Raw genomic sequence first — 57,671 nt, forward strand, 5'->3', positions numbered from 1 at the left:
GACGATTTTATGATTGACTTTGCATTTTCCAGCACGAATGGGGAGCAACGCCTTCGCTCTCGAAAGCTTACATACCTCTCCAATGATAGCATCAAGTCTAGCGGACATTACGGTAAAGGTTTTGTTTGTTCCTTTTTTCTCAGGTACGGTAAGTTCAGCAAAAGATATCTCTTGCAAGCTAACGGGAATCCTATGGATAGAAGCAACCTGCATTCGCACAAAATCTGCTATTTCTTCGGCTACCACGGTTTGACACGAGTGTTCGCTAACCAAGATATCACCGAACTTTTCACGTTTTATGCCTACATGCAGCAATGCCCCCATGACATCCCGATGCTCCCATGCAATAAAACGTTGGTTACCTTTAATTTCAAACAAGCGCAAGCCAAAATCGACATCCTCAGGTACGATATAGGAAGGATGCAACAGGGCACGTACCCTCTCTGCACCATCGTATCCCCCGGATGCCGATACTCTGACGTCCTGTACTTGTGAAGTAAGACTTTGTAGAATAAAAAGCTGGCGTGGATCAAGGAAATCCGTCAAGCGTATGATTTGCCGCTCATCCACTAGCCTTAGCATTTCCAGCGCTCGTTCTACGAATGGATATTCTTCTTTTTTAAAGTGATGGTAAATACTCATCTACAAATCGCTCTCTTTACAAGAACCTACTCAATAAAGAAAATAGGCCCTCTCTAGCAAAATACAATGCAATCATGGCAACCATTGGGGATAGGTCAATAAAGCCAAGCGGCGGAATGAAACGGCGGAAAATAGATAGATAAGGCTCTACCAATCGTTCCAGCAATTGACCAATAGACGTTTCCCTCATTTGTGGCACCCATGACATAAAGACATAGGCAATTACCATGTAAAAGTAGATTTGAAACGCAAAATTAATAATTGCAACCAATGTATACATCTGTTCACCTCAGTAACTTGATGTCTTACTCTTCTACTATTACGCTTGAAATGGTTCCCTGGATATCTACATGATCAGGCGTGCAAACAAAAATTTGTTCTCCTACCTTTTGGATATCCCCATTCAAGGCATAGACCGTGCCACTGAGGAAATCAATAATGCGTTTTGCCTGATCGTTCTCCACACGTTGTAAATTAACTACAACAGGTCTTCTATTTCGCAAGCTATCTGCGATATCCTGGGCATCGCTATAATGACGCGGTTCGAATAGCATGAGCCTAATACCTTCCCGGTCTCTGGCTGCATGCAAGCTCACCACATTGCTTCCCGCTGATGATTTCTGGCCATTTTTCTTAGGAGGAGCTTCCTGTTCACGCTCTTCTTCCACATATTCTTCTACGTACTCTTCATTTTCCAGACCAAAAAAATTCATAAGTTTATTCATGACACCCAAATTCCTTCCTCCTCTCCGGACAAAGCCGCGCTTATTCTGCTATTCCGGTTGCACGAGTACGGAGCCCAGCCGCACAAACGTGGCTCCTTCTTCAATTGCGATCTCAAAATCCCCAGACATGCCCATGGATAATTCTTGGACAGTCACACGAGGTAAATTACATTCTTTGAGTCGTTGTTGCCATTCGCGCAAGCCCCGAAACACGTACCGAATCTCTTCGGGGTCTTCTGTTTGCGGTGCCATGGTCATTAATCCATCAACGCTTATGTGTTCCATATTACTAATTTCTTTCACAAAAGCCAAGACATCATCTGGATGTAAACCAAATTTTGTTTCCTCTTGGGAAATATTTATTTGTAAAAAGCAAGAAACAACGATTCCTAGCTTACTAGCACGTTTTTCTATTTCTTGAGCCAACGATAATCTGTCTAGGGAATGTATGTAAGTAAAACGTCCCACTACATCTTTGACCTTGTTTGTTTGTAAATGACCGATATAGTGCCAAACCGCCTTGTCTTTATACGCTTCGTACTTTGGAAGGGCATCTTGAATCCGATTTTCCCCAATGTGGGTTAGCCCAGCGGCGATAATTTCCCCGATTGCGGGTGTATCTACATATTTCGTCACAGCTACGACTTTTACCTCTTCACGCTGACGATTTGACCGTTTACAAGCTGCCGATATTTTCTGTTCGATATCGACCAAACGCTGTTCAACTGTAGCTTTTGCTACCATTCTAGTCATGTTGCTTGCTCCTTCCATCCAATAAATGAAGCCATTCTACCTGTGTTCCCTCGATCCTTTCGATGCGAAAAAAACAAATCGTTGCGACAACTTGTGCAATAATGTGTTGTACTAATATGATCGGCAGGAACTCCCGCCTCTTCCACTATTACCTGATTTAACCGGCGTAAATCTAGCATGTAATGACTGGTTTTGTGACTAGGCTGTACAGCTTGCTCCCAGCTAGAAGCCGCTGTACGAGCCTGCTGCATCACGCGCTCGTCCACTTCATAGCAGCAGGCCCCGATACTAGGTCCAATTGCTACATAGATATCCTTTGGGTTGGATTGATACTCCCGACGAAAAGCCTCTATCATTTCCCGTCCAATTAAGGAAACCGTACCCTTCCATCCTGCATGAGCCAGTCCTATCGCATTGCGGATTGGGTCAAGAAAAAAGAGAGGGACACAATCCGCATAAAAGGAGGTTAAGAAAACCCCTTGCTCAGTGGTATATAAGCCATCTGTATTTGTAATGACACTCTCTAAACTATCTCTGCCGGCTCCCATCTGGCCGGCAGAAATTTTGGTTACTTTATTACCGTGTATCTGATCAGCGCAGGTCCATGTTTCAAACGAAAATCCCTGCTGATCAGCTAGTTGTTGGCGATTTTTAATGACATGGTTAGGATCATCTCCCACATGTAATCCCATATTACACATTTGTGGACTATCCGTATTCTGTATCCCCCACCTTGTCGTAAATCCTGCTGTCAGTCCAGGATAAGCAGACTCCCATTTCTTTAGATGCAGAGTGTGAGTCGTATTGTTTAACTGAAATGGCTCCATGTATCTGCTCTCCTCTCATATTACCCTATCTAATATCTTACTGGTTTTGTAGCGGTCAGGGCAAGTAAATCACTCTGATTTTTGTGATATCTGTTTTGCTTTTCGTCAAACTTTTAGGAAAGCTCCTCATCAGCATGCTTGGACTCCAGTTTAAGGGGTTCCTCTACTCGAACCAGTACAACATCCTTCCCAATCTTAACAATATTTCGCCAAGGAATAACATACTCATTTGAGCCTGCAAACAATCCGAAGAAACGGCCTTCACCCGGAACGACAATCGCCTCAACTCGCCCTGCTTTTAAATCGATTTCTAAATCAGAAATTTGTCCTAAACGCTTCCCATCTATAATGTTAACGACTTCCTTGATTTGAAATTCTGAAATTTTCACCATAGGAATTCACCACTCTTTCTTTTCAACTACTCGCCTTCAAGCCCTCGCTATTATGTATATGTGCCTTTCGTTTTAAAAAGTAGTTCCATTAAAAATAGCCCTGTTCAAGCAATATGTTATCACTTGAACAAGGCATGGGTATAAAGCCTGCTATAATTCTGCCAATGGGAACTGGCCTTTCGTTCATTCTTTGGGTGCTATATCAGCTAGGATTGAACATGCTTTTGCATATGGGAAATCGCCGCTTTTTCCAATCTTGAGACCTGTGCTTGCGAGATCCCAATTTCCTCTGCTACTTCCATCTGGGTTTTTCCTTCATAAAAGCGCATGGACAAAATCATTTTTTCTCGATCCCCTAAACGTTGCATACCTTCCCGAAGAGCAATCTCTTCAACCCAGAAGATATCCTTGTTTTTTTCATCGCTGATCTGATCCATTACAAAGATAGGATCTCCTCCGTCCTGATAGATCGGTTCAAATAAAGAAACGGGGTCCTGAATGGCATCGAGAGCAAACACGACATCCTCTTTCGATACATTTAAGGCACTAGAAATTTCCACGATGGTGGGTTCGCGAGAGTGCTTATTCGTCAAACTGTCGCGTACTTGCAACGCTTTATAAGCAATATCTCGCAGGGAACGCGATACGCGAATTGGATTGTTATCGCGCAGGTATCGTCTGATTTCTCCTATAATCATTGGAACAGCATATGTCGAAAATTTAACGTTCTGCCCAAGATCAAAGTTGTCAATCGCCTTCATCAAACCGATACATCCCACCTGAAACAGATCGTCTACATATTCTCCCCGATTATTAAACCGTTGAATAACACTTAACACCAGACGTAGGTTCCCATTCACCAACTTTTCTCTGGCAGAGTGCTCACCGCTCTGTAATCGTTCAAAGAGCTCCCGCATTTCTTTGTTGTTTAGTACCGGAAGCTTTGAAGTGTCTACTCCACAAATCTCAACCTTGTTGCGCGACACACCATTCCCTCCTCAGAGAAAAAAAGTCCCTATCCGTATGTACTCCGCCTTATTGCCCTCTCACTTTTGCATGCAAGAAAAAGGAGCAAATGATCCCTTATTAAAAAACAGGGCGGCAGGGAAAATGGTTTTGTGAAAACCACTTTCTGGTATGGATAGGAACAGTATTTCCAGAGGTTCATAAATTATGCGTCACACCATTTTGTTAAATTCTTTTCGTAGTCGTTTGATTATTCGCTTTTCTAAACGCGAAATATACGATTGTGAGATACCTAAGAGATCAGCTACATCCTTTTGCGTCTTCTCCTCTTCCCCAGCTAATCCAAAACGTAATTCCATAATCACCCGCTCTCGGTCAGAGAGCTTGTCGAGCGCTTTATGCAATAATTTTCTGTCCACCTGATCCTCAATATTTTTGTAGATCGTATCATTTTCTGTGCCCAGAACGTCCGAGAGCAATAGCTCATTTCCATCCCAATCAATATTTAAAGGTTCATCAAATGATACTTCTGAACGTATCTTATTATTACGACGCAAATACATCAAAATTTCGTTTTCAATACACCGAGAAGCATAGGTAGCCAGTTTGATGTTTTTTTCAGGATCAAAAGTATTCACTGCTTTAATTAGACCAATCGTCCCAATACTAACCAAATCCTCAATGTTAATACCCGTATTTTCAAATTTTCGGGCAATATAAACAACTAGGCGTAGATTGCGTTCAATCAACATACTTCGAACGGCTCCATCACCGGATGGAAGGCGAGCGAGCAAGACTTCTTCTTCTTCGCGTGTTAGGGGCGGGGGAAGCGCTTCACTGCCACCTATGTAATAGATTTCTTCTGCTTTCACTCCAATTTTGAGCAAGATGCGATACCACATTAATTGGACATATAGACGAATTTTTACGTACATGCTAGCCCTCCTGTTCTAATGATGATGTATGAATTCCTTTTATCTTGTTAGCTGGTTGAACTGGTTCAATATCATGGGTGACTTCATTTATTTCTTGGCGTTGAATTAATGCGGGATGCACAATCGATTCATATCTGCCGTCTGCTGATAATGCAATGGGGTTTAACCCAATTAATACACGTTCTGAAGCGAGGCGCAGCCCATTGTGTATTACTGTCACCTGCTCCGGCCGAATGGCTACCATGAAATCCATTCCCCTAGACACACTCCGAAACGGTACGAGGCGTAGTTTCCCTTGCCACTGTAGCGGAAGTTCATCCAGTATTTTCTCCAGTCTCTGAAGTTTCTCCCCCTCCTCTCTTGCTACTTCTAAAATAGGTAATGGCAAAACTTGTTCAAATAATCGAGACTCCATAACCATGACTGGGATACGCGTTATGGGTTCATGTAATTGGTTGCCCGTATCAACCAATCCCCGGCATATAATTACTTGACTGGAGATTTTCACCTCTACCTCCACTAAAAATGCTTCTATTTTTCGTGGCTCCTGAATTGACTGATAGCTTTTCCTGCTTAGCAGAAATACCAGTACAATCCCTAGACACACGATCAGTAACGTTGGCTTAGTTCCTACTCCAAAACTATCGTTATGAGTCACCAAGATGCCTTGGATGATTTCATGTTGACTCGTAGTCAATAGAGTAAGGGCATATACCCCTCCTCCAAAAACAAAGGAAACAAAATAAAAAATAGCCAGATGATGTAGAAAGTGTGTAAGTCGCTTAAAACCAAATGCAATCCATAAAATAAATAGAGAGAAAAGTAGCTTTGTAAACCACGCATATATTCCTGAAAAAGCTGGAAAAAAGTAAAAGGCCACATAACAGCTTCCTACTGCTGATGCAAGCAACAATCTCCACCAAATAATCCGTTCTTTTCGAAAAAAAGCGGTAAACCATAATAATAAGGCATCAATTACAAAATTCAGGAGTAGAATGATATCCAGATAGACGACCATGTACTGTCTTCACCTCCGTCTGGCAAAAACAGTATATCTCAATGTATATGTAAAGTCTGTCAAAACTTGACCGTATTTTTTCCCTTTTTTTGTTGAAAAAACAAGGCGAGGTAATCCTGTTTTCCTTGACAATAGGCTGGGTTACCGATCAATAGAATTCTGACCTAAAAACAATCGCCCTTGCTTATAAAAAAGAAAGCCCTCAGCAGATTCTAGTAAACTCATTTCTTAAAGTAGAGTAGAAAGGATGAAAAGGAAACAACTAATGATTTATTGATAGGTTACCTAGGACGGGGTACACATCTTTTAGCTAGCACTTTCATCTGGAAGATTTCTCAGCTAAAACATGAAAAAACCACCTTATTTTCAGCTCTTTTATGACCCATCTACATTTCGATGGAAATGAAAATGACAATTCAACTACATATGAAAGCTGCTCCCTTTTCTGAAGCAGCCTTCATTAACATTTTTCAAAAATAAAGTTTTTTAATTTAATATGCTATAAATAAAATAACAAAAAACCTTGCTCTCTTTAAAGAAAACAAGGTTTTTCTATGTTTGTTAGTTGTAGATGAAGCTTTATTCTTCCTCTACACTATTTTATCTGATTGATTATTTCTTACGACGACGATTACGCAAGAATGCCGGGATGTCTAGATTATCCAAGTTGCTTAGATTAATAGACTTGTCTTCTTCCATTTCACGAGAACGTGAAGGAACGGATGGTTGTTGCGGTGCTGCGCTACGAGTAGCTTGTTGTTGTAGCTCAGCCTGCGGGCGGCGGGTTGCCGCTGCAACATGGCGTTGGTTATCAGCAAAACCAGTTGCGATTACTGTTACAAGGATTTCATTTTTTAGATCTTCGTTAATAACCGCACCGAAAATCATGTTTACTTCTGGGTCCGCTGCAGAGGAAACAATATCGGCTGCTTCATTTACCTCATACAAGCTCAAGCTAGTACCACCCGTAATGTTCATAAGTACACCACGAGCTCCATCAATAGATGTTTCTAGTAATGGACTGGAGATTGCTTTACGTGCGGCCTCTGCTGCACGATTTTCTCCACTAGCGACACCAATACCCATAAGAGCCGATCCACGCTCGGTCATGATGGTTTTGACATCAGCAAAGTCAAGGTTAATCAAACCAGGGGTTGCAATCAAATCAGAGATACCCTGTACACCTTGACTTAGTACATTATCAGCTGTTCGGAAAGCTTCTAGCATAGGCGTATTTTTATCAACGATTTCAAGTAGACGATCATTTGGAATAACAATGAGTGTATCTACTTTTTCTTTTAAAGCAGCAATACCCGCTTCAGCTTGCAAAGAGCGTTTGCGTCCTTCAAAGGAGAACGGTCTTGTTACTACCCCAACTGTTAAAGCACCTAATTCTTTAGCAATTTCAGCAATCACAGGGGCTGCACCAGTACCGGTACCTCCACCCATTCCTGCAGTAACAAATACCATATCAGACCCGCGCAGTGCATTCTCAACCAATTCGCGGCTTTCCTCTGCTGCCTTCTTACCTACATCAGGGTTCGCACCTGCACCAAGACCACGTGTCAGCTTCTCCCCGATTTGTAGCTTGATATCAGCGTTAGACAGGTGTAGCGCCTGGGCATCAGTATTCACCGTAATGAATTCAACACCTTTTACTCCGCCTGCAATCATTCGGTTTACAGCATTGCTGCCACCGCCGCCACAACCAATAACCTTGATTTGCGCTAATTGTTCCATATCCAAGTCAAATTCGAGCATCTTGAAAGTTCCTCCTCATTCATTCATACACGCTTTTCTCAATTTTGTTAAAAACCCGTTGTTGTAGGACGACGGGGCGAATTTTATTGAACTTCTTTATCTGTTCGGTTGGTTTGTTTAAATGAATTCGCTAAACCAATTCTTCATCTTTTCAATGAAATTCCCTTGAGAATCCCGTTTCGGTGCTGAAGGTGCCGGACGGCTTGCCGCTTTTGCAGGGGCAGGCTTCTTGGCCGTATAATTCGTCAGCATCGAGGCATATTGAATGAGGCCCACACCGATGGTATATCCCGGGTCACGCACACCAATATAATCCGGTATAGCAATGCGGACAGGTGCTGCCAGCTCTTCATTGGCAAGCTCCAACATCCCCGGCATGCAAACCGTTCCACCGGTTAAAACATATCCACCAGCGATTTCATCATGGAACCCAAGACGATACACTTCGTCTTCAATCAAATTGAAAATCTCTGCGGCACGTGGTTCGATAATATTGGCAAGATCGACTTGAGTGAATTGTTTTTCCACTTCGCTGCCGATACGCGTTACCTTGAATTTTTCTTCATCGGATGCTTCATCAATCAGAGCACATCCATGTTTTCGTTTCATTTTTTCTGCCACTTCTGTATGTGTGCGTAAACCGAGAGCAATATCATTGGTGATATGGTCTCCACCGATTGCGAGGGTGGAAGTAGCTACTAATTGACCCTGTTCAAAGATTGCGATGGTGGTCGAGCCCGCGCCAATATCAACTAGAACAACACCTAGATTCTTATCGTCCTTAGTCAATGCGACCGAGCTTGCAGCCAATGGTTGCAAAAAGATACCCGCAACTTGCAAATCAGCTCGTTGTGCACATCGTACAACATTGTGGATCACTGTTTTGGATCCGGTGACAATAGTCCCCTCCATCTCAAGACGAACGCCGATCATTCCCCGAGGATCTTTTATCTTTCCTAACCCATCAACAACAAATTCCGTCGGTACGACATCGATAATTTCACGATCTGGCGGAAGTGCGACAACCTTTGCAGCTTGAACGACACGATCAATATCCTCTTCACGAATCTCGCGGTCTTCACTGGAAACGGCTACCACGCCCTGCGTTTCGAATAGCTCTATATGGGTGCCAGAGATTCCGACATAAACGTCTTCAATTGTTACCCCTACCATACGTTCAGCATGATCGACTGCTTCTCGGATTGCATGCACGGTTTGGTCGATATCTACAATAGTTCCTCTGCTAATGCCTTCTGAATGGGATTGGCCTACACCAATAATATTGATATTACCGTTATTTACTTCCCCAATCATAACGCGTACTTTAGAGGTACCAATATCGATGCTGACAATAAGATCATTTTGACTGTTTACCAAACCAGTGACACCTCCCCTAGTTCAACTTGTACTTTAAATAAGTGATGACATCTGCATATTTTATTCCACACAGGATACCCATTCCCTTTTTTTTCTTACAATCTTTTTTAAAAATCACAATGGTAATTGTAACCAAGTTATAATTTGGTTGAACCCGATGCTTATTTATTTACACATCACGCTTATTTAACCATTTCGCCAGCAGAATGCGACGAATGATAGCCAGATTATTAAATAAACGTACCCCAAATGCAACAATCGCTGCCATGTATAGATCAATACCAAGAAAAGCTCCTAAAAAGGCTAGTCCAGCGGCAAACAGCGTATTGAAAAAGAACCCAGATAAAAAGACCCGAACATTAAACACTCGCTCCAAATAAGACCGAATGCCACCAAAAATCGTATCCAAACCAGCTAACAATGCAATTGATACATAGCTGCTATATTCTTGAGGTACATTGATGTTTAGATAAAATCCCGCTATTACTCCTGCAATCAAACCTACAATCGGCAACCACATTATTATGAATCTCCTTTTGACTTCACCGGTTTCATGAACCGCATCTGCTTGTTCCCTGTGAACGGCGGGATAATTAGATGATCCTGTGCTTCCATTTTTACAATTTTATTCATCGATTGAAACGTGCTTTCAACACCTTCAAGCTTCATGCTGCTCAGTAAGGTTTCTGGATCTCCAAGTGCCTTAATTTCATAAGGCAAGCGGATCGTTTTTGTATCCACTTGGATTTCTTCGCTTACATTTCGGATTGAACTATTAGAAATAAGTCGATTATTATTAATAGCAATCACAGTAGCTCCATTTGCTAAAAGCTCATTGGTCAGCCAGCGTAAGTCAACATCAAGCATCAGGTTCGATGCTGATTCGTGTGGAGCGTCTCCTTCCCACTGATTGCCAGGTGGCAGCTCCATGTTTTCAATGCGAATGATAATACCTTTTCCTTCTACAACATCAAGACCTGCTAATTTTTTGGTTCGGTTTAATTCTTCTTTCATAACACCGATTGTCTCTACAGAACTTAGGGATGCTTCATATTGGGCTAAAAGTTCTCCCTGTTTAGATATATCGGCTAAAAGGTTCTTACTTTTTTCTTGTTCTTTCAGTAGAGCTTTACGAAGTTCAATCACACTTCTCGCATCCGCTTGTTTAGGATGTTTTGTGCTCTGAATTTGGGTTGCTAGCATAATTCCTATGATAGCACTAATAATGGTTAATATAAACGTAATTTTACGGTTTTCCAGCATGGTATCACCTGTTAGGAGGAAGAGCTTGTTCCCATTTTCACATCACCTACAAAAGCAGGTAGTTCAATGGAATCTTTCTTCGCTGTTTCAATTTTTATAAACCCTTCAAAAGAATCAATCACCCCGCCTGGTAAATGAAGCGCTCCTTCTAAAGTAACAGGGTCTCCCACTGCTTTAATCACAAAGGGCGCTGCTGATTTTACCCCGTTTACAATCACAGTAGGTCCAACGCAACGAATCGAGGAGCTGGTGACCAGGCGTTGGTCATTCACACTGATCCCCTCTGCTCCAGCAACAAATAGCTCATTAACCACTCTCCAAATGTCTTGTTCATGTACGATATTTTGTACAACATTTGTGCTAATTGGACTAGGGTTATCTCGAAGGGTAACCATTACACCAGCTCCTGTCGCTGGTACCGTTCCGGCTAGCATACGCGCGCGGTCTAGTGCTGTTAAAAGAGCTGCCGCTTCTGATTGATGATTGGCCATTGCTGTCTCTACCTGAGATATTTTACGCTGCGTATCTGCATATTGCTGCTCAAGTGCCCGATTCTTTTCCCGTTCTGCAATAATGCGTTCATTCAACTTGGTTTCCTGTTGAAATTCTTTTTCTGTTTGCACCACTTTTTTATGTAGCTGGGTCAGCTCGATGGAGTTAGCCATCAGAAATCCGGTACTAAACATGACCAGCGTAAGATAAACATGAAATTTCCTAACTCGCATGCCTTTTGTCACCTTTCATTTTCCTTCTAGACACTTACTAGACACTTAGCTGGCTTTATTAGTTGCTTGAACTCCTCGATTTTTATTCAAAAGATGTGGTCGGTTGTTCTCTTGAATCGGTATTTTGGTTCCGATTAGCCGCGTTGGTACTTTGGCTATTGTTTTGGTTCTGGTTTGGGTTTTGGTTCTGGTTTTGATTCTCATTCTGGCTATTGCCTGTGCCCTGATTATTTAGGCCCGAGTTATTCGAGCTTCCTTCATTTTGGTTACCATTTCCATTATTCTGAATGTCATTTTGTCGATTGTTTGTATTTTGTCCATTCTGCTGGTTCCGATTATTTGGATCGTTGTTGTCCGTTGTTTGCGAAGATTGATCCTGCGTTCGATTTTGTGTATCTCCATTAGCAGACGTGTCTGTCCCTGACTCATTTATTAAGCTACCATCAGGATTTGTTAGCTGCTGTAATTGTTGTTGGTTCGTCACATGATGACTGTATTCCTCAAACCACGTCACATCTAAAAGGTTAACAATTCCTTTTTGCCCCTTGGGAATCTCCTGCACAATAGAGGGGTACCAGGGCAGTTTTTTCTTTAGCTGCGAGAGAGTGCTACGAATTTCATTTCCATCGCGCATATTTAGCACCACTTGCTGACTATCATATTTAGTAGGTATTAGCGATAGATCAGAGATTTGGTGGAGAACCCCGCCTTGTAATGAAATAAGAGCTTCGGCTAACTGCTTTAACATTTTTGGATCTTTACTAGACCAAGATTGAATGATAGGTCTGTCCATCATAAGCGTTTGGGTTGGGGGAGTTAAAATCGTCCCATCTTCTAATAAATAGCCCGGCTGCTTTTGTCCATTTACATACAAAGCTGTTCGGCGGTATTCTTGAATATTTAACCGAATGACACCGGGGAAATCACGGGAGATCGAGATATCTTTAATGCCCTTTAATGTGAAAATACCTGCTTCCACATCACTATCCCACACATTTAAAAACTGCATGCCGTTAGTAAGAGTAGACGCCTGAATAATCTGCTCCTTCGTGTATAAGATGTTACCATAGACTTGAATATCAGTTACCTTACTGTAAGGAGAGCGGAAGAATACTATACTTAAGACTAGTACGAAAAAGATAGCCAGGATAATAATTAAACGGCGGTTTCCTTTTTTCTTACGTGGTGTAGCATTTTTAACGAGCGGTATTCTGTCGTCTTTATACCTATTCAAATATTCTCCCCCCTACAGTTCGCCATTCCCTATCCATTTACAGCGTGAAAAGCGGCATAACATCCATGCCGCTCCCCCACTTTTGTATGCTTATATGGTTATACGAGAGATAGAAGCACCCAACTGTTGCAGTTGTTTCTCGATACGTTCGTACCCTCGATCTATATGCTGCGTTTGTTCAACAATAGTAGTGCCTTGGGCAGCTAAACCAGCCAATACGAGTGCAGCTCCTGCACGCAGGTCTGTAGCTTCCACTGTAGCCCCATAAAATCTATCCACACCACGGATAAAAGCTGTTCCTAGGTCAACAAAGATGGAAGCACCCATTCTCTCTAATTCAGTCACATGCTTAAATCTGCCTTCGAACACTGTCTCCTTCATCAGACTGGTTCCATCTGCTAAAGACAGAAAAACCATCATCTGCGCTTGCAAATCAGTTGGAAAACCAGGATAGGGAGACGTCATAATGCGATTAATCGCCCGTGGACGAGAAGTGTTTTTTATCTCCATTATATCATGGTATGTTTTGATTTCAACACCGCTCCCACGTACCAATTCAACCAAAGCTGTCAAATGCTCTGGAATTGTATTACTCAGTTCTATATGCCCTTTTGACAATCCTAAAGCTAACAGATGCGTGCCCGTCACGATCCGGTCCGGAATAACACGATAACTGATGGCTCTCAGCCTTGGAACACCGTCAATCTCTATGGTATCCGTTCCTGCTCCGCGGACTTTTGCTCCCATTGAATTTAGGAAATTTTGCAGATCAATGATTTCGGGCTCGCGTGCGGCATTATAAATCCGGGTCGTACCTTTTGCCAAAACAGCAGCCATCATAATATTCTCCGTTGCACCTACACTTGGAAACGTTAAGAATATTTTAGTACCTTCGAGCGCTGGTGAACGGAAAGTAATATAGCCCTCAGCATCAGTGTATTGGGCACCTAAAGCAGCTAGCCCTGAGAGATGAAGGTCAATTCTTCTCTCCCCGATGGCACAGCCTCCTGGGCGTGAAATGGTTACCTCCCCTAGCCGGGCTAACAGTGGCCCCATAAGAAAAATGGAAGAACGCATTTGTCCCATTAAATCTTCAGGCACTTGAGTCTGATTGACACCCGTCGTATCAACCGTGACCATATGATCCTCGTGGCTTACCTTCGCTCCAATTTCGCTCAAAATTTTGAGCATTACTTCTATGTCCTTCAAATGCGGTACATCGTAGATATGAAACTGCCCTTCAGCGAGTACAGTCGCAGCTAGAATTGGCAGAGCAGCATTTTTGGCTCCATGAATCCGTAGCGTTCCGGACAGAGGTTTTCCACCTTCGATAGCAAAAGCTTCCAAACTTTCACCTCCGTGTTACCCCTCGCCGATCACCAAAACCTCCGTATGCAAATCTACGTTAAAGTTTTTCTGTACCGTAGCACGAGCATACTCAATTAAGGTGAGGACGTCGGTCGCCGTGGCCCCTCCTCGATTTACGATGAAGTTAGCATGCATCTCTGATATCTGAGCCCCCCCAATGGTAAAGCCTTTTAGCCCTGACGCTTCAATCAGACGTCCTGCATGATCTCCAGGCGGATTACGGAACACGCTCCCCGCACAAGGCGAGTTGAAAGGTTGCGTACTGAGCCGACGATCTTTAAACTTTGCTAGCGACTTAGCAATCTCTCTGCGGTCACCTGTCTGTAATTGAAGAGTAGCTTCGATAACTATACCCTTGCGTTTCTGCAATAGGGATGTGCGATAGCTAAACTGCATCTCTTCCTTGCTCACTATCTTCGTCTCTCCATCGTTGAAAAGGATTTCGGCACTTGTTAGAATACGTGAAAGATCAGATCCATGCGCCCCGGCATTCATGTAGACAGCTCCTCCAACAGATCCAGGAATCCCGCCTGCAAATTCTAATCCAGTCAAGCCCTGCTTTCCCGCCTCTACTGCTAAGCGTACCATAGAGTACCCTGCACCAACACACACCGTCTCTCCCTGAAACTCGCAGTGACTTAAACCCTGAGCCACCTTAAACACGGCTCCACGTATCCCTCCATCCCTCACTAGAAGGTTGGAACCGCGTCCAATAACAGTCCAGGGAATTTCATGTTGATGGATAATTTGAACCGCTCGAATGAGCGCTTCTTTATCTGTAGGCTGGATCATCAGGTCTGCCGGTCCCCCTATTCGCCATGTCGTATGCTTGGCGAGAGGTTCTTCAACCCATACCTTTCCAACATTTGCTTGTTCTAATGCTTCTGCTACATGCTTCATAAGAACCTCCTGACACAAATGCTAGGTCGGAACTTTTTCAATCACGCGTTTGCTCTCATACTATGCGCATTTCCGATCTAGCGTGACAAACGCCTATTATTAGCGATTTACTACTTTTACTATCTGTTGATAAAGATTACTGGCAGCTTCCGGCATCCCTAATGAGAGTGATGCTTTTTGCATATTGCTCCACTTTTGTTCGTCTGTCAACATGCTGTGAAGCGTGGACATCAATTTCTCCGAGGTTAGCTCTCTTTCGACGATAACAGCTGTTGCACCAGCTCTTTCTAGGCCTCGTGCATTTTTCTCCTGATGGTTATTTGTTACATACGGAGATGGAATGAGAATGGACGGAATACCAAGCGCCGTAATCTCTGCTAAAAAAGAAGCTCCAGCTCGATTGATGATGACATGCGTTGCTGCAAGCAGATCTGGCATATGATCGACGTATGGAACCAGCGTAAAGTTGCTTGGTTGGTTTGTCATTTTATCAATCCGTTCCTTTATCGATTCATAATGCACAGCGCCTGTTACATAGACAAAGTGACAGTCAGAATACGTATGAAACTGAGCTAGTGATGCAAGTGTCACCTCATTGATCGCTTTAGCACCGCGACTTCCTCCCACAACAAGCACGATCTTTTTATCGCTTGGTAGCCCTAGCATGCTTCTCCCTTTACTAGGATCGCTATGTATGACTTCCGTAGCTCGCGGATTACCAATATAGCTTGTTTTTTTCTGTGGAAAAAACGGCAACGACTCCTCAAAAGAGACGGCTACCTGCTTCACATAACGCGATAAAAATTTATTTGTAATCCCAGGTACAATATTTTGTTCGTGAATAATTGTCGGAATACCTAGCTTAGCTGCGGCATACACAACAGGGCCACAGACATAGCCTCCTGTACCGATCACCACATCCGGTTTAAATTCTTTGAGCATCCGTTTTGAATCAGATACCGCACGTATAAACTTGAGGATTGTGCGCACATTATCAAAAGAGAGTTTTCGCTTAAAGCCTGCTATCTCTACTGCTTGAAAGGGAATGTTAAACTTAGGAACAATCGTGGACTCCAACCCTTTATGGGTACCAATATACAAAAAGGCAGCTTGCGGTTCATGACGCAAAATTTCTTTTGCAACCGCAAGCGCCGGATAGATGTGCCCTCCAGTTCCTCCCCCTGTTAACACGACTCTCATAATATCACCCATCTCTCTTTATGTTATCTGTCATCTGGAAAAGCGGGAGATGTTTAGCAGGATGCCTACCTGTGTTAGCATGAGCGTCAACGAGGAGCCACCGTAGCTTAAAAATGGCAAGGTAATACCCGTTACAGGAAACATCCCCGTTACAACGCCTACATTAATCGTTACTTGGATACCGATCATGCCGATAATAGCTAGAGCAAGCAAATTCCCAAACAGATCAGGAGCAGTAATCGCGACTCGCATGCCTCGCCATAACAGCAACAAAAATAATAGGAGTACCAGCGTCCCACCAACAAAGCCTAATTCCTCAGAAATAATGGAGAAAATAAAGTCATTATACGGCTCCGGTAAGTAGGAAAACTTTTGCCTGCTCTCTCCCAATCCAAGCCCTAACAGACCTCCTGGCCCAATTGCATATAATGACTGAATGATTTGATAGCCCGAACCTAAAGGGTCCGACCATGGATCAAGAAAAGAAGTGATCCGGGCCATTCGATATGGTGCTGACAGAATTAGTCCGACAAAACCAACAACGCCAATCATCCCTAACCCGACAAAATGGCTTATTCTTGCTCCAGAGGCAAAAATCATTAGAATTGCCATCCCCATCAACACACTTCCGGTCCCTAAATCAGGTTGTAACATAATCAACCCGAAACATGCAACTGGGATTATCAACGCAGGAAATAATCCTTTTTTAAAGTAAATAATATTCTTTTGATTATCCGATAGCCATCTAGCTAAAAAAGCCGCAACCCCAAATTTAGCAAATTCCCCGGGCTGAATGCCAAAGGACCCAAAGCCAAGCCAACTTTTTGAACCATTAACCTCTCGACCAATAACCAAAACCACCACGAGCAACGCCAGACTTATAAAAAATCCAACCTTGGCCCATTTCTTCCATACCCAATAGTCAATGTTCATCATCACATACATGGAAACAATCCCCAATATTGCGAAGATGATCTGCCGCTTGGTAAAAAAGTACGGGTCTTGGAATTTGTGCTGGGCAAATACGGCACTAGCACTATAAACCATCACAATCCCGATTCCTAGTAGGAAAAGGGTGACAAAAATAATAACAAAATCAGGGGCAGAACGTACTTTACTCATCGCAAGCCATCCTTTCGTACGTCGTCCCTTTGCTATCATTTTTGTCTGAGCTTACAAAGGGACAGGTTTATATAGGCTTGTTTTTAAGTTTATGCACGCTATCCTTAAACATGCTCCCTCTTACTTCATAGGAAGGAAACATATCCCAGCTAGCACAAGCCGGGCTTAACAAGACCACGTCGTTCGCTTCCGCGATAGCCGCTGCTTGTTTAACAGCACTATCAACAGTATCGACGGCAAAACGAAGTTCAATCCCTGCTTCTTCGGCTCTTTTCTGTAAAATGGGAGATGTTTGCCCATAAGTGATAATTGCTTTTACTTTGTTTTTTAGTGGTGGAACTAACTCAGCAAAATCTACACCCCGGTCAAGTCCACCAGCAATAAGAACAACCGGCTCCTTAAATGCCTCAATCCCACGAATTGCAGCTTCGGAGTTAGTAGCTTTTGAATTGTTGTAATATTTTACACCAGCAATCGTATCGACATATTCTAAACGATGTTCAACACCGCTAAAGCTGCGTAATACATGCTTCATTGCATCGTAGTCTGCTCCGGCTAATTTACTCATCACGATAGCCGCTAGAGCATTTTCCTGATTAAATTCCCCGGGCAATGAGATTTCCGTAGCTTTCATAATCTCGTCTAGCTTGCCATCCTCATTTTTAAAATAGACAATGCCATCCTTGATAAATGCGCCACAAGGAACCTCTTGCTTAATACTTACATAGAAGACTTTTGCTCGAATGTTTTGGCAAACCTTCATCACGGGTTCATGATCATATGGCAGAACTGCATAATCCTCTTCCGTCTGATTGGCAAAAATTTTACACTTTGCTTTGGTATACTCCTCAAACGAATGATGATAATCCAGATGGGCTGGATACAGGTTTAAGATCGTAGCAATATGAGGACGGAATGTATCGGTTCCCATCAATTGAAAGCTACTTAATTCAGCCACTAAATACTGATCCGGCTTCATCTCTTCCGCCAAACTACATAACACCGTGCCAATATTTCCACCAACGATAGCATCCACAGAAGCAGCATGCAAAATAAGTCCTACTAATGTAGTCGTCGTCGTTTTCCCATTTGAACCAGTAATACCGATTAATGGTGCTTTGGACAAACGATAGGCTAGCTCTACTTCTGTAATCACTGGTATCGACAAGGCTAATGCCTGCTGAACTGGTTTTGATTCATAAGGAATCCCAGGATTTTTCACCACTAAAGCTACATCCTTGGAGATGAGATCATCCGGATGTCCGCCCGTAATCACTTGTACCCCCAACTCTTCTAGCTCTTCATATCCAGTAGCTTCCTCACGCGTTTTTTGATCATTTACGATGACAATAGCACCAAAACGGTGTAACAGTTTTGCAACCGCCACACCGCTTTTCGCCAGACCTAATACAACAACGAGCTTCCCTTTATACATATCCATGTTAACGTATCACCTCTAAATAAACACCTAATCCGGCAAATAGAATGCCTACAAGCCAAAATGTTACCACCACACGCCATTCAGACCAGCCAGTTAGCTCAAAATGATGGTGTAAGGGACTCATACGGAAAACGCGTTTTCCGCGAGTTTTAAAAGATATAACTTGAATAATAACGGATAGTGTTTCAATGACAAAAACAATTCCGATAATCGCCAGCAGCAACTCTGTTTTGGTCATGATCGCTATCCCGGCCAGCGCCCCCCCTAGGGCAAGCGAGCCAGTGTCACCCATAAATACTCGTGCCGGATGAGCATTAAACACGAGAAAGCCTAGAACAGAGCCAACAACCGCTGCACTGAAGATAGCCGTATCCATATTCGATGCATTCCAAGCAATAATCGCATAGGCTCCAAAGGCAATGGCACTTGTTCCTGCCAGCAAGCCATCCAAGCCATCTGTAAGATTAACGGCGTTTGTACTTCCCACCAGTAAAAAAACAAGGAATGGGAAATAGAACAGCCCTAGATCAATTCCTAACGATGTTCCTGGAATGGTCAGCGTTGTTGGATGGTTCATCTGCAATAGCAAATAGTAAGCACCAATCGCTAACAGGATTTGGCCTAAGAACTTTTGCTTCGCAGTTAAACCCAAATTATGTTTTCTTTTAATTTTAATAAAGTCATCAAGAAAACCAATAAGTCCGTATCCAAAGGTAACAATAATCAAAAACAACAACTCCGTGTTCCACTTCGAAAATTTTAACACGGTTAATAGGAGAGCCATAGCAATGATGGTTCCCCCCATAGTAGGTGTTCCCGCTTTTTTCTGGTGAGATTGGGGGCCTTCTTCACGAATGCTTTGACCAAACTTTAATCGGCGAAGCATAGGAATAAACAGCGGACCAATTAAAACAGCAATGAGAAAGGCTGCAATGATTGTTATAAATAAGACATTATCAAATGGCATGCCCCTACCTCCTTTCTTGCATAGTAGCTAATGAGTAGTCATGGTTGTTACTTTCTTTTCTGTTCATGGATAGCTTCCTTTGCTACTTCCCGATCATCAAACGGAAAGATCTCACCTTTACTTTCTTGATAGGTTTCATGCCCTTTTCCTGCTATGAGGACACAGTCCCCCGGCTTTGCCTGCGAAATAGCGTGGAAAATGGCTTCACGTCGATTCACAATTGTCGTGAAGCGTTTCTGATCGACGTTCTGAATACCACCTACCATATCAGCCAAGATGGCTTCTGGCTCCTCAAAACGAGGGTTATCTGAGGTTAAGACGCTATAATCAGCGTACTTCGTTGCGATCTGAGCCATAATTGGACGTTTCGTACGATCTCGATTTCCACCACAGCCCGCCACACAGATGAGTTGCCCTGTTACGAATTCCTTGGCTGTTACCAGTGCATTTTCTAAGCTGTCCGGCGTATGGGAATAGTCAACGATTACAGCATAATCCTGTCCAAGCGACACAGGTTCAAAACGCCCGTCTACCCCTGGAATCTCCTCTAAGCTTTTAATAATAGCCGCCAGCGGAACTCCTTCAACAAGGGTAGCTGCAATGGCTGCTAATGCATTATATACATTAAACTTGCCCATTAATTTCATATTTACTGTTGCTTCTCCAGCAAAACTTTGCACGGTAAAGCTAGTTCCAGCAGATGTAACACGGATAGATACAGCTCTCACATCCGCTGGCTGATCGATTCCATATGTAAGCACACGAGCTGGTGTTACATGAGCAAAATACTTCGATACCTCATCATCTGCATTTAAAATCGCTGTTTTGAGCGATTGTTGATCATAGCTATTTCCTAATTGAGCAAATAACAGTGATTTTGCCTGACGATAGTTGTCAAATGTCTTATGGTAATCTAAATGATCCTGCGTCATGTTCGTAAAAATCGCTGTATGATAATCACAGCCATGTACACGTCCCATATCAAGAGCGTGTGAGGAAACCTCCATAATGGCATAATCCGTATGAATATCCAACATTCGGCGGAAACTAGACTGTAGATCAATCATATCTGGTGTCGTATTTTTCACCTTTTCAATTTGATCTCCAATACGCATGTGGATCGTTCCAATCAAGCCCGTCTTTTTCTGTTGGTCGGTTAAAATTCTATCAATCAAATGTGTCGTCGTCGTCTTTCCATTGGTTCCTGTAACGCCGATCAGTTTTAGCTTCTGTGACGGAGAGCCAAAAAACCGATCCGCTAAGAATGCCATTGCCCGCCTTGAATCTGGTACGATGACAACTGTTTTGTCCACCTCGATTTCATGCTCAGCTATAATGGCGATTGCTCCCTTTTCCACCGCTTGGGCTGCAAACTCATGACCGTCTACAGTAAAACCAGACAGACAGATGAATAAGTCCCCGGGCTTAACATTACGCGAGTCAGCCGTTATGCCTGTGATAACAACCTGGTCATCACCCTTAATGTGACTGACTAGCAAAGGAGCAAGTAACTCCCTTAACAACATACAATGGCACCCCAATCTCCAACTAGTATAGACAAAAGATGTTTCTTTTCAAAAGTAGAAATGCGATAAGAAGGGGAGATAAAAAGCTATCTCCCTCTACGAACATCTATTGTATAGCTAATTGGCCGTTTTGTCACCAAGGTAGACGCGAATTTTTGAGCCTTCCTCCACCTTTATTCCTGGTTTCGGAGACTGTTTAATCACATGAGTTCCCTTTCCAGAAACTTCTAATGGCATTGTATAGTATGAATTTGCAATTTCATTGATGGCCATTCCGATTAAATTAGGCACCTCCACATACTTTTTATCTCCGTAAGCAATTTCTCGCTCAATATCGCTAGGGCGTTTTTCTATATTAAGGTAAGGCAGACTGGATTCTAACACATTTTTGACAACAGGGGCTGCGATCGTACCTCCAAATGCTTGTGCTTTTGGATTATCAACAGCTACGTATACGATAATCTGCGGGTCATCTGCAGGAGCAAATCCAATAAATGATACAATATATTCATTCGCTGCATAACGTCCATTGACGGATTTTTGGGCAGTACCCGTTTTTCCACCAACCCGATAGCCTTCAATATAGGCATTATGCCCGGTTCCGCGAGAAACAACGCTTTCTAATGCGCTACGCACCTGTTTAGATGTTTCCTCGGAAATAACCTGACGCACCTGAGTGGGTACTGTACGAGCGACAATATCGTGCGTTACACTGTCCCTCCACTCTTTGGCAATGTAGGGCTTCATTAGCTTACCGCCGTTGATTGCCGCTGAGACGGCTGCCATCTGCTGAATCGGTGTTACTGATACCCCCTGCCCAAACGATGTCGTACCTAATTCAACGGGCCCAACACGGCTTAATTTAAACAAGATTCCATTTGACTCCCCAATTAAATCAACGCCGGTTTTCTTTCCGAAACCAAAATTTTTGATATATTCAAACAACCTTTCTTTACCAAGACGTTGCCCCATTGCCACAAACCCGGGGTTACAGGAGTTCTCTACTACTTCTAGCATCGTTTCTGAACCATGCCCTTGCCTCTTCCAGCAACGTAAGAATGTCCCAGCTACATTTATATGACCTGGATCAAAAAAGCTTTCTTTCAAATCAACAACTTTTTCATTTAAGGATGCTGCTAATGTAACGATTTTAAATGTAGAACCTGGTTCGTATGTTTTCCAGATCGGTAAATTACGATTATAAATATCTGGTGCAAACTCTAAATAACGATCTGGATTATAGGTAGGTCTGCTAGCCATTCCGAGAATCTCACCAGTTTTTGGATTCATCGCTATCGACAGAATATCATCTGGCTGATAAGCAACCATCGCCTGATCTAGTTCACGCTCAATAAAGGTCTGAATTTGTTTATCAATGGTTAGGTACATATCCATGCCATTAACTGGTGACACATACTTCTCCGCGTGTCCCGGCATAGCCCGCCCACCCGCATCTGCTGGAAAGGATACATGCCCTGGTGTACCCGTTAATATTTTATCATACATCTTTTCCAACCCAGTTAGACCTTGATTATCAATTCCAGTAAAACCAAGCACCTGCGCTAAGAACGAGCCATTTGGGTAGAAGCGCTTTGAATCGTCTGCTACTTTTACTCCTGGCAGGGCAAGAGCTTGTATTTCCTTCGCTTTTTCCTGTGTTATTTTCCGTCCACCTGGAACTCGTACAATCATTTGGGAACGTTTGCTTATTTCCGTAAGTATCTTTTGTTCTGACTGCCCTAAAATAATCGCGAGCTTCTTAGCTGTCTCTTCAGGATTTTTTATTTGTGCCGGTATGGCCATCACGGAGGGAACCGTTGTATTTTTCACCAAATCCTCACCATGTCGGTCTTTGATGTTACCGCGTTTTGCTTCAAATTTGACATTGCGGCTCCATAGGTCATTAGCTTCATCCTGCAACCATTGACCCTGCACTAATTGGATGTAGCCAAGCCGAGAAACCATCGCCATAAACAAGAATATTCCCACCACGAGTGCAATGAATATGCGCCGACGTACGGTAACATTGGAAACCCGCATACAGCAAACACTCCTCCCTGCCAATAAGGTTTGTCTTTTCCTACCCTATTCGCCAAAGAGGAGTGTTAGAACTACTTGTCTACAGACACATATGTAGGAGACAGCTTCACTTGAATCGTCTCTTTTCCTGTCAGGATTGTACCCGCTTCTACGTTTTGTTCCACTACATATCCGCTACCAGTAGCGCTTACTGCAATATTTAGCAAATTGCCATACTCTAGTACTTCCCGCAACGATTTCCCCTTAAAATCAGGCATTTTCATTGAGGCTTTCCCATCGGAGGCAAGCAGTATGGTCGTGGTACTGCCTACTTTTTCATACGGAGCCGGAATTTGATTAATCACATTGGTTCCCTGGCCAACCACTTCTACCTTAAAACCAGCCTGCTTCGCCCGTTCCTTCGCTTCTTTTAACGGGATGCCTGTAAGTTGAGGTACAGTGGATTCTTGCAGCCGTTTTTCCTCTACCACAGTAGCTTGAGCAGCCAAGGCACTTCGATCTGGCTTCTCCTGCAAGTATTGCAAGCTTTTCTCCATAATCGCTTGGAACATCGGCGCAACTACATCCCTACTAGCCGTTGAATAGGATGCCCCGCCCCCTGGATCATCGACTACAATATAAACAACCAGTCTTGGATTCTCCACGGGAGCGAATCCAATAAAGGAGAAGATATATTTATTATCAATGATTTTTCCTCGTTCGTTATACTTCTGTGCTGTACCGGTTTTCCCAGCCACGCTAAAATTCTGCAATTTAAAGTTACGCCCAGTCGCTCCTGACTTTATATCGCCATCAACGACCGTTTGCAAAATCTTACGCGTTTCACGTGCCGTTGCCTCTGAGATCGGACGTCCAACTTCTTTAGGCTGATACCGCTCGATTACCTGACCCGTCCGTGGATCGATACGCTCTTTTACAATGAGTGGCTGCATTAATTTACCACCATTTGCAATAGCGGCCACAGACATGACCTGCTGGATCGGTGTTACCGTTACCCCTTGTCCAATCGGAGTAACAGCCAAGTCACGCGGTGAAAATTTATTAATCTTTTCAACGTTAGTTAAGTTCCCTACTTCTTCCGCAGGTAACTGAATCTCTGTCTTTTTCCCAAAACCAAAGGCTTTAAAATAATGCTCAAGCTTAGCTTGTCCCAGCTTTTCGTTACCTAGCATAGCAAATAATACGTTACTGGAACGTTGCACACCATTTAAATAGGTAATCGTGCCCCATCCAATTCGATTATGATCATAGATAGCCGCTCCAGTCTTCCATGCCTTATAATGTCCTGATGTAAAGGACCAATTAGAATTAAACACACCCTCTTGAATAGAAGCAGCGAGCGTAATAATCTTAAAGGTTGAACCTGGCTCAAACGTATAGCTCACACCGAAATTCATATAATTGACGATAGAACGATAATTGTTAGGGTCATGCTGCGGACGATTGGCCATCGCGAGGATTTCACCCGTATTCGGATCAGATACAATTACTGACATTCCTTTTGGGTGAAATGCCGCATCTGTTTTATCTAATGCCTCTTCTACGTATGTTTGTATCTGATCATCAAGGGTAAGCTTGATATTTTGACCATCTTTTGCAGCTTTAAATTCTGTTTGCCCATCTGGCAACGGATAGCCTAGCGCATCCTTCACCATCTTTAGAGTGCCTTCTTCACCCTTTAATTCATTCTTAAATTGTCGTTCAATCCCCATTACAGGTGTTCCTTCAGCATTGAGAAATCCTAAGACATGAGCGGCGAATTTCCCTTTTGGGTAGAAGCGCTTGGTGGTTTCTGAGATTTTGATCCCGGGTAATTGATTTTGCTTGGATTTAACCCCCTTTTCATCAAGAGGGTATTGCATAGCTAAGATTTTTTCCTTTTGTTCCAAGCTTATTTTGGAGGCTTCAGGCCCTAAATTAACCCATATTGCATTCGGATTCTTAGTGAGACGTTCCAAAATTTTGGACTGCGGTTCATTTATCACGGTAGCTAATTTCATCGCCGTCATCATGGGGTCCTTTACATAATCATCCGTGTCGTTTTGACCATTTGCCAATTTCTTAGGACGCACCTGGGCTTCGACTAGATAGGCCCGTCCTTCAAAAGCAAGAACTTCCCCATTTCGATCTAGAATGCTCCCGCGTTTCGGATTTAAGGTCATGTCACGATTCCACTGCCCCTTACCTTGATCCATAATCCAGCTAGCGTTTACCACCTGTACCCACCACAGGCGTAGTGTCAAAAGCATAAAACCAAGAAAAACTCCCATTCCCACAAGTAAAATTCGCTTGTTCATTCGCTTTTTTGTTGTCACGAGCCTCTCCCTCTTCCTCTCTGACAAAAAAGAAAATGCTACTCCTTATAGCGCGAGTAACATTATTGGACTTTTTCGGTTTGTTTGGTTTTTTCGTCTTTTTTGTTATCCTTACTTTCTTCCATAGAAATGCCACCCATATTGCGGACTGATTTCATATCAAGGACCATTCCCATTTTTTCCGCCTCAACACCAATACGCTTGGGATTGCTCATTTCATCCACTTTTAACTGCATCGATTCATTCTCGCCCTTGATTTTAGCGATCTCTTTTGTCAATACCTGAATCTGATAGTTATTTTTCGAAATCTGATTGTAACGGAAGCCTATAATGCTTGTAGCAATGACTAAAGCAAAGATGAGCAACAAATACATCAACTTTTCACTTGTGGGTACCCCGGGTCTGATTTTAACAGTACGCTTCATCTTTTTCGGAGATGGAGAACGTCTATTTACTTCATATGCCAAATTCCCACGAGAATAATAACTCAACTTAGTCCCCCCCTACTAAGTATAACTGGCTTCCTTCTTCGGTGTTCATTTATACTAATGTGCTATTTCTTCTCAGCAATACGCAATTTAGCCGATCTGGCACGTGGGTTATCCGCAAGCTCCTCTTCAGACGGCAGCAATGGCTTTCTGGTGATAATCTTAACAATCGGTTCATTACCGCATACACATTGCGGGAATCCAGGCGGGCATGTACAGCCTTGCGCTTTTTCTAAATAAGCATGCTTACAAATCCGATCCTCTAAGGAATGGAAAGTAATAACACTCACTCTGCCACCCGGACGCAAAATGTCAATAGCATCTGAAACCGCGGTCTTAAACACATGTAATTCATCGTTTACGGCAATGCGAATGGCTTGAAAGGTTCTCTTCGCCGGATGAGGTCCTGTACGCCGAGCTGGAGCTGGAATAGCTTCCTTAATAATCTCTACCAGCTGTCCTGTTGTTTCAATCGGCGCTTTTTCACGATGCAGGATGATTTGCCGGGCAATCTTCCGGGCAAACTTCTCTTCGCCATACTCAAAAATGATTTTGGATAGCGCAGCTTCCTCCCACTCATTTACGACGTCATAAGCAGATAGGTCGGCTTGCTGATCCATGCGCATATCCAGCGGGGCGTCACCATTGTAGCTAAACCCACGTTCTTCTACATCTAACTGAGGAGAAGATACACCTAGATCAAACAAAACGCCATCTACGCCATCAAGACCTAAATCTTGCACAACATCCTTGAGATAGCGGAAGTTACTTTTCACCAAAGTCACTTTATCTTGATACGCCTGTAGTTTTTCCTTGGCGTTTGCAAGTGCTACATCATCTTGATCAATGGCAATTAATCTACCCTGATCACCTAGCTTTGAAGCAATTAAAGTACTGTGTCCTGCTCCACCTAAGGTGCAATCCACATATATTCCATCAGGACGAATATGTAATCCTTCTACGGCTTCCTGTAATAGTACGGTTACATGGTGAAACAAAATAACGTCACTCCCGAGTCTACAAATTAAAATCAACGAGCTTTTCAGCAATCTCGCCAAAAGATTGCTCTTGTTCCAAAGAATACGCATCCCATTCTGTCTTGCCCCAAATTTCCATGCGATTCTGCACGCCAATAATAACACATTCTTTCTGTAAACGGCCGTGTTCTCGCAAATGGGGTGGTATGTTTACCCTTCCCTGCTTGTCCCACTCACATTCAGTAGCACCAGAAAAGAAAAAACGGGTAAACGCCCGAGCGTCAGCTTTGGTAAATGGCAGAGATTTAAGTTTTTCTGTTAACGCCTTCCACTCTTCCATCGGGTAGACGAATAAACAACGATCAAGGCCGCGGGTTACAACAAAGGACGAGCCCAGCATATCACGGAATTTAACCGGGATTGTCAGACGGTTCTTGTCATCGATGTTATGCTGATACTCACCCATGAACATTCCAACTTCCCCACTTTCCTTCCGAGAGATACCACTCTCCCCCACTTTTCCCCACTTCTTGCCTCTCCTTATTATAGAAAAAAAACCTGCCGTTTGTCAGCAGGTTTTTTTCTTCATTTTTTGATGCCATATCCCAGCGAATTTCTTACCTATTCGACCCAGCTTTCTAAGTATTCTTTTTGCTCTGGCGTCAATTTGTCGATATTCTTTCCAAGCGCTTCCAATTTATAGCGAGCTACTGTTTCATCTAGCTCATATGGTACGTTTAATACCTTTTTACCGATTGCCTCATAGTTCTTGCTAACATATTCAAGTCCTACTGCCTGCAAAGCAAAGGTCATATCCATAATTTCAGCAGGATGTCCATCACCTGCAGCTAGGTTCACAAGACGACCTTCCGCTAACAGATAGATTTTACGACCATCTTGCAGGACAAATTCTTCGATATCTTTACGAACAACACGTTTGCTTGTCGATATATCGTTCAGCTCTACTTTATTTACTTCGACATCAAAGTGGCCAGCATTAGATAAAATAGCTCCATCCTTCATGCTTTCAAAGTGAGCTTTGCGGATAATGTCGCGATTACCCGTTACTGTAACGAAGTAATCACCAAGCTTAGCTGCCTCATCCATGGACATTACTTCAAAGCCGTCCATGTATGCTTCTACAGCTTTAATTGCGTCAATTTCTGTCACGATAACCTTTGCACCCAAACCTTTTGCGCGCATAGCTACACCCTTACCGCACCAGCCATAGCCCGCAACCACTACAGTTTTACCAGCAACAACTAGGTTTGTTGTACGGTTGATTCCGTCAAATACGGATTGACCTGTACCATAACGATTGTCAAACAGATACTTGCAATAAGCATCGTTAACAGCTACCATCGGGAATTCAAGCTTCCCTTCTTTTTCAAGAGCACGCAAGCGTAGAATACCAGTAGTGGTTTCTTCCGCTCCACCTTTTACATTCTCTAATAGATCACGGCGCTCTCCATGTAAAAGTGTTACAAGGTCCCCACCGTCGTCAATTAGAAAATCAGGACGAGTTTCCAGCGTTTTAATGAGAAGTTCTTTATACTCTTCTTCGGATGGATTGTATTTAGCAAATACGCGAATACCATCTTCCACCAAAGCGGCACATACATCATCTTGTGTTGACAAAGGATTAGATCCGGTAATCGTAACTTCAGCACCACCTGCTTGAATCACTTTTGCCAGATAAGCTGTTTTTGCTTCCAAATGAAGGGAGATTGCTACTTTTTTACCAGCGAATGGTTTTTCCTGTTCGAAGCGTTCTCTAATTCGGTTTAACACCGGCATATGTTCCTTTACCCAATCAATCTTTAAATGGCCGTTAGGTGCTAGGGCGATGTCTTTTACGATGCTTTCTTGAACCATTGTCATTTGCTAAAAACCCTCCTTCTGTAAATGTGAACCCGTCTTCTTTTATATCATACCACATAGGTAGGAATTACATCACCCTTTTATGCTGAATTTTTGTGCAGTTCATCATACTGTATGATCCAGGATGGGAAATTTATTGTTGTTTTAGTAAATACAGTGCATATTGAATAGGACGCATGACTGCCTTTTGGTAGACCTTGTTACGTTTCAATTTTCGAAAAATGTCGCGTCCAGGCTTCGGATTAATTTCGATTAAATAAGGTCGACCTGATACGTCAATTCCTACATCTAATCCCAATTCAATCATGCGTCCATAGTAGGATTCCACCGCTTTTGCTGTTTGATGAGCGAGCGAGTAACAGTTACGTATAATTTTGGTTGCCGCAGATTCACCAAAACAGTCTGTAAGCACTTTTCGCGCATCTTTTGCTAGCCCTCCTCCATGTAAATTTGAGGTAGAGCTTTTGACTCCGCCAATGCGCATACCAAGACCTGTTACTTCCCACTCTCCCGATCCCGTTTTTTGAATAAGAATGCGTGTGTCAACGGTTCGATCTGGTATCAAGTCAAGCTGCAGGCCTTGTTGAATAAGAAAAATCTCTTCGCCCAGTCTCTCCGTTTTTACCCATTCCTTTACATACTGATGAAGTTCAGCCCGAGTCTTTACCTTGTGACTCACCTTATTTAAATGTAGCCCTCTTCCCAATAGATCATAACCCGAAGAGGTCTTTTTGATACGCAGGATACTGCGACCCGCCGTTCCCTGAGCTGGCTTTACATAAATCAGCGGGTACTTTTGCAGCATATTGCTTAATACTTCCCTATCATAGGCAAACGTCTCCGGTAACCATGGCTGCATAGATGGCTGTTGATTTAACACCTGATATACATTCCATTTAGAACTAAACCGACTATTGGCATAGGTAAACAATGGACGCTTACGGAAAGCAAGGTAGTCCTTATGCTGAGGTTTCGGATAATATCGATAGCGGTCGATTACGATATCAGGCCAATCAAACATTTTACTTTTCCATGTCTTATCAGGCCCAGGAACGAATCCTCTAATTTGGCGTTTTGATTCAAATACATCATTTGGTGAAAACAAAAATACAGTCGCCCCAAGCTTTTCTCCCTCTGTTAGCAAATGACGAAAAAATAACGGTTCGCCAAAGCGTTTACCATTTCTATACGTTAAAATTCCGATTCGTTTCTTCTGCACTGTCAGTTACACCTCTTTTGCAGGTTATATTGGCAGTGTATGATGTAATATACGATAGGTTCGCACAGCCTATCCATTCGTTTGAAAGTCACTTTAATAGCTTCTGCTTCATTCGTTCAATATGACGAACGCCTTTTAAAAATTTCTGCTCCGTTATCTTATCTTGCTCGTATAACCACTCCATATAATTCTGTAACGATAAAAGATCAACCCAGGCTAGTTTTGAATATGGGTTTTGGTCAGGGACTTCACCTGTGACATCTCCATTATGAATCGCCTCTGCTAATTGGGTTTCACGCAATCCTACTTTATTTGAAATTTGATGCAATACTACTTTCATACTTACCTCCCGGACAAGCGATAGATTTGGGGTGATTCTACAACACAGCCTACCTTGTTTGCAAGCGCAGAATCTAGGATATCCTTTTTTATAACAAAAACAGCGCTCTATTTGCTAGAACGCTGTTTTTTTCTATTTCATAGATCATATTTATATATAGACAACTTGATGGGAGCCATCACGCTCGAAGTCCGTATTCAGCAATCGATCCACTAAATCTGGGCCAAAACGATTCAGGTACGTAAAAATAGGATATACCCGCTCCTGCCAGCTATCCAGCGGTACGATAGATTGCTCCAGACGCACAACCCGCTCCACTTCCACTTGATGTTTTCGAAGAACGGCTTTTTCCGTGCGGTTTTGCATAAAAGTAACATCCTGCACCAGTCGTTCTACATTTTTTTGAGCCAATTGAGCTAAACCCTTATCATATGCGATTACATCTTGTAGCAGCTCACGATAGCGCATTTCAAGTTCTTGTTTCTTCTGCTCAAAGCGCTGAGCAAACCCGTGATCATCCAGTGATTGTAGCCACTTCTCTTTCCAATCCGCAAATCCACTCAGTAGCGTCTCATAGCTAATCTGCTTTTGTTCTCTGATTTTCTCTAGAGCCCCCTCCATCAACGTGATCGAAGTTCGTCTCAAGACAATCGGTAGCTCATAGCCAAAAGCAGCAAAGTATTTTTTAAAGTATGCCCAGTAGGCCACTTCCCCAGGTCCCCCGACAAAAGCCAAGGTCGGCAGTAAATGCTCCTGCATCAAGGGACGTGTCACTACATTGGCGCTAAAGCGTTCTGGGGAGACGTGTAAAATAGCCAGCAATTCTGCTTGTGTATAAACCTTGCCTCCATCCTTGCTCTGAAAACCTCCTTCGACCCGCTCCATTAACAAGCGCTCCTTTTGTTCATAGAAAAAGAAATTCGCCTGCTGTGGTGAAATGTCCAGCTGTTCAGGATATCCGTACTCTTTCAGGTCTGCCTGCGCTTGTAGCAATGTCTCATTCAATTCCTTATTCTCTCGAATGATTTGTTCAAAAACAGGCTGCTCAAGCTGACGGACAGTAGGTAAGGAGGATTCGATGAATACCAATCCATGTGCACCAAACAGCCTCGCCATCAATTGCACAAACCAGTCCACTAATGTATGCGAGCGTTGCGCGGTCTCTTCTAACCAACATCGGATTGTCTCGCTATAGTCTGTCTCAGCCTCTTCTGCAAAGAAATCCTCAATGACTCGCAACATATCTGCTTGTTCCACTCTCATATCTGTAGCGGAGTGCTTCTTGATATGTTTTGCCTTTACTTTTACTTTGCGAAGCTCCTTCTTCTGCGTGAGTTGGTAAAAATGATTGATTTCTTCCCAATCATGGTCTTCTCCAGCAATCCAGAACACCGGGATCACTGATACCCCTAATTGCGCTGACGTCTGCTTCGCTAATTGAATCACATCAATTGCTTTATAAATGGTATAAAGAGGCCCAGTAAGCAGCCCCGCTTGTTGTCCTGCTACCACGACTAAGGAATTGGGTTCACGAAGCTTCTCTATCATTTGCAAAGCTACCTCATGATTTCCAATTGCCTTGTTATAGGCATAAAGAGCATCTGCCAAGAGATTGCGATGCGGATAACGTTTTTTAGACACATACTGCATACGAGTAACATACGATTGAGGATCATAGGGAGCATATGTAAAAAAGGAGAGAGCTTTGGGGCTTTCCTTTAGAAAATCGTTTTGAAATGAATTTGTTGTTGGTACATAACATTTTGTAGTTTTCATTCGTCTCCTACTTTCGCCCTTTCAAATTGTTATTATAAATTATAACACGGCGAGCAAGCACGAAAAACAGGACCCCTCCCGTGAAGTGTCCTGCAAGTTTATTTTTTATCATCCATTTTTAAAACCGAGGCGAAGAGACAGACCAAATAGCAACGGTAAGCGCATCACTCACGTTTGCAACCGTATGCAATTGTGCCTTGTCAAAATAGATGCTGTCACCTGTTTCTAATTGATACTCATCCTCTGTCAATTTGACCTGCAACTGACCTTCGATTACGACTAGACACTCTTCTCCCTCATGAGAGACAAAGACATCCTTCGCCTGCTCTCCAGGCTGTAGCCGCACCTCCATGACAGCGAGCTTAGAAGCACCGCCTCCTGATAACAACGAATACGTACCAGTGGAATCAGGAAACACCATAAGTCTGCGCTTATCCTTACGCACCACGTGAATATGGCTTTGCTCCACATCCTCAAAAAAGTGTATTAGCGGCGCTTCAAGCGCTTTCGTAATACGCCATAAAGACTCCAAAGATGGTTGAGAGATTCCTCTTTCTACTTGACTTAATAAGCCTTTGCTTAAACCAGTTTTTGAGGCCATAACTTCCAAGGTATATCCTTTTTCCTTACGAACGGCCCTAATTTTGTTTCCAATTAGCTCTATGGGTAACGTCATCCTATGCACCAACCTTCGTTACATGATAGACAAACCAACATGCGCGGCCTGCATCGTTTTATAGATGCCGGTTGAAAAAAGACAGAAATAGGTAAACATGAACAAAATAAAGGAAATTCGCCAGGTAGCAGAACCTATTTTCTTCCACGACACCCTTCCGCGCACCTTCATTTGTAGATAGAACAGCATTCCTGCCAAGCCAAGAAGAAACAATAGAATTAGTATCCAAGCAGAAACCGCTTCAGGCCATAACCCTTTATAGATCTGAGCGACCGAAACAACTAAAAAAATATTCGTAATATTCACAGACCAAGCAAAAGCTTTTTTTTGCTGTTTTTTCCAAAAAAATACTGTGAAGAACGTGATTATGAAAGCTACGAAAGGAAAAATTGTTAATACGCCCCAAAAATTTTTAAAGAGAAAGAGCAATGGACTTATCCCCTTTGGGCCATCAAGCCTGCTTTGAGGAGAGTAGCTTTGTAAACTGCCTCCTGGTGTGGTGTTGCTATTTGAAGCTCTCTTCCTTGCTTTACAATATAGCCATTGATTGCTTCAATCTCCAATGGACGACAGTTCAGCAGGTCCTGTAGCATCGAAGAATAATTTCTGGATGTATTTCGGCAAATTTGTACAATTTCCTGCCAACTTGATTCGTCAATTTTTTGCCCGTGTAAGGATGCGACTTCTTTTGCCTCTACGAATAGCCTTTTCATAAGAACCATCGTCTCTGTAGATTCAAGCAACGCACCGTTCGGAATTTCAAATAGAGTTGTGAGTGGATTAATAACAGCATTCGCCATTAATTTTCGCCACATCACCCCATAAATGTCAGAAACATACTTGATGGCAAGCCCAGCTACCTCTCCCACAGACAGGAATGCTTCGATTACTGGATCTAAGGGAAGAGCCTTTTGTTCTTGTCCAATTATTGAACCTACCTGCCACGTCCCCTTACCCGTATGCTCTACCTCCGTGTAAGAGTGTCGTCGAGCCCCTTCCGTATGAACACCAAAATAAATCTGGTTAAGAGCTAGCACCTCCTTCAGATGATCGTCGTGACCCATACCGTTTTGCACAGCAAGGACGCGTGCACTTGGATCAATTTTACGTAAAACAGGCAATACTTCAGTAAGACTTGTCTGTTTGACCGCTAACACATAGAGATCAGCTTTCGGAAGGTCACCCTCCATCGAGACGGCTTGTATGTGAATTCGTTTCTGTTCGCCTTGTAAAGAGTGCAATAGTAGACCGTGCTTTGTTAGTTCATCCGCTTGCTGTCGCGTACGTGTGATTACCTGCACCTGTGAACCTGCTAGACACAATCTGGCAGCCAACAATAATCCTACAGACCCGCCACCAATGATTGCGATATTCATAATACTCCCAACCTTTATCAGAGAAGTTAGACATAATCAGCATAACAAATATTCGCGGGGCGGAAAATGCCTTCCATAAAATTTTTGTGGAATGTTTCTGAAAACTACCTTATAATCCCGTTGAAATCAACTAAAGGTGGGTAACGTATGGAATATCATATTATGGGTTCTACCATGCAGGCTCTCCAATTCAACCTGCAACCCGGTGAGCGATTGTTTACTGAATCGGGTTCTATGATTTGGATGAGCGAAAATATAAAAATGGACACCAGCTTTAAGGGTGGCATGCTCAAATCTCTTGGACGCGCCTTCTCTGGAGAATCATTAACATTCACATTTTTTGAAGCCTTACATACGCCAGGAATGATTGCCTTTGCACCTGCAGCTCCCGGCAAAATAATTCCCGTAACCATTCATCCTGGAAACGAGATTATCGCCCAAAAGCATGCCTTTTTGGTAGGAACAGAAAACATTGATGTCTCCATTCATTTTCAAAAGAAATTAGGCACAGGCTTTTTTGGTGGCGAAGGCTTCATCATGCAGCGTCTAAGCGGTCGCGGAATGGTCTTTTTAGAGATAGACGGTGAAGTAGCTGAGATGAATCTACAGCATGGGGAAGTCATAAAGGTGGACACAGCCCATGTTGCAGCCTACGAATCCTCTGTAGATATGAGTATCGAACGTGTAAAAGGCATTAAAAATATCATTTTTGGCGGAGAAGGTTTATTTTTAACAACCTTGCGTGGCCCAGGTAAAATTTGGCTGCAAACTATGACTATCGCCGGATTGGCAGGTAAAATTGCAGCTAACATGGGAAAGTCCGGTAACGGCGGGATGATTAACGGAATTGGAGATTTATTTAAGGATTAACTCCCGTCGTTATATAACCAATGCTAGAAAGGGACTCCTTACCACGGAGTCCCTTTTTTTACACTGGATAAACCGGATGTTTACGATTGGTAAAGGTTTGCTGTTTACTTTGGTAAGCATCAAACCGCCAGATTAACTCATTTCTTAGCTGAGATGGTTCACTAATCGCATCCACAATCAATTCTGAAGCAAGCAAGTAAATGTCAATATCTTCTTGATATTCTTGACGCTTTTCCATAATAAACGCCTGTCGCTCCTGTGGATCATCCATTGCTTGAATCTTATTGCTATATACGGCATTCACAGCCGCCTCTGGCCCCATCACCGCAATTTGAGCATGAGGTAATGCGAGAGTCGCATCCGGTTCAAATGCAGAGCTAGCCATTGCATATAGACCTGCCCCGTATGCTTTTCTTACAATTACGGATATCTTAGGTACAGTAGCTTCTGCCATTGCCGAAATCATTTTAGCTCCATGACGAATAATGCCAGCCCGCTCGACCGCTGTTCCGATCATAAAGCCTGGCACATCTGCAAGGAACAGAAGAGGTATATGGAATGCATCGCACAGGGTCACAAAGCGAGCCGCTTTATCTGCTGAATCGACAAATAAAACGCCACCTTTGACACGCGGTTGATTGGCAATAATGCCTACTGGTTTGCCGTTAAGATGAGCTAAACCGGTGATCAGCTCTTGTGCAAATAACTTCTTTATTTCAAAAAACGATCCATCATCTACTAAGGTATCAATTAAATCATACATGTTAAAGGGTGCATTCTGATTTTCCGGTATGAGTGCATTGATATCCTTTGCCGTCTCCACTGGAGATTTTGCTTTTACCGCCGGTGGTAGCTCTTGATAGTGGGACGGGAAAAAGCTCAGGTAACGGCGGGCTGATGCAATGGCTTCTTGTTCGTTAGCAGCCAGAACATCACCACAGCCACTTACGCTACAATGCATTCGTGCCCCACCTAATTCTTCTAGCGATACTTTTTGACCAATAACCATCTCTGCCATTCGCGGAGACCCTAAGTACATACTTGCATTGTTTTCCACCATAATCACGATATCACAAAAGGCTGGGATATAGGCCCCGCCTGCGGCAGAGGGACCAAATAAAATGCATACTTGTGGAATTTTTCCAGATAATTTTACCTGATTATAAAAAATTCGCCCTGCTCCACGACGACCTGGGAACATTTCCAGCTGGTCTGTAATTCGTGCTCCCGCGGAATCCACCAAATATAGCAATGGCACACATAGCTTTTCTGCTGTCTCTTGAATACGAATAATCTTTTCTACTGTTCTAAAGCCCCATGATCCTGCTTTCACTGTGGAATCGTTAGCCATAACGCATACGGTTTGTCCGTTTACTTTACCAATGGCGGTAACGACTCCATCCGCAGGTAGATTGCCTGCCTTATAGTTAGCAAACAAGCCATCCTCCAGCGTATATTCCCCTTCATCAAACAATAAATTCAGACGATCACGCACAAACAGCTTACCCTGTTCCTTTTGCTTGTCATGATATTTTTGATCCCCGCCTTGTTTTATTTGCTCCATCCGTTGCCGCAATAGCTCTTCGATTGATTGGCTCATTCTTTATTCCCCTCCTTATTCCCCTCGATATACGGGTTTGCGTTTTTCTGCAAAAGCGGCAAGTCCTTCAAGGCGGTCCTTCGTTGGCACAAGGATTTGGTAAGCATTGCTCTCTAGCGCTAATCCTGTGGCCATATCCACCTCCATGCCATAATCAATCGCCCATTTAGCCTGAGCGAGGGCGAGTGGCGCGTTTAACGCGATTTGTTGAGCTAAAGAAAGGGAAGCCTCAAGCACCTGATTTGCTGGAACAATTTGATTAACCAAGCCAATTTCTAGTGCTTCTTTGGCCCCGATGCGTCGTGCTGTCAAAATTAATTCCTTCGCCCTCCCTTTTCCAATCAGCCTTGGTAGTCGCTGTGTCCCCCCGGCTCCTGGAATAATGCCTAAAGATGTTTCCGTTAAGCCTGTTTGCGCTGTCTCGCTCATAACCCGCAGATCGCAAGCAAGAGCAAGCTCTAATCCGCCCCCAAACGCAATTCCATTAATGGCCGCAATTACAGGTACGGATAAACGTTCAACTTGGGTAAATACGTCACGAATCGTACGAATATACTGCTGAACCTGGGATTGCTGCATCGTTTTGCGCTCTTTCAGATCAGCTCCTGAGCAAAATGCTTTATCCCCAGCACCCGTGATGATTACAACGCGTATATCCGTATCCGTCGATACTTCCAGCAGTAGACGCTGCAATCGTTCTAACGTCACCAGATTTAAGCAATTGTACACCTCTGGACGTTGAATAGTAAGGATACCCACCTGACCTTGTTTTTCAAGCTGAATAGTCATACGCCCCTCCTCATCATCCTGCTGCCGTCTTTAAGACTTTGGATGGTAATTCTCTACCTACTATTCTTTGAATAAATTGACCGGCTTCTACCAGCTTATCTAATTGAATCCCCGTCTCATAACCCATTCCATGCAATAAGTACACAACATCTTCTGTTGAAATGTTGCCTGCGGCTCCGGGAGCATAGGGACATCCCCCTAAGCCACCTATTGAGCTATCAAATGTACTAATTCCATGGTGCAGGGCCGCTACTACATTAGCCAGACCCGTTCCCCGTGTATCGTGAAAGTGACCAGCAAACCAAGTAGCTCCCCACTCTTTTTCAAAAGCTGCAAATACCTCGTGCACCTGACGCGGTGTTGCAACACCAATCGTATCTCCGATGGATAGCTGATACACCCCCATAGCAAGAAGCCTTTCCACGACTCGCATACTTTCTGTCAAAGAAACCTCCCCGTCATAAGGACATCCAAACACTGTTGAAATATAGCCGCGGACGCGTAGTCCCATCCGCTGTGCCTCTTGCGCCACCTCCGCTAAGACAGGATAGGTATCCGCTCGTGTTTTATTAATATTCTTGAGATTGTGGGCTTCACTTGCGGACATGAAGATTGCTACTTCATCCACCTGATTCGCAGCGATTCGCTGTAGCCCCTTGAGATTGGGAGTCAGCACACTATAGTGAACATCATCGAATCGGGGGACACCAGCAAGCACCTCGGTAGCATCAGACAATTGCGGAATCCATTTTGGATGCACAAGCGAGGTAGCTTCGATATGGCGAATTCCCGCTTGAGTCAGCTTTGTAATCAGCTCGATTTTATGTGCAGTACTGATGAGCGCTTCTTCATTTTGTAATCCGTCTCTCGGTCCTACTTCATACACCGTAATCTGCATATGAACTCAACTCCTCAACCGAACGATCGCTCAGTTTGTTTGCAAAAAAATTATTCTAGCTCCAAAAGGACGTCTCCCTCATTAACAAAGTCTCCTACATTGACCTTAACCGACGCTACTTTCCCGGCAGACTCCGTTTGGATAGGCACTTCCATTTTCATGGATTCGAGCATAACAACATCTGCTCCCGCACTTACCTCTGCTCCTGCTTGAGCCAATAATTGAATAACAGTCCCCGCCATACTTGCAGTCACTTGTTTCATCGTAGTTACACTCCTTTAGGTTCTCTCATTTGTTGGATAAATTGGGTGTCGTAGCATCCCTTTTGGAAAGCTGGTTGTGCTAAAACATCCTGTAAAAAAGGCAGGTTGCTCTTTACCCCTTCAATTTTATAGCTCTCAACCGCCTTCTGCGATAGTAAAACCGCTTGTTCTCGTGTTTCCCCTGATACAATCAGCTTAGCGATCATCGGATCATAAAACGGCGTCACGATCGTACCAGCCTGCACTGCATCATCAATGCGAACGCTTTCCATCTGCGGTATGTCATAAGCCGTTATCGTACCTGGTGATGGAAAAAAGGTAACAGGATCTTCAGCATAAACTCGCAATTCTATGGCATGTCGTTTTGCCTTGACCTCATCCTGAGTAAAGGATAACGCTTCACCCCGTGCAATGCGGATTTGCCATTCAACTAAGTCAATCCCGATCATTTCTTCTGTTACGGGATGCTCCACTTGCAAACGAGTGTTCATTTCTAGAAAGTAAAAATTGCGCTCCCCATCCATAATAAACTCAACAGTCCCCGCACCAGTATATCCAACCGCCTCGGCTGCTGTTATGGCCATAGCACACACGCTAGCTCGCGTTTTTTCATCTAAAAATGGGGACGGACTTTCTTCCACAACCTTCTGATGCCGTCGTTGAATAGAGCATTCACGCTCCAGCAAATGTAATGTTGTTCCCTGCTGATCTGCTAGGATTTGTACTTCAATGTGATGCGGTTGCTCGATATAACGTTCCAAAAACATCGTATCATTTCCAAAGTAAGCTTTTGCTCTTCCTTTAGCGGAAAGGAATGCCTGACGCATTTCATCATCGCTGTGGCACACCTGCATGCCTATACCTCCGCCTCCAGCGCTTGCTTTGAGCATAAGTGGATATCCAATGGATGCCGCTAATCGCACAGCATCCTCTGCGGTTTCCAGATGATCTTCAATCCCGGGAACAACAGGCACCCCCGCTCTACGCATGAGCTGTCTGGCGTTTACCTTATCTCCCATTTGCTCGATAACAGACGGAGATGGCCCAATAAAGAGCAAGCCCTCCTGTTCACATCGCTTTGCAAACTCACTATTTTCAGAGAGTAATCCATAACCAGGATGGATAGCATCCGCACCTGCTTCCTTGGCGGCCTTGATTACAGCCTCCATATTCAAATAGCTCTGTGGTACTGGCGGTGGTCCAATCCGAATGGCTTCATCCGCTTCTTTGACGAATAAAGCATCTTGATCAGCATCTGAATATACAGCCACGGTTGCTATCCCCATCTGTTTGAGGGTACGAATGATTCGCCTTGCAATTTCCCCCCGATTGGCAATACAAATTTTGTTCACGACCTCCCCCTCCTTTTCACTAAAAAGTTAGTCTCTTCTTTATATTGCCACTAATTTGTCAATTGTTCTAGATGTCAGCTAAAATTTTTTCACAAAACCAAATATTTCACCAAAGCACACTTATCAGTATTCAAATTGAGCATTTCTGGGAAATCAAGTGTATAATAAAAAAGCAGACGTAATTTTTGAAAGGGGGCCATATCAATGTATGAAGTAGTACGCTTGCACATTAATTACAAAACATTGGAAGAGTTCCAAAAATTCCGTGAGTTTGGACTTGAAGAGCTGTCCATGAAAGAAGATTTGCAAGCCAATATTATCGAAAACGACTCTGAATCTCCCTTCTACGGGATTTATCACGAAGATCGTTTAGTTGCCCGGATGAGTCTATACAAAATTGATGCCAAGTACGATCGTTATTTTCAACCAAAACAAGATTATTATGAACTATGGAAGCTAGAGGTATTACCTGAATATCGCAACAAAAATTATGGGACTGCATTAGTTAACCATGCCAAGAGCTTTTGTTTGCCGATAAAAACAAATTCCCGCTGTAGAGCAGATCAATTCTGGACAAAAATGGGGTTCTTCCCTGTGAAATATAATCCGGTTCGAGATAGAGGAGAGAATCCCTACGTTTGGTTACCAACTACGGTAGGTTTGCAAGACTAACTTTTTTATTGATAAACTACCTGTAAGCAAGCTGACGCATTTTGGTGTCAGCTTTTTTGTATTGTACGAAAAGAGCGATCCACGTAAGGACCGCTCATCTACTACCTTTTCGCGATTATTCAATCCGTTCTAGATTGCCATTTGAATCCATTTTAAAGACTGGCTTAGAGCTTTCCTCTTCTTTTAAAAAGGCCAATCGTCTTGCACGATCCATAATTTGCAGCAACGCTTTATAATCGTTGTTTACCCCAATATGATCCTCTAAATTTTTTCTTAGCTGCACATTTTGCTCTTTTAAATCTTTTATTTCTCGCTCACGCTGTTCTAATTCTCGTTCTAATTGCTTACATCTGCGAACAACATCTTTATACCCCTGCAACAGCCTAATAGCTGATTCCACCTGCTGTTCCTCACCTATTACTCTGGACGTTTCTATAGCATGGGTGAATGTAGGTATAGGCATTGCCACAGATGGCTTGCTTTCCTGAGCTTGAGCAATGCTTTCATGATGATGCAACTGTTGAGAAATAATTGAATCCATCACCGGCTCACTTTTTTGCTTTTCACGAGACTCAGGTACACTACTTTCTATGGGTTCACTTGGAATCTTGTTATCCAAACGAATTTCAGGCTGGATTCGTCCCAGCTTTTTCATTTGCTGACGCTGCGCCTTCGCAATAGAGATCGCAGCATCATACTGCTTGCGTACAGTGCTATTCCAGCGAAACCCGCAGGCGGCGGAGGTCCGCCCTAGCCGCTGACCTACCTCTTCAAAAGCTGCCAACTGGGTACCACCCTCGCGTATATGGCGAAGCGTTACCTCTGCGAGTACCAGATCATCATCTTCCGTCCAAGCATCTTGTCTTGAAGCTACCATATATAAAGTCCCTCCCGTTAACTGATAAGAACGATGTAGTTCATTCTATGCTTTTCCCTACTCTTGTAGAATAACAATTACTAGAAAAAAGTATCCCCAAGCTGACCGTTCTTTAAACGGGAGTAAATCTACTTAACCTAGCTATTCGCCTTTACGGAAGAATGAACTTATATACTGAAGATGTTTTTCGTTGCCCCATAACGTCGCACATTGTTCAAGCTCCATTTGAATCGATTCTTGTAATGACGCGCCTTTCTTCTTCCAAGTTAGCATGTTCATATAAGCTGAAATACTCTTCAAGGGCTGCTTAGCAATCGCCGCGGCGAATTCCAATGTCTTCTCTCTTAGTTCGTCCGCCTGATATACGCCTTCCACTAATCCTATTTGCAAAGCTTCCTCAGGCCCCAGCTTCTCTCCTGTTAGCAGCAAACGCAACGCAATAGATTCTGGCATTTTCGCAAAAAGACGACTACCACCCCCAAAACCCGTAGTAATATGCATCGTAATTTGCACAAAGCGAAAAACAGCCAGCTCACTCATGAAGCGAAAATGACAAGCGCAGGCAAATTCAGCTCCGCCACCGATAGCTGGACCATTTACCATCGCAATGGTTGGCTTTCGAAATAAATCTATTCTGGTCAATAATTGTTCCGCTTTCTGTAATAAAGGCAGGGAATCTTCTCCCTTAACAGCTCCAAACTGACGTAAATCACCGCCAGATACAAATGCACTGCCTTCTCCAGTAAACAGAATCACTTTTATAGAATCATCTGTTTCACAACTCGTAAGAGCATCCTGCAATTCCTCCATCATCTCTAGGCTTAAAGCATTACGTACATGTGGGCGATTGCAGATAATCTCAGCGATACCATTCTGTTTATGTACTAAGATGTTTTGGTACATGACAAACACTCCCTTCGCAACTGCTTCCATTGTAGTATGGACAAGCTTGTTGCGAAAACCCGTTTCCCCTTCATATTAAGGTAGAATCAATGATTTTTTTAACAAATTCATATGTTGTTACCCGCTAGCAAGGATAAGAAGCAACGTCTAAGCAATTTATTTTCATATACAACAAAAAAATGTCCACTCGTAAAGGCTTGCTTGCAAATGTGCTGGAAAGCAGTTCAAGGCCTGTTACAATGTGGACATTCTTTTGATAAATGATAAAATAGCGGTAAATCCAATTCGTTACTCAATTCCTTTTATAGAAAAAATTCTTTCATAGCTGATTGATTGTAGCCAACAATTAGATGTTCACCATCTGTTAAAATAGGACGCTTCAATAAGGCAGGATCTTCACTCAACATTTCTAATAGTTCAGATACGGTCATATCGTTAATATCCATGTCTAAATCTTTGAATTTCTGACTGCGAGTTGATAACAATTCATCCAGACCGCTTGACGTCATCTTAGCTATTTCCAAAAGCTCGCGCACGCTTGGTGGGTTTTTGAACAGGTGACGTTCTTCGTAATTCACTCCGTTTTCAGCCAACCACGCTTTCGCTTTACGACAGGATGTGCAGCTCGGATATGTAAAAAATGTCAACGTACCGAGATTTGCATCTTTCATAGCTGTTGCCATATTGCATTCCTCCATATAATAAAGGTCTAATGGTAATCTACATGTATTGATAAAGTCACTTTACTTTCTATAGTAGATTCTAGTCCTTCATTAAACACTATGTCAATAGTATTTAATATAAAATCTTAATAAAAATTATTTACAAATCAAAGATATATAACAGAAGCTTAACAATTCACTAGAAATGGGCTACACTATAAGACGAATGTTTTTGAAAGGGGGGATTTTTAATGGAAAAGGCGCAAAAATTAACCAGCGCCCTCGCAGACCCCACACGTTTTTCTATCTATCAATATGTAACCGATGCAAGCAAACCTGTAACAGTTCATGAAGTGGCGGAACAGTTTTCCATTCACCCTAACGTAGCCCGTCTGCATTTGACTAAATTGGAAGACGTTCAATTACTCCAATCTCAACTGGACAAAAGCGGAAAGGGCGGGAGACCTAGTCGACTTTACTCTATTTCAGATGAGGTTGTTAGCCTGCAATTTCCTCCAAGAGACTATCAGCTTTTGGCAGACATTGCTATTGAATCGCTCCTTTCCTTGGGAGTAGCAGGACAGGAAGCTTTAGTTACGATGGGAAAACGCTTGGGTCTAGAAGCGGCTAAACGCGCGCAGGACAAAAACAAACTGACTCCTTCACGTACGCTAGAAGACAAATTGGATTGTATTTACCGAATTGCTTTGGCACAGGGTTTGCGTCCTCAGTTTGAGGTAACTGATGATCATCAAGTTCGTTTCCGCGTATTCAACTGTACCTTTTCAGAAATTGCAAAAAAACATCCGGCAAACATCTGCAAAATGCATCACGCTATGCTAGAGGGTATTTTCCAAGCTTACTTTGGCAATATTGAGCTAATACCTGAAACATCAATGATTGGCGGATGCGAGTCATGCAATTATGTCATCGCTAATCTACAAGAGCACCTGACATAATTCTGTCAAACCTAAACCGTTTACACTGCTTGACATGTCCTATATAATGAAAACGACAATCTTTTCAAAAAGTTCTGCCAAAGGAGGGATACATATGGATCGTATGTTTCGCGTACTTAGCTTCTGGACACTAATGATTGCTATTATGGCCTTCTGGGCTAAGTTATTCCCAATGTCATTGTTGTTCTTCGGATTGACTGCCATTTTCCTGGCCCTTGGTTATATGCGTCTCACAGAAAGAACCTATTTGAATCTTTTCTTCTGTTTTATGTTTGTTTCATTTGTAGGCTTTACGTATTACACGTTCTACGGAATGCCACCAGCAACAGCAGGAGGAGAACATTCATTCCTGCACTTATTAATGTAAAAGTAGTTATGGTAAACACGACAAAGAGCGAACTCCATTTAGGTATTCGCTCTTTTGTTTGTTTCCAGTCTTCACCTACATTTATTCTCTTTCTCCATCCATCAGCTTCTCTTGTACCAGCACTCGGAATAATCCACCCAATCCACTGGGTAAAATCAACTGCTGGATGGCTCGATTACGCTTCATTGCTACACTGGTAAACGGATCAGTGTCCTGATGTGCCTGAGCCTTGTCTAAAATACCATTTGCAAGTAAAAACTGATCTTGGCGTGTAAACGATTTAGTCAAAAGCCCTACCTCAGCCCCACACTCGATCAATCTGCTAAAATTAACATGTGCGGTTATATCCTGTTCTCCTAGCCGCTCTAAATAATCTTCATTCATCTGATGCTGATAATAGCAAGCAAGAGTTCCATTTTTTCGACTAGGATGATACAAATCCTCTGTTAAATCCCCATAATCAATACTGATTACTCGTCCGCGTTCTAGCATGCTACTCAAGGCGATCATCACCTCTTTTACTCCTGCCTGTACCTCTATCCGCATCCCATCTGGTAATCCCGTTGGAAGCTTATTGATGATAGCCGTTATTTCCGGAGATATTTCAGACATATATCCTTCATGAAAAATAACAGCTTGAGCTTCATCTGAATCTGCTAGTTGCTTCCTTTCTGATGCTGTGGAAAAGCTAGCTTGCTGGGTGATTGTTTCCCGTTTTTGATCGAAGCCAATGCCGATCTCATGCCATTTCCCACATACCCTTTCCAATAAGTGGACAGGAAAGGCATCAAAATATTCGTTAGAGAAAATGACGCCCTGAAATCGCTCGTTTCTGGCCGCTTCCTCTACTGTTTTGTACCAGATTTTTGGAAGTGAAAAATCCTGTAACCTTTCTTTTTGTAAGTCAGCATGATACGGACTTATTTCCACCATAATTACTCGTAGTCTCGCATATAATTTGGCATCTACCTCTCTGATTCTGGTCAAAATCTGTTCCATCAGGCCTCCTGTTCCTCCCCCTACTTCCATTAACACAGGGTTCATCATTTCATTATCCTTAAAAAACAGGAGAATAGAATCAGATAATGTCTCGCCAAAAATGTTACTCACTTGAGAACTAGTATAAAAGTCCCCTTTTTTCCCCACCTTATTTCCCTGTTTCATGTAATAGCCAAAATCTTGATGATATAAACAAATAGCCATGAATTCAACAAATCGAATCATTTTATTCTTCTGATTTTTCATTTCTTTGCATAGATATCTTCTTAGTTCTGATGTCATGCTTTTACATCTCCTTCACCGACAAATAAATTTGTTAAAAATATGACAACGTTTTTTTTTACATACAAATGAAGAAAGAACGTCTATAATGGTATAGGTATTATGCAAAAATTTAGGAGGTTTATCATGAAAACGTTTAAGTCCAAGCTACCAATTTTCCTTGCCATCTTTGCTATGTTTGCCCTTCTTCTCGCTGGCTGTGGGGCTAAACAGCAGTCTGGAAAAGATGTAGCACAAGAAGCTTACAAGAAACAACTTTCTTTGAACTCTTACAGCTTTAGTGGCTCCTTGAAATTCAAAGTAGATGCAACAGAAGAGCAGCTACAAAAAGATCCACAGGCGAAAATGGTTCTAGATGTATTAAAAAATTCTGAGCTTTCCTATCGTGGGAACCAATCTGTAGAGCCTTTCCAAACAGAACTTATCCTTGATGCAAAAGTAAATATGCAAGGTGTTAACACCACTTTCTCAGTACCAATGATTATGAATCAAGATAAAATGTGGATTAAGGTTCCTGCTCTTGGATTTATTCCTGGTATGGAAAAATTAGAAGGCAAATACATTGAACTTGATTATAAAGAAATGAAACAAATGGCTGAAGCTCAAGGCCAACCAGCAAGCGTACCTGATTTCTCACCTGAAGCAATGAAAAAACAAAAAGAAGCAACTGTTAAAATCGTTGATTCTATGTTTAAACACTATGGTCCTGATTATTTTGTAGAGGCTAAAAAAGAAGAAATTACGAATCTACCTGCTGATGTAAAAGCTGATCGTATTATCAACATGAAATTGACTAATGATAATTTGATTCCTTTCTTAAAAACAACAGTAGATAATGTGATTCCTGAAGTGGTTAAAGTGATGTCTGAAACACCTGCTTATAAAGATATCTTAGCACAAGATTCCACTCAACTTGAGGAAATGAAAAAAGGCTTGAAAGAAGTTTCTGCCGAAATCGACAAAAACAAAGATTTGATCAAATCAAACTTTAACATCCAAAAAGCAAATACTTATGTAGTAGTTGATAAAGACAATAATATTCCATATCAATTAGTAGATTGGGATGTAAAGGTTTCTGATAAAGAAAAACCTGAAGCTGGTACAATTGGTATTTCGCTTAGCTTTGAACAAAAGACTTCTAACTACAATGTAGCTCCTAAATGGGAACTTACACTTCCTAAGTCTGATGAAGTTATTACACTATCTCAATTACAACAAGGCTCCTTTTAATTATTGACAAAAGCCTATGTCTAAAAGAATCCTATTTTTCCTTTGTTTCTTATTGGCTCTTCCTCCGTCTTTAGCTACAGCGGAGGAAGCCCTCCCTTTGGAGAAAACGATTTTGCAGCAGCATCTAACCCAACTGGAGTTAGAACGTAATCTTCAGCTTTTAAAGCTGGATGAGAGCAAACTCAATCGGGATTTGGCAGAGCTTGAACTAGAAGCAAAGAAGCAAGAACTTACGATCTCATCCAAACGCAAACATGCTGGAAAAGTGGCTAGAGCCTATTACATGGGGAAACGGAATGATTTGTTAACCCTGCTGTTTAGTGCAGACGATTTTAATCAGGTGCTGACAAGCGCACGGCTTTTGGAAATCATTTTTACCAGTGACATGAAAAAACTGGAGAGTTTTCAACTAGAGCTAGCTCGCGCCAATGACTTGTCTTTACAAAAGCAAAGTCAACTTAAAAAGATTAGAGAATTACGGCAGATGTACGAAAAACGTCTTGCTGATATGATTGCCATTAAACTGTTGAAGGAAGAGAATCTGCAAAAATTGCCTGATTCCTCTTCTGTAGAAGCATTAATGGAAAATCTAATTAAGGATTGGCGTTCGCGCGGTTTACCTGTGTTCCAAGACTTTTTTGGCGTTCTGGCTAGAGTGATGCAGGATCTTCCTCAACTGATTACTCCGGATCATATTCAGTCCGAAGGCTTGTTCACTCACAAGCTAACGATTACAGAAGAGGAATTTAATAAGTTCTTGCTTTCAAAAGATCCGATCTTCCAGCATGCGTACTTTTCGTTTGACCATAACCAGCTGGAAGTAGTAGGTAACTACAATCAGGTGAATTTGAAAATTATAGGTTCTTACGAAGTGGTCTCGCCCACAGAATTAAGGTTTCATATTAACAAACTAATGTTTGATGGTTATGAGCTTCCAGATAGCACAGCAGAGGAAATGGCAAAGGAATATAACCTCAGCTTTTATCCTGCGTTAATCAACCCAAACATTCACGTTCAAGAAGCCACTTTGGATGAACACAAGCTTCAAATTAAAGTGAAATTCAATATCCTGTAGAGGAATTCGATTTCCATACAAGTAAAAAAGCTAGCACAGGAACCAATATCCTTGCTAGCTTTTTGCTTTTTGCTTTTTGCTTTTCGAAATAGAACAGTTATCCAAGCGAACCAGAAACATACGGATTAAATGTTTTTTCCCGATCAATTGTAGTCAGTGGTCCATGCCCCGGATAGACAATTGTCTCGTCAGGCAACTCAAAGAGCTTATCTTGGATGCTTCGAATCAATGTATTGTAATCTCCACCTCTTAAATCGGAGCGTCCGATTGAGTTAGCAAATAAAACATCTCCACTAAAACAATGCTGACCGATTACATAAGTGGCACTTCCCGGAGAATGTCCAGGTGTGTGTAACACTTGAATTGACAGACCTGCTAGTTGAAGCTCTTGCCCTTCTTCTACCATGTATTCAGCAGGTTCACAGATAATTGGTGTAAATCCAAAGCGTTGTGAACCATTTAATTCAGGATCAGTCAGCCAGCTCTGCTCGATTGAATGAATGTAGACAGGCGCTTTCGTTTGCTCTCGAAGCTCTGTCAGTCCACCAATATGATCTAAATGAGCATGAGTTAGTAGAATAGCCACTACCTTCTCCGACTTCATTGCTTGCAATAAGGGTCCAGGATTCATACCTGGGTCAACCACAATCGTCTCCCCAGTCTCCACATTTTTAATCATATAAGCATTTGTCTCAAACGGTCCCAATTCAACAGAACGCACTTCTATGTTCATAAAAAACTCCTTCCCTTGCCTTAGCCGTTGTCTTTACATACAATGGCAATAATTGCTACAGTATTATAGTATCAGAGAGATAGGAGGCAAAACAATGGTACCTCTTGTATATGGTGTGGAAATAGAAATGCCCAAAGGAAAGCTCCCTGGATTTTATGCACAATTCGTACATAAGATTGGCGAACAGGTTAAAGTAATCGATCGGGATAAAAAATTGATGATCGTGTCCACCGAAGACGACCAACAGCAATTATTGCAGATCGCTGCCAAATATCAGGCGGAAACCGAATGTTTCTCCATGTGGTTGCTTCCAGAGGGTGTGACATGCCCGAGGCTGGGCGATTATGGTTTTATCAGTTTACATGACCGTCAATATGTCTATGCTAATCTTGTGAGCTTTTTTCGGTTTTCAGACAATCCTCTTACTCTTGATCATCAGGAAGCATATGAACAAATGGAGCAGTATATTCTGGTTTCCTTTACCGCGAAGGATCAAACCATCTATATTGTAGACACTAATCACAAGGAGCTACTAGATCAACTAGCTAGCCGTTATAAGGTTATACTGGATTGGCATCCCGGCATTCCTTCTGCATAAATTCGAATGAACCATACACAAAAGAAAAATAAAAAGCATCTCCGCCAGTAGGAGATGCTTCTTTTCGGTAAAATCAGCTATTCTGAGCCATCATATCGAAGCGATAGCCAATGACCTTACCGTTATTTAGACTAAATGTCACCTGATATTTACTCCCTTTATACGTAAGCTCCTTGTCCCCAGCTACTTCTCCATAGCTCTGCTTAACCTTGTCTATACTGTCATACATTGACAATCCTCTGTTGGTTTTAAATTTATCACTTTGCTCCTGTGGTATGCCACCGACCATGATACTGGTTACCACTCCTTTTTGGACTGTTACTAATACCTGCGCCTGATCTGCAAATAAAATGCCCGTAGTAATATTTCCTTCACCTTTTGCTAACTGTTCAACCGTTAGCGATTCTCGGCTAATCATATCCATAAATTCATATTTTTCTGGCTTCAAGGCATCCATGACTTCTTTAATTCCTTCTCCAACATGTGCTCCGCGAATCCCAAACTCCTTGGCATTTTCGGGATCGAATGCAGGAGCGAGGGTTGTGTTTTCTGTAGGAGCTAAAGATGTGGTCCCCGTAGGCTGACAGCCTGTCAACGCTACAACAGATGCAAGTACAGCACTTCCCACAATCATTTTCCAATTTCTCATCTTTTATGTTCCCCTACCTTGGCATTCATCGTATGTTGTTACGTATAATCAAAGCAATATCGATATCTTACCCTAGGGCGAATCAAGTTCGCAAGTTTTTACATAATTTGATTTCGTTACTTCCCACTAATTTTCTGCTTTGGCTTAGGAGGTAAATGGTTGCTAACAGTCTGCTGGTATCCTTGCAGGATTTTTAAGATGGCATGGAAGAATGGCGAACCAAACACAGCCACAATTCCCCATGTCCAAATACGGGCTCCCCAAGCATCAGCTACATAGGCTGTATCTGCTCCCATAAGGATTTGTGCGGGATCTAAACCTAATTCAGCAAAGATACAGCCTGCCGCTACAACAGAGAATACGAGATTAAATAGCTTTTTTAGCTGTTGTTTTTTACAAGCCTTACAATGTGCCTCACAGCTATCATTTTCTGGTACATAATCATACGTAAGAAAAGGAATAGCGCTTTTGGCTATCTCTGTTACCCCAGCGGCAGCACTGGAAACGGCCGTTATATAGATCAAAAAGGAAATGGTTGAATCTAATGTCACCATGGTAAAGTCCCTCCTTGATACATATGTATGTGCAAAGAAAGATGGGCATGTCCACAATATTTTGTTATATTAGCCCATTTTTCCCGCTATTACATAACCTAACAGGAATTACAAAAGCCGCCTCTTTAAAGAGACGGCCTTTGGTCGGGTTGTTTTTACATGCTTAGGCAATCGTCACTCTTCTTTCGTTCATCCACCTTTTAAGAAAGCGATTACTAAAGAAAAATGATCAGCCATTTCATTTGGGGTAATAACGATTTTTGCGTACGACCCTTCGCCTCCTAATTAAAATAGGCACTTCACTAGCAAAGGCTAATGAAATGTCGCCTGATTTCTCTGGAGTGATCCCACACATTCGTTACCAACAACCTCAACAAATATATTTTACCTAAGACACCCTGATCTTATACATTCTTTTACATTGACAATACACCTTAGAGAATATCAGCAGCTAATTGAGCTAACACGCTGCGCTCCCCTTTTTCTAGCTTAATATGACCCGCTAGCTTTTGATCCTTAAACATTTCAACCACATAGGTAAGCCCGTTATTACTTTCATCCAAATAGGGGTGGTCAATTTGCTCTGGATCGCCCATTAAGATAATTTTAGAGCCCTCTCCTACTCGGGTTAAGATGGTTTTGACCTCATGCTTTGTCAAATTCTGCGCTTCATCAATAATAATATATTGCCCCGGAATAGACCTCCCCCTGATATAAGTCAGAGCCTCCACCTGAATGCTTCCCATCCCATCTAAAATTTTTTCTAGGTCACCAGATTTCTTTGTGTTAAATAGATACTCCAGATTATCGTAGATTGGCTGCACCCAAGGACGAAGCTTCTCTTCTTTTTCACCGGGAAGGTATCCAATATCTTTTCCCATCGGCACAATCGGTCTTGCAATCAGCAATTTTTTATACTTTTGTAAATCCTCAATTTGCAACAAACCCGCGGCAAGTGCAATCAGGGTTTTGCCCGTTCCCGCTTTCCCTGTCATGGTTACTAAAGGAACATCATCTCGCAATAATAATTCAATAGCCATTTTTTGTTGAGCATTACGGGCCTTCACACCCCAAATGGAATCATCATTGGAGACAAGAGGCTCATAATATCTCGCTTCTCCATCAATTTTACCAATAGCAGAAATAGATGGATTACATTCGTCCTTTAAAATCAGGAATTGATGGGGATAGAAGTCTTCATAAGGGAAGACTGTCTCCAGACTAAGACGGCGCGTGTTGTAAAACAACTTAATTACATCTGAGGGGACCGTTCGGTTTAGATAGCCAAGATAAATGCTTGAATACTCCCGAACCACTCGATCCGATAAAAAGTCCTCCGCGGTTAACCCTAATGCATCTGCTTTAACTCTCATTAAAGCATCCTTGCTAACCAAAATGACAGGACGTCCTTGGCCAGTGGTCCGTTCTTCCTCTTGTAGATTAAGTGCGACTGCTAGGATTCGATTGTCATTCGTCATCTCATGGAATTGTTTCTGCATGTTTCCCATCGTAGAATGATTTAATTCCACCCGTAGAGTAGCCCCCGTATCCAATTGTATACCCTGATGCAAATGACCACTGAGTCGCAATCGGTCTAAGAGCCGGGATACATGCCGAGAGTTGCGACCAATTTCATCCATATACCGTTTTTTTGAATCCACCTCTTCTAATACGACTGCCGGAATGACGATATCGTTGTTGTGAAAGGAGTAGATCGCCATTGGATCTTGCAGGAGTACGTTGGTATCAATTACATAGATTTTTTTCAAATCATGATTCGCCTCCCCTTACCCATCTTCCATATTTTATGCACAATTTGTGATCTTGTTTGCTGGATTTCCTTTCTTTCTTCGCTTTTTTTAGGGTAACCTGACCTACAGGAAGAGCTGTAAAAGTTATCTGATAGTCCATATCTATGTAGCAAGAATAAAAGATAGACGAACTCCTTGTCCGTTCGTATAAAAAGCAATAGGGAGCAAACACTAGTGGCATACCTACTCGAAAGTAAGTTCCCGTGGAAAGGATTGGACAAAACATGAGACGACTTATCTATACCCTAGCTTGTTGCTTAGTACTTACAGCTTGCCAAACCCATAATCAAAAACCGCAGACACAAGGAGCAGGAACCCCTAAAGGCGTTCAAAATGCAGCAGGTTCCCAGCAAGGCAGTCATCCAGCTAAACCAAAAACACAGCGGGTAGAACAAACACAGCCTACCCCTCACTATGATCAATCTCCGCAAGCTACAGCCGATCGCTTGGTTAAACTGGCAAACAGAGTAAAAAACGTTAAAAATTCTACAGCCGTTGTATTAGGCAAATATGCTATTGTAGCTATCGATGTAGACGAAAAGCTAGATCGGCCCGAAGTAGGGGTTATTAAATATTCTGTAGCCGAGGCCCTCAAGGAAGATCCGCAGGGTGCTACTGCCTTAGTAACTGCTGATGCGGATTTGCGTCAACGGTTAGTAGAAGTACAAGCTGATATGAAGAGTGGCCGACCTGTAGCAGGCATTCTGGAAGAAATGGCAGATATCACGGGACGTATTATTCCTCAATTCCCAAGTAATGTTAAAAGGAAGAAAGAGCCATATCAAAATGGACAACAGCCAGGTACCAGATCACTGAAGCCCGGAGCTAATAATATGAAGCGACCTGGAAAAGAAACTAAGCAAAAGCCAGGCCAGCCCTATATGAATCAATAAAGCATACCCTACAACCTATCCCTGCCCTAGAACACTGGCTTTGGATAGGTTGTTTTGTTGCTTCCTGCTTTTTGTCAGATTGACAGTACTTGACACCATTCAGTCACATGTAAGTATATAAGAACTTTCAAAGCGTAAAACAATCATGGTAAGATAAGGCATAGTTGATTATTATTCTTATTATTAAGAAGGAGAGATTATCTATGAAATACAGAACTCTTCCCGGCACAGATCTTTCTGTCTCTGAAGTAGGTTTCGGCGTATGGTCTGTAGCAACTAAATGGTGGGGCGTTTCTGATGTAGAAATGGGAAAACGCTTGCTTCGCTCTTCTTATGATGAATATGGGGTAACTTTTTTTGATACAGGCGACGTATATGGAAATGGTTTAGGAGAAACCATCCTAAAAGATGCACTTGGTGATATTCGCGACAAGGTTGTCATTGCTACGAAATTTGGCTATGACATTTATAATATTCCTGGTGAACGAAAAGGGCATTCTGAATTGCCGCAAAACTGGTCTAAAGAAAATATTCGCTATGCTTGTGAGCAAAGCTTAAAACGACTAGGTACTGATTATATCGACTTCTATCAACTACACAATCCACGTATGGAATCCGTACTAAGTGACGAGATTCATGAAACATTGGAGCGTTTGAAAGAAGAAGGAAAAATCCGCCATTACGGAGCAGCAATGGGCCCTGATATCGGCTGGGAGGATGAATCCATCGCTGCCTTGAAGCGTCCAGGCTATGCTGCCATTCAAATTATCAACAACATTGTAGAGCAAGACCCTGCACGCAATCTATTCCCAATTGCTGAACAAGAAAAGCGTGCGCTGATCGTTCGCGTACCTCACGCTTCCGGTTTATTGGATGGTAGCTATGACCCTGATAAACACTTTGATAAGAGCGATCATCGTAGTCATCGCCCTACAGCTTGGATGCAAGCTGGTGTTGAGGTTGTACAGGAAATGAAACAAAAAGGCCTATTTGATGGCAAAGATAGAACCATTGGGCAATTAGCAATCCAGTTCTCTTTATTTAGACCAAGTGTAGTAAGCGTTCTTCCTAACATTACTAGCGATGCAACGTTGAAAGAATTTGCACTAGCTTCTGAAGTAGCGCCACTTACAAAAGAACAATTTGAAATGATTGATGCACTCTGGGTAAATGGGTACAACGAACGTCTGAAACAGCATATGTCTAATACTCAAACGAAACCAACACCTATTTTGCATGAAGCATAATTGGCTCCTTGGGTAATTGACTTGAAAACCGTATGCTTTACACAGACTGAAAAAAAGTTCCTCACTAGTAGTGAGGAACTTTCAGCGTGTAGACAAAATACCGAAAGGTATGGAGGTCTGCACGCTTTTTTGTTGAATGTATGAATATAGCAGAAAGGAGTGAGTTACTTGTTAAAAAGACAAGATGCAGAAGGCCGTTACCAACTGTCCTTTGTTTCGTTAGATGAACTTGTCCCTTCTGATCATTTAGTTCGTAAAATTGAGAAAGCAATTGATTTTACTTTTATATATGATCTTGTAAAAGACAAATATTCGGAAGATAATGGGAGACCAAGTATCGACCCTGTTGTGCTAATAAAGATCGTATTTATTCAATATTTATTTGGTATAAAATCTATGCGTCAGACAATTAAAGAACTGGAAACGAATGTAGCTTATCGGTGGTTTATCGGTTATGACTTCACTCAACCAGTACCTCATTTCTCTACCTTCGGTAAAAATTATGCTCGCCGTTTTCAAGATACAGATCTCTTTGAAACCATTTTTGCACATATTCTTGGAGAAGCTCTTAAGCATCGATTTGTTAATTCTTCTGTTATGTTTATTGATTCTACTCACGTAAAGGCTAATGCGAATAAGAAGAAATACAGAAAGACCATAGTTGAACAAGAACCTAAAAAATATCTATCTTATTTAGAAGAAGAATTAAATCAGGATAGGATCGATCACGGAAAGAAACCCTTGCCAAAAAAGTCTGAGTCTATACAAAAGGAAGTGAAGTTGAGCACTACTGATCCTGATAGTGGTTGGTTTATTAAGGATGAAAAAGAAAGATTATTTGCATACTCCTTCCATGCCGCAAGCGATAAGAACGGATTTATATTGAGTGCAAAAGTAACAGCTGCTAACGTTCACGACAGTCAAATGTTTCAGGATGTATTAAATCAAGCTATTCATCAAGTAGGAAAACCCTATGCAGTAGCAGTAGATGCAGGCTATAAAACCCCTTATATTGCTAAAACCCTCATTACTTCTGGTATACGTCCTGCAATGCCATATACACGACCACGTACAAAGGAGGGATTCTTTAAGAAATACGAATATGCTTATGATGAATATTATGATTGCTATGTTTGCCCTGCAAATGAAGTATTGTCTTATGAGACAACAACCCGTGAGGGGTATCGAATATACAGATCGAATCCATCAATTTGCAAAGATTGTGCCTTTCGGAACCAATGTACAAATAGCAAGGATACAGTGAAAAAAATCAGTCGTCATATATGGGCAGAATATATAGAAGAAGCTGATCATCTTAGACATACACTCAAAAATAAGGAAATCTATTCAAAAAGAAAAGAAACGATTGAGCGAGTATTTGCAGATTTGAAGGAAAAGCATGGCTTGAGATGGACCACTTTACGAGGGATTAAAAAAGTGACCATGCAGGTGATGCTTGTTTTTGCTTCTATGAATTTAAAAAAGCTCGCTACGTGGCTTTGGAATCCTGAAAAGGAGAAGCGTAAGCTTCTTCAACTACTAACCTTTTACCAGCAAAAAATAAAACAAACTCCCCTTATAGCAGTAGCTTAAGAAGAGTTTGTCCACAGCCTGAAAGTTCCTCACTAGTAGTGAGGAACTTTTTATTAGATCGAGAGGATCAATAAAATGGCGGTAAAATTAACAATAAAAAATAAGCAATTAGCCCCAAGCGTCGGATCCGAGCTTCTTCATAAAAATGCACCCCCATTGACCTTTTGCAATTTTGCTTACAAATATATCTTATAATAGTAAGAAAAATATGTCAATTTAGTAATTTCTATGTATAATAAAAAATAAAAACGGGAAAAGGTGGATATATTTGTGACACATGTTGGTAAGCGTTTACGTTACTTCCGTAAAAACCTACGTATGACTCAAGAAGAATTGTCTGTTGGTATTTGCAACCGTAGTTATGTTAGTCAAATCGAAAAGGGAAATGTTATACCATCACCTGAAATTCTTGATCAATTGGCTAAGCGTTTACAAACCGATTTAAAAGAACTGTGGACTGAATCGGAATCGCCTATTGGATTTTCTGAGGTAGAAATTCAAAATGCATTGCGGCATGTTGTGAACCGCTTAGAAGCAAATGATATTGAGATTTCGCGCAAGTGGATCTTTAAATTAAAAGGTCAGCAGCTACGAACGGAGGATCAATGCATATATTTATGGGCCAAAGCAGAATTAGCCTTACATGATCAGCGGTTTGAGGAAGTAGAGGAGCTATTGCTCGAAAGCATCTCTCTTGCTCGCGACGTAGATGATCCTGTTTCCTTAGTGCGTAGTCTTCAATCCCTAGGAGATTACTATGGAATGACTCGTCAGGCGAAAAAAGCGATACCATTCTTAAGCGAAGCATTACAATTGGTGAATCGTTTTGAGATTGGTGGTTTATTACGCATTTCCCTTCTATATACGTCTGCTAAAATGCATGGAAGTTTAGAAGAGTACTATTCAGCCATCGAGCTACTAAACCAAGCAGTCCAATTGAATGATGCGTATGGAACCATGTACAAGAGTACCTCTATTTACATGGGCTTAGCTATTTGTCATCTGCATCTACACCAGCATGAGCAGGCTGAAAAATATAACCTTCTTGCCCTGGATGTACTAAAGCTCGTACCAGATGAAAAGTTAATTGCTAATACCTACAATAACTTAGGCATCTTGTATCGGGTAACGAAATGCTATGAAAAATCCGAAGAGTACTTGTTAAAAGCTATTGATATTTTACAAAAATTAGACCAAAAGCATTGGTTTAACAACGCTACAAACGAGCTAGCTCATCTTTATCGGGATATGGGTTACTACCAACGCGCAAAAGGGCTCTGTGAAAGCATCATTCACAATTGTAATAACTCACATTTATTAGCAGAGATCAACCTGAATTATGCTAATATTTTGACCGATTGTGAGCATTATGAGCAAGCACTCTATCATTTAGAACAAGCTATGCAATATTTTACGGCTGAACGATCTACTCAGTATGTGGTACGTTCCTATGAGGTGCTTCTTAGAATCAGTACGCATTCCCAACAACCCGAAAAAATTGCTCGTTTATCTTTGCTGCACAATTAAACGGATGAGCACTATAATGAATTTATTATATCAATATA

Annotated in this window: 58 protein-coding genes (1 of these 58 cut by a window edge); 11 read left to right on the forward strand and 47 right to left on the reverse strand. The window is 42.3% G+C overall.

Translation table 11 applies throughout. The annotated features are described in order from the left end of the window. The 34 genes from GOP56_RS09445 to GOP56_RS09610 form a co-directional block, all read right to left on the reverse strand. A protein-coding gene (locus GOP56_RS09445) for a YlmH family RNA-binding protein (RefSeq protein WP_003336711.1) crosses the window boundary here: on the reverse strand, nt 1-642 show its 5' portion. 132 nt of this gene lie to the left of the window's left edge; the window shows 642 of its 774 coding nt (coding positions 1-642); its start codon is at nt 640-642; the stop codon falls past the left edge of the window. A 16-nt stretch (nt 643-658) separates the two neighbouring features. Further along, entirely contained in the window at nt 659-922 is a 264-nt protein-coding gene (locus tag GOP56_RS09450; RefSeq protein WP_003342671.1) for a YggT family protein, read from the reverse strand. Between the two features lie 25 nt (nt 923-947). Then, nucleotides 948-1,376, reverse strand: coding sequence for a cell division protein SepF (locus tag GOP56_RS09455; RefSeq protein WP_003342669.1), 429 nt, complete (start codon nt 1,374-1,376; stop codon nt 948-950). Between the two features lie 39 nt (nt 1,377-1,415). After that, nucleotides 1,416-2,120, reverse strand: a complete 705-nt coding sequence (locus GOP56_RS09460; RefSeq protein ID WP_003342666.1) for a YggS family pyridoxal phosphate-dependent enzyme — start codon at nt 2,118-2,120, stop codon at nt 1,416-1,418. Next, nucleotides 2,117-2,947, reverse strand: coding sequence for a peptidoglycan editing factor PgeF (gene pgeF, locus GOP56_RS09465; protein ID WP_163245438.1), 831 nt, complete (start codon nt 2,945-2,947; stop codon nt 2,117-2,119). The genes GOP56_RS09460 and pgeF overlap by 4 nt, the downstream gene beginning before the upstream one ends. 113 nt (nt 2,948-3,060) lie before the next feature. After that, nucleotides 3,061-3,339: a YlmC/YmxH family sporulation protein gene (locus GOP56_RS09470; RefSeq protein ID WP_163245439.1), complete on the reverse strand. Its 279-nt coding sequence runs from the start codon at nt 3,337-3,339 to the stop codon at nt 3,061-3,063. Between the two features lie 206 nt (nt 3,340-3,545). After that, a complete protein-coding gene (sigG, locus tag GOP56_RS09475; protein ID WP_003342662.1) occupies nt 3,546-4,325 on the reverse strand; it encodes an RNA polymerase sporulation sigma factor SigG in 780 nt (259 codons plus the stop codon). 192 nt (nt 4,326-4,517) lie between these two features. Further along, nucleotides 4,518-5,240, reverse strand: a complete 723-nt coding sequence (sigE, locus tag GOP56_RS09480; RefSeq protein WP_003336703.1) for an RNA polymerase sporulation sigma factor SigE — start codon at nt 5,238-5,240, stop codon at nt 4,518-4,520. A gap of 1 nt (nt 5,241) precedes the next feature. Further along, on the reverse strand, nt 5,242-6,258 hold the full coding sequence (spoIIGA, locus tag GOP56_RS09485) for a sigma-E processing peptidase SpoIIGA (RefSeq protein WP_163245440.1): 1,017 nt from the start codon (nt 6,256-6,258) through the stop codon (nt 5,242-5,244). Between the two features lie 612 nt (nt 6,259-6,870). Beyond that, nucleotides 6,871-8,019 carry a cell division protein FtsZ gene (ftsZ, locus tag GOP56_RS09490; RefSeq protein ID WP_003336701.1) on the reverse strand — a complete coding sequence of 383 codons (1,149 nt, stop codon included), beginning with the start codon at nt 8,017-8,019 and terminating at the stop codon, nt 6,871-6,873. Between the two features lie 117 nt (nt 8,020-8,136). Continuing rightward, complete coding sequence (gene ftsA / locus GOP56_RS09495; RefSeq protein ID WP_003336700.1) at nt 8,137-9,396, reverse strand: cell division protein FtsA; 1,260 nt, start codon at nt 9,394-9,396, stop codon at nt 8,137-8,139. A gap of 169 nt (nt 9,397-9,565) precedes the next feature. Further along, nucleotides 9,566-9,916 (reverse strand): small basic family protein, encoded by a 351-nt coding sequence (locus GOP56_RS09500; RefSeq protein WP_003336699.1) that lies wholly within the window; start codon nt 9,914-9,916, stop codon nt 9,566-9,568. Nucleotides 9,917-9,918: 2 nt separating this feature from the next. Continuing rightward, nucleotides 9,919-10,659, reverse strand: coding sequence for a DUF881 domain-containing protein (locus GOP56_RS09505; RefSeq protein WP_003336698.1), 741 nt, complete (start codon nt 10,657-10,659; stop codon nt 9,919-9,921). Between the two features lie 11 nt (nt 10,660-10,670). Further along, nucleotides 10,671-11,384 (reverse strand): DUF881 domain-containing protein, encoded by a 714-nt coding sequence (locus GOP56_RS09510; RefSeq protein WP_003336697.1) that lies wholly within the window; start codon nt 11,382-11,384, stop codon nt 10,671-10,673. An 82-nt stretch (nt 11,385-11,466) separates the two neighbouring features. Continuing rightward, nucleotides 11,467-12,618, reverse strand: coding sequence for a cell division protein FtsQ/DivIB (locus GOP56_RS09515; RefSeq protein ID WP_163245441.1), 1,152 nt, complete (start codon nt 12,616-12,618; stop codon nt 11,467-11,469). Between the two features lie 90 nt (nt 12,619-12,708). Further along, a complete protein-coding gene (gene murA / locus GOP56_RS09520) occupies nt 12,709-13,965 on the reverse strand; it encodes a UDP-N-acetylglucosamine 1-carboxyvinyltransferase (RefSeq protein ID WP_003336695.1) in 1,257 nt (418 codons plus the stop codon). A 15-nt stretch (nt 13,966-13,980) separates the two neighbouring features. Beyond that, complete coding sequence (gene murB, locus GOP56_RS09525) at nt 13,981-14,886, reverse strand: UDP-N-acetylmuramate dehydrogenase (RefSeq protein ID WP_003336694.1); 906 nt, start codon at nt 14,884-14,886, stop codon at nt 13,981-13,983. Nucleotides 14,887-14,985: 99 nt separating this feature from the next. Continuing rightward, nucleotides 14,986-16,086 (reverse strand): undecaprenyldiphospho-muramoylpentapeptide beta-N-acetylglucosaminyltransferase, encoded by a 1,101-nt coding sequence (murG, locus tag GOP56_RS09530; RefSeq protein WP_163245442.1) that lies wholly within the window; start codon nt 16,084-16,086, stop codon nt 14,986-14,988. Nucleotides 16,087-16,116: 30 nt separating this feature from the next. Next, the gene (gene spoVE, locus GOP56_RS09535) at nt 16,117-17,208 is read right to left on the reverse strand and encodes a stage V sporulation protein E (RefSeq protein ID WP_003342651.1); all 1,092 of its coding nucleotides are present in this window, start codon (nt 17,206-17,208) and stop codon (nt 16,117-16,119) included. A gap of 67 nt (nt 17,209-17,275) precedes the next feature. Continuing rightward, entirely contained in the window at nt 17,276-18,649 is a 1,374-nt protein-coding gene (gene murD, locus GOP56_RS09540) for a UDP-N-acetylmuramoyl-L-alanine--D-glutamate ligase (protein WP_163245443.1), read from the reverse strand. Nucleotide 18,650: 1 nt separating this feature from the next. Further along, on the reverse strand, nt 18,651-19,616 hold the full coding sequence (mraY, locus tag GOP56_RS09545; RefSeq protein WP_003336690.1) for a phospho-N-acetylmuramoyl-pentapeptide-transferase: 966 nt from the start codon (nt 19,614-19,616) through the stop codon (nt 18,651-18,653). Between the two features lie 47 nt (nt 19,617-19,663). After that, nucleotides 19,664-21,142 (reverse strand): UDP-N-acetylmuramoyl-L-alanyl-D-glutamate--2,6-diaminopimelate ligase, encoded by a 1,479-nt coding sequence (locus GOP56_RS09550; protein WP_163245444.1) that lies wholly within the window; start codon nt 21,140-21,142, stop codon nt 19,664-19,666. 117 nt (nt 21,143-21,259) lie between these two features. After that, nucleotides 21,260-23,182 (reverse strand): stage V sporulation protein D, encoded by a 1,923-nt coding sequence (locus GOP56_RS09555; RefSeq protein WP_003342647.1) that lies wholly within the window; start codon nt 23,180-23,182, stop codon nt 21,260-21,262. Nucleotides 23,183-23,253: 71 nt separating this feature from the next. After that, the gene (locus GOP56_RS09560; protein ID WP_163245445.1) at nt 23,254-25,497 is read right to left on the reverse strand and encodes a PASTA domain-containing penicillin-binding protein; all 2,244 of its coding nucleotides are present in this window, start codon (nt 25,495-25,497) and stop codon (nt 23,254-23,256) included. Nucleotides 25,498-25,559: 62 nt separating this feature from the next. Further along, entirely contained in the window at nt 25,560-25,988 is a 429-nt protein-coding gene (gene ftsL / locus GOP56_RS09565) for a cell division protein FtsL (protein WP_022584293.1), read from the reverse strand. A gap of 62 nt (nt 25,989-26,050) precedes the next feature. Beyond that, entirely contained in the window at nt 26,051-26,983 is a 933-nt protein-coding gene (rsmH, locus tag GOP56_RS09570) for a 16S rRNA (cytosine(1402)-N(4))-methyltransferase RsmH (RefSeq protein ID WP_022584292.1), read from the reverse strand. A gap of 19 nt (nt 26,984-27,002) precedes the next feature. Beyond that, nucleotides 27,003-27,434 (reverse strand): division/cell wall cluster transcriptional repressor MraZ, encoded by a 432-nt coding sequence (mraZ, locus tag GOP56_RS09575; RefSeq protein WP_003336683.1) that lies wholly within the window; start codon nt 27,432-27,434, stop codon nt 27,003-27,005. A gap of 149 nt (nt 27,435-27,583) precedes the next feature. After that, on the reverse strand, nt 27,584-28,843 hold the full coding sequence (locus GOP56_RS09580; protein ID WP_003342637.1) for an adenosylhomocysteinase: 1,260 nt from the start codon (nt 28,841-28,843) through the stop codon (nt 27,584-27,586). A gap of 133 nt (nt 28,844-28,976) precedes the next feature. Then, nucleotides 28,977-30,062 carry a YheC/YheD family endospore coat-associated protein gene (locus tag GOP56_RS09585; protein ID WP_068791640.1) on the reverse strand — a complete coding sequence of 362 codons (1,086 nt, stop codon included), beginning with the start codon at nt 30,060-30,062 and terminating at the stop codon, nt 28,977-28,979. 88 nt (nt 30,063-30,150) lie between these two features. After that, nucleotides 30,151-30,402: a hypothetical protein gene (locus tag GOP56_RS09590; RefSeq protein ID WP_003342632.1), complete on the reverse strand. Its 252-nt coding sequence runs from the start codon at nt 30,400-30,402 to the stop codon at nt 30,151-30,153. Nucleotides 30,403-30,552: 150 nt separating this feature from the next. Then, nucleotides 30,553-32,178 (reverse strand): bacillithiol biosynthesis cysteine-adding enzyme BshC, encoded by a 1,626-nt coding sequence (bshC, locus tag GOP56_RS09595; protein WP_163245446.1) that lies wholly within the window; start codon nt 32,176-32,178, stop codon nt 30,553-30,555. A gap of 118 nt (nt 32,179-32,296) precedes the next feature. Continuing rightward, complete coding sequence (locus tag GOP56_RS09600; RefSeq protein WP_003336677.1) at nt 32,297-32,854, reverse strand: helix-turn-helix domain-containing protein; 558 nt, start codon at nt 32,852-32,854, stop codon at nt 32,297-32,299. Between the two features lie 18 nt (nt 32,855-32,872). After that, on the reverse strand, nt 32,873-33,283 hold the full coding sequence (locus GOP56_RS09605; RefSeq protein WP_003336675.1) for a DUF3397 family protein: 411 nt from the start codon (nt 33,281-33,283) through the stop codon (nt 32,873-32,875). Nucleotides 33,284-33,288: 5 nt separating this feature from the next. Then, nucleotides 33,289-34,230: a ketopantoate reductase family protein gene (locus GOP56_RS09610; protein ID WP_003342625.1), complete on the reverse strand. Its 942-nt coding sequence runs from the start codon at nt 34,228-34,230 to the stop codon at nt 33,289-33,291. A 147-nt stretch (nt 34,231-34,377) separates the two neighbouring features. Here GOP56_RS09610 and GOP56_RS09615 point away from each other — a divergent pair, with 147 nt between their 5' ends. Beyond that, on the forward strand, nt 34,378-35,100 hold the full coding sequence (locus GOP56_RS09615; protein ID WP_003336673.1) for a TIGR00266 family protein: 723 nt from the start codon (nt 34,378-34,380) through the stop codon (nt 35,098-35,100). 58 nt (nt 35,101-35,158) lie between these two features. Here GOP56_RS09615 and GOP56_RS09620 read toward each other — a convergent pair whose 3' ends face one another. From GOP56_RS09620 to GOP56_RS09640, 5 genes are read right to left on the reverse strand one after another with little or no spacing between them, the layout of a single operon-like run. Continuing rightward, nucleotides 35,159-36,700, reverse strand: a complete 1,542-nt coding sequence (locus GOP56_RS09620; RefSeq protein ID WP_163245447.1) for an acyl-CoA carboxylase subunit beta — start codon at nt 36,698-36,700, stop codon at nt 35,159-35,161. A gap of 15 nt (nt 36,701-36,715) precedes the next feature. Next, the gene (locus tag GOP56_RS09625; protein WP_003336671.1) at nt 36,716-37,489 is read right to left on the reverse strand and encodes an enoyl-CoA hydratase-related protein; all 774 of its coding nucleotides are present in this window, start codon (nt 37,487-37,489) and stop codon (nt 36,716-36,718) included. Nucleotides 37,490-37,502: 13 nt separating this feature from the next. Continuing rightward, nucleotides 37,503-38,387: a hydroxymethylglutaryl-CoA lyase gene (locus GOP56_RS09630; protein ID WP_163245448.1), complete on the reverse strand. Its 885-nt coding sequence runs from the start codon at nt 38,385-38,387 to the stop codon at nt 37,503-37,505. 50 nt (nt 38,388-38,437) lie between these two features. Next, nucleotides 38,438-38,650, reverse strand: coding sequence for an acetyl-CoA carboxylase biotin carboxyl carrier protein subunit (locus tag GOP56_RS09635; RefSeq protein ID WP_003336669.1), 213 nt, complete (start codon nt 38,648-38,650; stop codon nt 38,438-38,440). 5 nt (nt 38,651-38,655) lie between these two features. Continuing rightward, entirely contained in the window at nt 38,656-40,002 is a 1,347-nt protein-coding gene (locus GOP56_RS09640; protein ID WP_163245449.1) for an acetyl-CoA carboxylase biotin carboxylase subunit, read from the reverse strand. Nucleotides 40,003-40,206: 204 nt separating this feature from the next. On the opposite strand from GOP56_RS09640, the gene GOP56_RS09645 reads away from it, so the two are divergent. Then, nucleotides 40,207-40,674 carry an N-acetyltransferase gene (locus tag GOP56_RS09645; protein WP_003336667.1) on the forward strand — a complete coding sequence of 156 codons (468 nt, stop codon included), beginning with the start codon at nt 40,207-40,209 and terminating at the stop codon, nt 40,672-40,674. A gap of 115 nt (nt 40,675-40,789) precedes the next feature. On the opposite strand, the gene GOP56_RS09650 is transcribed toward GOP56_RS09645, so the two are convergent. The 3 genes from GOP56_RS09650 to GOP56_RS09660 all read right to left on the reverse strand — a co-directional run bounded on the left by GOP56_RS09650 (nt 40,790) and on the right by GOP56_RS09660 (nt 43,137). Next, nucleotides 40,790-41,551: an RsfA family transcriptional regulator gene (locus tag GOP56_RS09650; protein WP_163245450.1), complete on the reverse strand. Its 762-nt coding sequence runs from the start codon at nt 41,549-41,551 to the stop codon at nt 40,790-40,792. A gap of 141 nt (nt 41,552-41,692) precedes the next feature. Then, a complete protein-coding gene (locus GOP56_RS09655) occupies nt 41,693-42,454 on the reverse strand; it encodes an enoyl-CoA hydratase/isomerase family protein (protein WP_068791859.1) in 762 nt (253 codons plus the stop codon). A 302-nt stretch (nt 42,455-42,756) separates the two neighbouring features. Then, nucleotides 42,757-43,137, reverse strand: a complete 381-nt coding sequence (locus tag GOP56_RS09660; protein ID WP_003336663.1) for a Spx/MgsR family RNA polymerase-binding regulatory protein — start codon at nt 43,135-43,137, stop codon at nt 42,757-42,759. A 230-nt stretch (nt 43,138-43,367) separates the two neighbouring features. On the opposite strand from GOP56_RS09660, the gene GOP56_RS09665 reads away from it, so the two are divergent. Together GOP56_RS09665 and GOP56_RS09670 are read left to right on the forward strand one after the other, a co-directional pair. Next, nucleotides 43,368-44,075 (forward strand): helix-turn-helix transcriptional regulator, encoded by a 708-nt coding sequence (locus GOP56_RS09665; protein ID WP_003336661.1) that lies wholly within the window; start codon nt 43,368-43,370, stop codon nt 44,073-44,075. A 94-nt stretch (nt 44,076-44,169) separates the two neighbouring features. Further along, a complete protein-coding gene (locus GOP56_RS09670; RefSeq protein WP_003342602.1) occupies nt 44,170-44,442 on the forward strand; it encodes a DUF2626 family protein in 273 nt (90 codons plus the stop codon). Nucleotides 44,443-44,523: 81 nt separating this feature from the next. Here GOP56_RS09670 and GOP56_RS09675 read toward each other — a convergent pair whose 3' ends face one another. Beyond that, nucleotides 44,524-45,723, reverse strand: coding sequence for a class I SAM-dependent methyltransferase (locus GOP56_RS09675; protein ID WP_163245451.1), 1,200 nt, complete (start codon nt 45,721-45,723; stop codon nt 44,524-44,526). Nucleotides 45,724-45,849: 126 nt separating this feature from the next. Between GOP56_RS09675 and GOP56_RS09680 the strand changes: the two genes are divergently transcribed. Both GOP56_RS09680 and GOP56_RS09685 read left to right on the forward strand, forming a co-directional pair. Beyond that, a complete protein-coding gene (locus GOP56_RS09680; RefSeq protein ID WP_163245452.1) occupies nt 45,850-46,953 on the forward strand; it encodes a hypothetical protein in 1,104 nt (367 codons plus the stop codon). A 97-nt stretch (nt 46,954-47,050) separates the two neighbouring features. After that, nucleotides 47,051-48,028 (forward strand): coiled-coil domain-containing protein, encoded by a 978-nt coding sequence (locus GOP56_RS09685; protein ID WP_022584277.1) that lies wholly within the window; start codon nt 47,051-47,053, stop codon nt 48,026-48,028. Between the two features lie 97 nt (nt 48,029-48,125). Here GOP56_RS09685 and GOP56_RS09690 read toward each other — a convergent pair whose 3' ends face one another. After that, complete coding sequence (locus tag GOP56_RS09690) at nt 48,126-48,761, reverse strand: MBL fold metallo-hydrolase (protein WP_003336655.1); 636 nt, start codon at nt 48,759-48,761, stop codon at nt 48,126-48,128. 94 nt (nt 48,762-48,855) lie between these two features. Between GOP56_RS09690 and GOP56_RS09695 the strand changes: the two genes are divergently transcribed. Further along, the gene (locus GOP56_RS09695; RefSeq protein ID WP_003342594.1) at nt 48,856-49,359 is read left to right on the forward strand and encodes a hypothetical protein; all 504 of its coding nucleotides are present in this window, start codon (nt 48,856-48,858) and stop codon (nt 49,357-49,359) included. Nucleotides 49,360-49,432: 73 nt separating this feature from the next. Here GOP56_RS09695 and GOP56_RS09700 read toward each other — a convergent pair whose 3' ends face one another. The 3 genes from GOP56_RS09700 to GOP56_RS09710 form a co-directional block, all read right to left on the reverse strand. After that, entirely contained in the window at nt 49,433-50,008 is a 576-nt protein-coding gene (locus GOP56_RS09700) for a hypothetical protein (protein WP_003342592.1), read from the reverse strand. A 116-nt stretch (nt 50,009-50,124) separates the two neighbouring features. Further along, nucleotides 50,125-50,562: a hypothetical protein gene (locus GOP56_RS09705; protein WP_003336651.1), complete on the reverse strand. Its 438-nt coding sequence runs from the start codon at nt 50,560-50,562 to the stop codon at nt 50,125-50,127. Between the two features lie 434 nt (nt 50,563-50,996). After that, nucleotides 50,997-52,331 carry a PhoH family protein gene (locus tag GOP56_RS09710; protein ID WP_163245453.1) on the reverse strand — a complete coding sequence of 445 codons (1,335 nt, stop codon included), beginning with the start codon at nt 52,329-52,331 and terminating at the stop codon, nt 50,997-50,999. Between the two features lie 266 nt (nt 52,332-52,597). Here GOP56_RS09710 and GOP56_RS09715 point away from each other — a divergent pair, with 266 nt between their 5' ends. The 4 genes from GOP56_RS09715 to GOP56_RS09730 all read left to right on the forward strand — a co-directional run bounded on the left by GOP56_RS09715 (nt 52,598) and on the right by GOP56_RS09730 (nt 57,633). After that, complete coding sequence (locus GOP56_RS09715) at nt 52,598-53,266, forward strand: YhcN/YlaJ family sporulation lipoprotein (protein ID WP_003336647.1); 669 nt, start codon at nt 52,598-52,600, stop codon at nt 53,264-53,266. A 203-nt stretch (nt 53,267-53,469) separates the two neighbouring features. After that, nucleotides 53,470-54,513, forward strand: a complete 1,044-nt coding sequence (locus tag GOP56_RS09720) for an aldo/keto reductase (protein WP_064018232.1) — start codon at nt 53,470-53,472, stop codon at nt 54,511-54,513. Nucleotides 54,514-54,681: 168 nt separating this feature from the next. After that, nucleotides 54,682-56,106 (forward strand): IS1182 family transposase, encoded by a 1,425-nt coding sequence (locus GOP56_RS09725; RefSeq protein ID WP_163245454.1) that lies wholly within the window; start codon nt 54,682-54,684, stop codon nt 56,104-56,106. A 270-nt stretch (nt 56,107-56,376) separates the two neighbouring features. Beyond that, on the forward strand, nt 56,377-57,633 hold the full coding sequence (locus GOP56_RS09730; protein ID WP_003342579.1) for a tetratricopeptide repeat protein: 1,257 nt from the start codon (nt 56,377-56,379) through the stop codon (nt 57,631-57,633). The last annotated feature ends 38 nt before the right edge of the window (nt 57,634-57,671 follow it).

It is taken from the genome of Brevibacillus sp. 7WMA2 (assembly GCF_010748895.1).
Lineage (GTDB): Bacteria > Bacillota > Bacilli > Brevibacillales > Brevibacillaceae > Brevibacillus_B > Brevibacillus_B halotolerans.

Excerpts from the sequence above, each read along its gene's own strand:
- GOP56_RS09590 (WP_003342632.1), bottom strand. The coding sequence starts at position 30,402 with ATGAAAGTAGTATTGCATCAAATTTCAAATAAAGTAGGATTGCGTGAA.
- GOP56_RS09665 (WP_003336661.1), top strand. The coding sequence starts at position 43,368 with ATGGAAAAGGCGCAAAAATTAACCAGCGCCCTCGCAGACCCCACACGT.
- GOP56_RS09670 (WP_003342602.1), top strand. The coding sequence starts at position 44,170 with ATGGATCGTATGTTTCGCGTACTTAGCTTCTGGACACTAATGATTGCT.
- GOP56_RS09660 (WP_003336663.1), bottom strand. The coding sequence starts at position 43,137 with ATGGCAACAGCTATGAAAGATGCAAATCTCGGTACGTTGACATTTTTT.
- GOP56_RS09720 (WP_064018232.1), top strand. The coding sequence starts at position 53,470 with ATGAAATACAGAACTCTTCCCGGCACAGATCTTTCTGTCTCTGAAGTA.
- murG (WP_163245442.1), bottom strand. The coding sequence starts at position 16,086 with ATGAGAGTCGTGTTAACAGGGGGAGGAACTGGAGGGCACATCTATCCG.
- GOP56_RS09650 (WP_163245450.1), bottom strand. The coding sequence starts at position 41,551 with ATGGTAGCTTCAAGACAAGATGCTTGGACGGAAGATGATGATCTGGTA.
- GOP56_RS09695 (WP_003342594.1), top strand. The coding sequence starts at position 48,856 with ATGGTACCTCTTGTATATGGTGTGGAAATAGAAATGCCCAAAGGAAAG.
- GOP56_RS09705 (WP_003336651.1), bottom strand. The coding sequence starts at position 50,562 with ATGGTGACATTAGATTCAACCATTTCCTTTTTGATCTATATAACGGCC.
- GOP56_RS09620 (WP_163245447.1), bottom strand. The coding sequence starts at position 36,700 with ATGAGCCAATCAATCGAAGAGCTATTGCGGCAACGGATGGAGCAAATA.
- GOP56_RS09460 (WP_003342666.1), bottom strand. The coding sequence starts at position 2,120 with ATGACTAGAATGGTAGCAAAAGCTACAGTTGAACAGCGTTTGGTCGAT.
- GOP56_RS09580 (WP_003342637.1), bottom strand. The coding sequence starts at position 28,843 with ATGACAATGGTTCAAGAAAGCATCGTAAAAGACATCGCCCTAGCACCT.
- GOP56_RS09510 (WP_003336697.1), bottom strand. The coding sequence starts at position 11,384 with ATGCGAGTTAGGAAATTTCATGTTTATCTTACGCTGGTCATGTTTAGT.
- GOP56_RS09500 (WP_003336699.1), bottom strand. The coding sequence starts at position 9,916 with ATGTGGTTGCCGATTGTAGGTTTGATTGCAGGAGTAATAGCGGGATTT.
- GOP56_RS09700 (WP_003342592.1), bottom strand. The coding sequence starts at position 50,008 with ATGAGAAATTGGAAAATGATTGTGGGAAGTGCTGTACTTGCATCTGTT.
- mraY (WP_003336690.1), bottom strand. The coding sequence starts at position 19,616 with ATGCCATTTGATAATGTCTTATTTATAACAATCATTGCAGCCTTTCTC.
- GOP56_RS09615 (WP_003336673.1), top strand. The coding sequence starts at position 34,378 with ATGGAATATCATATTATGGGTTCTACCATGCAGGCTCTCCAATTCAAC.
- GOP56_RS09505 (WP_003336698.1), bottom strand. The coding sequence starts at position 10,659 with ATGCTGGAAAACCGTAAAATTACGTTTATATTAACCATTATTAGTGCT.
- sigE (WP_003336703.1), bottom strand. The coding sequence starts at position 5,240 with ATGTACGTAAAAATTCGTCTATATGTCCAATTAATGTGGTATCGCATC.
- bshC (WP_163245446.1), bottom strand. The coding sequence starts at position 32,178 with ATGAAAACTACAAAATGTTATGTACCAACAACAAATTCATTTCAAAAC.
- GOP56_RS09635 (WP_003336669.1), bottom strand. The coding sequence starts at position 38,650 with ATGAAACAAGTGACTGCAAGTATGGCGGGGACTGTTATTCAATTATTG.
- pgeF (WP_163245438.1), bottom strand. The coding sequence starts at position 2,947 with ATGGAGCCATTTCAGTTAAACAATACGACTCACACTCTGCATCTAAAG.
- GOP56_RS09450 (WP_003342671.1), bottom strand. The coding sequence starts at position 922 with ATGTATACATTGGTTGCAATTATTAATTTTGCGTTTCAAATCTACTTT.
- GOP56_RS09600 (WP_003336677.1), bottom strand. The coding sequence starts at position 32,854 with ATGACGTTACCCATAGAGCTAATTGGAAACAAAATTAGGGCCGTTCGT.
- mraZ (WP_003336683.1), bottom strand. The coding sequence starts at position 27,434 with ATGTTCATGGGTGAGTATCAGCATAACATCGATGACAAGAACCGTCTG.
- GOP56_RS09625 (WP_003336671.1), bottom strand. The coding sequence starts at position 37,489 with ATGACTATTCAGCTTGAAAAACAAGGTCAGGTGGGTATCCTTACTATT.
- GOP56_RS09655 (WP_068791859.1), bottom strand. The coding sequence starts at position 42,454 with ATGTACCAAAACATCTTAGTACATAAACAGAATGGTATCGCTGAGATT.
- GOP56_RS09470 (WP_163245439.1), bottom strand. The coding sequence starts at position 3,339 with ATGGTGAAAATTTCAGAATTTCAAATCAAGGAAGTCGTTAACATTATA.
- ftsZ (WP_003336701.1), bottom strand. The coding sequence starts at position 8,019 with ATGCTCGAATTTGACTTGGATATGGAACAATTAGCGCAAATCAAGGTT.
- GOP56_RS09680 (WP_163245452.1), top strand. The coding sequence starts at position 45,850 with ATGAAAACGTTTAAGTCCAAGCTACCAATTTTCCTTGCCATCTTTGCT.
- GOP56_RS09610 (WP_003342625.1), bottom strand. The coding sequence starts at position 34,230 with ATGAATATCGCAATCATTGGTGGCGGGTCTGTAGGATTATTGTTGGCT.
- GOP56_RS09630 (WP_163245448.1), bottom strand. The coding sequence starts at position 38,387 with ATGCAGATTACGGTGTATGAAGTAGGACCGAGAGACGGATTACAAAAT.
- spoIIGA (WP_163245440.1), bottom strand. The coding sequence starts at position 6,258 with ATGGTCGTCTATCTGGATATCATTCTACTCCTGAATTTTGTAATTGAT.
- GOP56_RS09550 (WP_163245444.1), bottom strand. The coding sequence starts at position 21,142 with ATGTTGTTAAGGGAGTTACTTGCTCCTTTGCTAGTCAGTCACATTAAG.
- GOP56_RS09690 (WP_003336655.1), bottom strand. The coding sequence starts at position 48,761 with ATGAACATAGAAGTGCGTTCTGTTGAATTGGGACCGTTTGAGACAAAT.
- murD (WP_163245443.1), bottom strand. The coding sequence starts at position 18,649 with ATGGATATGTATAAAGGGAAGCTCGTTGTTGTATTAGGTCTGGCGAAA.
- murB (WP_003336694.1), bottom strand. The coding sequence starts at position 14,886 with ATGAAGCATGTAGCAGAAGCATTAGAACAAGCAAATGTTGGAAAGGTA.
- GOP56_RS09675 (WP_163245451.1), bottom strand. The coding sequence starts at position 45,723 with ATGACATCAGAACTAAGAAGATATCTATGCAAAGAAATGAAAAATCAG.
- GOP56_RS09555 (WP_003342647.1), bottom strand. The coding sequence starts at position 23,182 with ATGCGGGTTTCCAATGTTACCGTACGTCGGCGCATATTCATTGCACTC.
- GOP56_RS09645 (WP_003336667.1), top strand. The coding sequence starts at position 40,207 with ATGTATGAAGTAGTACGCTTGCACATTAATTACAAAACATTGGAAGAG.
- GOP56_RS09715 (WP_003336647.1), top strand. The coding sequence starts at position 52,598 with ATGAGACGACTTATCTATACCCTAGCTTGTTGCTTAGTACTTACAGCT.
- spoVE (WP_003342651.1), bottom strand. The coding sequence starts at position 17,208 with ATGAGTAAAGTACGTTCTGCCCCTGATTTTGTTATTATTTTTGTCACC.